Consider the following 57671-nt stretch of genomic DNA (forward strand, 5'->3'; position numbering starts at 1 on the left):
GGCGTACCCGGCCAACCCGGCCGAGCGCACCCACCGCCGGCTCGAGGTCGGCGGCGAGTACCAGTGGCGCCGCGAGGGTGAGGTCCACCTCTTCAACCCCGAGACGGTCTTCCTGCTGCAGCACGCCACCCGGTCCAAGCAGTACGACGTCTACCGCAAGTACACCGAGAAGGTGGACGGGCTGGCCGCCGAGGCCGGGTCGCTGCGCGGGCTGTTCGAGTTCAAGACCGGCCGCACCCCCGTGCCGATCGACGAGGTCGAGCCCGCCTCCGCGATCGTGAAGCGCTTCGCGACCGGCGCCATGTCGTACGGGTCGATCTCCGCGGAGTCGCACGAGACGCTGGCCATCGCCATGAACAACCTCGGCGGCAAGTCGAACACCGGCGAGGGCGGCGAGGACGTCGACCGGCTCCGCGACCCGCGGCGCCGTTCGGCGGTCAAGCAGATCGCCTCCGGCCGCTTCGGCGTCACCAGCGAATACCTGGTCAACGCCGACGACCTGCAGATCAAGATGGCGCAGGGGGCCAAGCCGGGCGAGGGCGGGCAGCTGCCCGGCAACAAGGTGTGGCCGTGGATCGCCAAGACCCGCCACGCCACCCCCGGCGTCGGGCTGATCTCGCCGCCGCCGCACCACGACATCTACTCCATCGAGGACCTGGCCCAGCTCGTCCACGACCTCAAGAACGTCAACCCGAGGTCGCGGGTCCACGTCAAGCTGGTCAGCGAGATCGGCGTCGGCACCGTCGCGGCCGGCGTGGCCAAGCTCAAGGCCGACGTCATCCTCATCTCCGGCCACGACGGTGGCACCGGCGCGTCCCCGCTGAACTCGCTCAAGCACGCCGGCTCCCCGTGGGAGCTCGGCCTGGCCGAGGCCCAGCAGACGCTGCTGCTCAACAAGCTGCGCGACCGGGTCACCGTGCAGGTCGACGGCCAGCTCAAGACCGGCCGTGACGTGATCGTCGCCGCCCTGCTGGGCGCCGAGGAGTTCGGCTTCGCCACCGCCCCGCTGATCGTCAGCGGCTGCATCATGATGCGCGTCTGCCACCTGGACACCTGCCCGGTCGGCATCGCCACCCAGAACCCGGTGCTGCGCGAGCGCTACACCGGCAAGCCCGAGTTCGTCGAGAACTTCTTCCTGTTCCTCGCCGAAGAGGTCCGCGAATACCTCGCCGAGCTCGGCTTCCGCACCATCGACGAGGCGATCGGCCACGCCGAGATCCTCGACGTGCGCCCGGCGGTCGACCACTGGAAGGCCCAGGGCCTCGACCTGTCGCCCATCCTGTACGTCCCCGAGCTGCCCGAGGGCGCGGCCCGCCGCGGCATCCGGGAACAGGACCACGAGCTCGGCAAGGCCCTCGACAACAAGCTGCTCGAGCTGGCCGCACCCGCCCTGACCGAGGGCGCCCCGGTGCACGCCGACGTCGCGATCCGCAACGACAACCGCAGCGTGGGCGCGATGCTCGGCGGCGAGGTGACCCGTCGCTACGGCGGCGCCGGCCTGCCCGACGACACCATCTCGTTCACCCTGCGCGGCACCGGTGGCCAGTCGTTCGGCGCGTTCCTGCCCCGCGGGGTCACGCTGCGCCTGATCGGCGACACCAACGACTACGTGGCCAAGGGACTCTCCGGCGGCCGGGTCATCGTGCGACCGGACGACAGCGCGCCGTTCGTCGCCGAGGACAACATCATCGCCGGCAACACCATCCTGTACGGGGCGACCGCCGGCGAGCTGTTCCTGCGGGGCCGGGCCGGCGAGCGGTTCGCCGTGCGCAACTCCGGCGGGCAGGCGGTCGTCGAGGGCGTCGGCGACCACGGCTGCGAGTACATGACCGGCGGAACGGTCGTCGTGCTCGGGCCCACCGGCCGCAACTTCGCCGCCGGCATGAGCGGCGGCACCGCGTTCGTCCTCGACCTGGCGCCCACCAAGGTCAACCCCGAGCTGGTCGACCTGACCCCGCTCACGGCCGAGGAGCAGGAGAACCTGCACGGCCTCGTCGAGAAGCACGCCACCGAGACCGGCTCCACGGTGGCCGAGCGTCTGCTCAAGGACTGGCCCGCGGCCGTCGAGCGGTTCACCGCCGTCGTGCCGCGCGACTACAAGCGCGTGATGGAACTGATCAGGACCGCCGAAGCCGCCGGTCGCAACATCGACGAGGCGGTCATGGGGGTCAAGAGTGCCTGATCCGAACGGTTTCCTTCGCTACGAGCGGCAGCTGCCCAAGCGCCGCCCGGTGCCCGTCCGCATCCAGGACTGGCGCGAGGTCTACCCGCCCGCGGGCGAGGAGCTCATCCGCGACCAGGCCACCCGGTGCATGGACTGCGGCATCCCGTTCTGCCACGAGGGCTGCCCGCTGGGCAACCGCATCCCCGACTGGAACGACCTGGTGCGGACCGGCGCGTGGGAGGCGGCCGCCGAGTCGCTGCACGCGACGAACAACTTCCCGGAGTTCACCGGGCGGTTGTGCCCCGCCCCGTGCGAGGCGGCCTGCGTGCTCGGCATCGCCGACGACCCGGTCACCATCAAGCAGGTCGAGGTGGAGATCGCCAACCACGCGTTCGACCTGGGATTCGTACGACCGCAGCCCGCACCCGCGGCGACCGGCAAGAAGGTCGCCGTCGTCGGCTCGGGCCCGGCCGGACTCGCGGCGGCCCAGCAGCTGGCCCGGGCCGGCCACGCGGTGACCGTCTACGAACGCGACGACCGCATCGGCGGCCTGCTCCGCTACGGCATCCCCGACTTCAAGATCGAGAAGTCGGTGGTCGACGCCCGGCTGGCCCAGATGGCCGCCGAGGGCGTCGTCTTCGAAACCGGCGTGGAGGTCGGCCGGGACGTCACCGCCGACGACCTGCGCGACCGCTTCGACGCGGTGCTGCTGGCCGCCGGGGCCCTGGCCGGCCGGGACGCCCACGACACCCCCGGCCGTACCCTCAACGGCGTCCACCTGGCCATGGAACACCTCGTCCCGGCCAACCGCGTGGTGGCCGGCCTGCAGGACACCACCCCGATCGACGCCGCCGGCAAGAACGTCGTCATCATCGGCGGCGGCGACACCGGCGCCGACTGCCTCGGCGTGGCCCACCGCCAGGGCGCGGCCAACGTCATCCAGCTCGACCAGTACCCGCTGCCCCCGTCGGCGCGGGCCGCGGAACTGCACCCGTGGCCCACCTGGCCGATCATCCTGCGCAACTACCCCGCCCACGAGGAAGGCGGCGAACGCGTCTTCGGCGTGGCCGTCCAGGAGTTCGTCGACGACGGCAACGGCAACGTGAAGGCCGTCCGCGTCGCCGACGTGACCGTGGAGCGCATCAACGGCGTCCGCACGGTCACGGTCGCGCCCGGCTCCGAGCGCGACCTCCCGGCCGACCTGGTCCTGCTGGCGATCGGCTTCGAAGGCACCGAGAAGCAGCCGCTGCTCGAACAGTTCGGCATCGAACGCAACCGCCGCGGCATCCTCGACGCCGACATCACCTGGCAGACGTCGGCCCCCGGCGTCTTCGTGGCCGGCGACATGCACCGCGGCGCCTCGCTCATCGTCTGGGCGATCGCCGAGGGCCGCTCCGCCGCCTCCGCCATCCACGACTACCTGGGCGCCCGAGGCGAACTGCCGGCCCCGGTCAACGCGATGTCCCAGCCCATCAGCGCCTGAGGTTCTTACCGGGGCCCGCTCAGTTCTGGGCGGGCCCTTTCTCCCGGTACGCGGCGAGGGTGTCCAGGCTGACCTTGGTCAATTCGCCGGGAAGAGCCTCCAGCCGGAACCAGCCGATCTCCGTACATTTGTCCGGCTCCCTGATCGCCGGCGTCCCCCCGAGGTGGCGCGCGGTGAACGACGGCGAAACCCAGTGCTGCCCCTCCTCGGGCAGAAGGTGGTCGGAGACCCCGAGCAGCCCGGTCACCTCGACGACCATCCCGTACTCCTCGTCGAACTCCCGCACGACGGCATCGGCCAGCGTCTCCCCGAAGCTCACCATGCCGCCCGGAAACTCCCACAGCCCCGCCTCGTTGCGCGCCGCCGCCCCCCGCCGAGCCAGGAACACAAGCCCCTCATCACCGAACACCATGGCGCCGACGCCCACTCCGATGAAGTCGTGACCCGGCCTCATGACATGGCCGGCAACAGGACGAAGGCGGCCCCCAGCCACATGATCCCCACCGACCCGACGATGAAGAGCACGATGTACGTCTCGTACCACCGCCAGAAGTTCCGCGGATCCGGCGCCTTGCGATAACCGGGCCGCACAGCCACCTCAGTGAGCTCACATTCCTCGCGTCGATAGTCGAGCCAGGTGACGACGCCGATCACAATGAGCAGCACCGTGAACGCCGCGATGACCGTTACCAAGGCCAGAATCGACACGATCCCGATCTGCGCGGTGCCCCGCTCGACCTTCCAGTCGTCCCACCGTACGAAGAGCGTGAGGGCCGCCCCCACCAGCACGGTGGCCAGGGTCTGATAGATCGCCAGGAACCGGTAGACGTTCTCGTTGACGGTATGCAGCTGCTGCAACAGAAACTTGTACCGCTCGACCTCGAACGCCTGAGCCCGGTCGATATCCGACGGCTGCGTCACCGCGACCACCACCATCCGTTTTCGTCTTTGCGCAGGTAGGCGCCGGTCGGCGGAGTCAGCCGGGGCCGGGCCCGCGCCACTTGGTCCAGCGCTTTGTTGACCGCTTCGACCGACGTCAGCGGGCGAAGGCTCTGCTCGAACGGGGCCGGGAAGTCCGCGGTGAGCTCGTCGGCATGGTCCAGCAGCCAGCCCGCCAACGGGTGCCGAGCGTTGAGAGGCGCTCCGCGTCCAGTCCGCGCGAGGTCCCGGTCGGCGCGGTAGGGGACGGCGAACAGGAGGGGAAGGTGGAGCGACTGGGGATGTCTCTCGGGTGACGCGGATGACGTCACCAGCAGCTCGCCGTCCACCGGAATGTCCCACAGGAGGTCGCTGGTTCTCGGATTCGTGCCGACGGAGAGGGGACGCCATTCGACGTCGACAAAGAAGTGCAGAAGAGCGAGCTGCAGGGTGCTGTAGAACTCACTTTCGTGCAGGAACAGCGGAGAAGTAGGCCACGCCACGCTTATCTCGGACGACGGACCGAGGATGTTCCGGGCCCGGAGGTCGGCGACACTCTCTCGTCCCGCCGTTGTGGTGATGACCGGCTCGCCGTTCCAAGCCCCGGACCGCAGAAGGGGATCGGCCCAGTATTCCGCAGCCGGCACATTCGCCGCGGTGGTCAGTATGGAGCTGACCGTGGTCTCCGCTACTTCACGGATCACGGGCGCCGGCACGTCGTGGGCGGGCAGTTGTTCGCGACAGGCCCGCCTGATCGCCAGATGGATCGCCGAGCGGATCGGAAAGGCGAGGCCGCGCATACGCGACCGGGAGACGGTCAGGTCGGGCCGGAGATCACCGGAGAGGCTGATCGCGCCGAAGGCGAGACCGGTCGGCGAACGCAACGTGAAGTCGGAACGGGGCGATCCTACGGGCAGGGCTATCCCGTTGTAACCGAGCTGACAGGACCGGGCCAACGGGGAGGCCGGAAACCCTGCCTCGACGGCGAGATCCCCGAGGCCGACCGTCGTCACCGATTCGGTCCACGCGTTCAGGTGGTTGGCGTGGTGGCGGACGAACACGTCAAGGTCGGCCGAGGGTCGCCGGAGGTGCAAAGAATCCGGCCAATGATCTTGGGCAGCCCAGTCGTATCCCCACTCCTGAATCGGCGTGGCTTTCGTTTCCAGCAGAGTGGCAACCTTGCGGAGCTGTTCCGCCCGCAGGGCTCGCGTGACGTGGATATCGACGGCCCCGTCGTACGTGTCGGTCATCATGTTGATCTGCATCGCCGCCACCGCCGTCAGCAATGGCGGCGCGACATCGACGTCGCGGGCCGGCCAGCCGGCCAGCAGGTCTTGGAGCTCCGGGCCTTCGGGCAGCAGAGGAACATAGACCACGAGCTGGCCCCGGACGTCCCGGCTTTCGGACACCCGGCCCAGATCGAGTGGCACGACGGCGACGCGGAGGGGACCCAGGTAGGGCAGGAAAGGCCGTTCAGCGGCCTCGTTGCTTCTGCCCGGGTGTCGGCTGAGCGGGATGTGGTCGATGTCGATGACCATCGGCGCCGGCCGGGGAGGCTCGTCCACCAGGAGCGAGGTCGCCAGACCGACGTCCCGGCCGTCAACGAGGACCGGCACAGGCGGGGCGAACACATACTTCTCCACCCCGGCGCGCATCTCGTCGAGGGTGACCCCTGTGCGGTTCGGATCGATGCGCACGGCGATGCGGGTGCCCGGCCCGCCCGGCAGGCCCGGCTCGTCGCCGTGCTTGCCGGGCATGGCCGTCACGGCCATGCCCTGTTCTTGCAGCACGAAATAGTCGTCGCGGCGGTCGATCGACAACCGCACCGCTCTGCCGCCACCCACCCGCCGGCTGGACACCTCCACCCGGTCGCCCACCATGAAGCACGACAGAACGCCGATCCCGAACCGGCTGATCACACCGAACGGCCGGTCGGCGAGCCCGCTGCGCGCGAGTTCCGCCTCAAACGCGGCGGACCGGTAGTACGACCGGCCGACCCGCAGGAAGTAGTTGCGCAGCGCCTCCTCGTCCATCCCGATGCCGTCGTCGTCTACCCGTACCCAGAGGTAGCCGCCTACGTCCTCCCAGCAGTACACCCGTACGCCCCTCGACTCGTGCGCGTAAAGGTGGGTACGGGCGCGAATCGCGTCGAGAGCGTTCTGCAGCAGCTCACGGATGAAGGCGTAAGGGTCGTCGTAGAGCTGTTCGCCGGTGAACAGCTCCAGCACGGCTGTGCGGTCCAGCTCGAAACGGAACTCGCCGTACTTGTAGCCGTTGCTGGTGATCGTGCTCGTGTCGATCTCGGCGGGAAGGGGAAGCCCTCGCCAGCGATCCCCGCACACGTCCACGACACCGCGCGACTGGAGCAGCTCCTCCTCGATCACCCCTAAAAAGGTGCGCAGGTCATGTTCGACCCCCGGGCTGTCCGGCTCGGCCACGAACTGCAGGGTGTAATTCGGAACCTGCCGCGGCGGGAAGGCGAAACCGCGGCCGACCAGGTGCTTCCTCCACTCGCGATCGCTCGTCGCCGCCTCCGGCGTCGCGTGGCGAGCCAGGTTGAGGTGCTCGTAGATGACTGCCGGCGCCCGTGTGTCGTCCAGGTCGAGGATGTCGGCCAGCCGCAGCATGATCGCGCAGAAGCGCAAGTCGGCGCCGTACATGAAGTCGGTCTTGAAGCGTGGTTCGTGGAGGGCCGCCGTCGGTTCGTTGTGGCTGCGGCAGATCAGCTCCAGGGCGTCGATGATCGGCCGCCGGTCCCATTGCAGCAGGGTGCGATCGCACCGCTCGAGGTGAAGGCGCACGCGATCGGCATGCCGCGAGCGACAGTACTGCTCGACGACAGTCGCCGGCGGAGTGCCACCGTTGCGCTGGGTCGCAAGGTAAGCCTCGTCGTGAATGTCGAGGAAGGCGCGGAACTCCTCCTCGTCCGGGACGAGCGAGAGCTCGTCCGCCGAGTAGGCCATGCCCGCGTCGTGAAAGTAGGCGGCCAGGATCAGGAGAGCCGCCTCCAGCGGTCTCATCACGTCGATGCGCGGCGCGGCCAGGTCGCCCATCAGACCGATCACGTTTCTGGCGTGCTGCTCGTCGTGCATCGTGTACGTCGGGAAGGTGTCGCGGACCAGCTTCAGCAGATCTTTCGCGTGGGCGACTAGCTCTTCGACATTCGCGCGGTTGCGATCGGATCGTTCACGCGCGAGAACCTCGCCCAGCGGGCCCCAATCGGTCACGACACCCCTTCCGGACACGAACACGGCATACGGACTGTAGTGGCAGCATCGCCGGTGGGCGATGGCCGATCGGGGGAGAGCGCCCGCCGGCGTACGGAAAGGGCGTTGGGTAAAGCTCGCGCGGGCAGGCCGATAAGCTGGGGCTGCGGTCGTCGAAGCCCGCAGGTCCTCAGCGCAGCGCGCCGGCTCCCCAGAGCCCGAGCAGCCTCGCCGTCGCCCGACAGACGCAGTTCACCCCGACGACGGGGGTCGGCCGCCAGGCCGATGAGAAAGAGAGACTAGCCTGATGGCCGTGACACGCCGCGTAAAGATCGTCTGCACCATGGGGCCCGCGACCGCTTCGCCCGAGCGCATGCTCGGACTCGTCGAGGCCGGCATGGACGTGGCCCGCATGAACTTCAGCCACGGCAGCCACGAGGACCACGAGAAGATGTACCACCTCGTGCGTTCCACCAGTGAGCAGGCCGACCGGGCCGTGGCGATCCTCGCCGACCTGCAGGGGCCCAAGATCCGGCTCGGCAAGTTCTCCGACGGGCCGCATGTCTGGAACACCGGTGACCTCGTCACCATCACCAGCGAGGACATCCCCGGCACCCGCGAGCGGGTCTCCTGCACCTACACCAAGCTGCCGCAGGAAGTGAAGCCGGGCGACCGCCTGCTCATCGACGACGGCAAGGTCGCCGTCGAGGTCACCGCGGTCGACCACCACACCGACATCCGCTGCCTGGTCGTCGAGGGCGGGCCGGTCAGCAACAACAAGGGCGTCTCGCTGCCCAACGTCGCCGTCAGCGTTCCCGCGCTCAGCGACAAGGACGCCGAGGACCTGCGCTTCGCCCTCGGGCTCGGCTGCGACCTCGTCGCCCTGTCGTTCGTGCGCTCGCCCGACGACATCAAGCTCGTGCACGAGATCATGGCCGAGGAGGGGCGCATCGTCCCGGTCATCGCCAAGGTCGAGAAGCCCGAGGCGGTCGAGCACCTCGAGGCGATCGTGCTGGCCTTCGACGGCGTCATGGTGGCCCGCGGCGACCTCGGCGTCGAGCTCCCGCTCGACCAGGTGCCGCTGGTGCAGAAGCGCGCCGTGCAGCTCTGCCGCGAGAACGCCAAGCCGGTCATCGTCGCCACCCAGATGCTCGACTCGATGATCGAGAACTCGCGGCCGACCCGCGCCGAGGCGTCCGACGTCGCCAACGCCGTGCTCGACGGCACCGACGCCGTGATGCTCTCCGGCGAGACCTCCGTCGGCAAGTACCCGGTGCTCACGGTCAGCACCATGGCCCGGATCGTCAGCACCACCGAGGGCGGCTCCATCCCCGTCCCGCGGCTGCAGCACGACCCGCGCACCCACGGCGGCGCCCTCACCGTCGCCGCGTCGCAGATCGCCCGCAACATCGGCGCCAAGGCCCTCGTCGCGTTCTCGCAGACCGGCGACACCGTCCGGCGCCTGTCCCGCCTGCACTGCGAGCTGCCGCTGTACGCGTTCACCCCGGTCCCCGAGGTGCGCAACCAGCTCGCCGTCGCCTGGGGCGTCGAGACGTTCCTGACCGACTTCGTCCAGCACACCGACGACATGTTCCGTCAGGTCGACGCCAAGATGCTCGGCCTCGGCCTGGCCAAGCCGGGCGACTACGTCGTCGTCGTGGCCGGCTCCCCGCCGAACGCCCCCGGCTCCACCAACACCCTGCGCGTGCACCAGCTCGGCTCGCTCGTCGACCCGGCGAAGCTGTGACCGAACCCCTCCACGGACAGGCCGCCGTCGACCAGCTGCTCGAGGTCCTCGACCTCAAGCAGCTGGACGCGGCGACCTTCGTGGGGGAGAGCCCGCAGACCGGCGCCCAGCGCGTCTTCGGCGGCCAGGTCGCCGGTCAGGCCCTGGTCGCCGCCGGCCGCACCGTCGACCCGGAACGGTTCGTGCACTCCCTGCACGGCTACTTCGTGCGGCCCGGCGACCCCACCGAACCGATCACGTTCGGCGTCGAGACCATCCGCGACGGACGGTCCTTCTCGGTGCGCCGCTCCACCGCCCAGCAGCACGGCAAGACGATCTTCTTCATGTCGGCGTCCTTCCAGGTCCGCGAGGAAGGCCTCGACCACCACACCGCCGCCCCCGACGGTGTCCCCGGCCCCGACGACGTGCAGACCATGGCCGACTGGGTCCGCAGATACCCCAGCCGGCGGGCCGCGTTCAACGCCGCGCCCCGCGCCGTCGACATCCGCTACGTCAACGACCCCGGCTGGGTCCCGCCCGGCGACCGCAACGCCAGCGAACAGCAACGCGTCTGGATGCGCGTCAACGGCACCCTGCCCGACGACCCGCTGATCCACGCGTGCGCCCTCACCTACGCGAGCGACCTGTCCCTGCTCGACTCGGTGCTCTCCGTCCACGGTGAGAGCTGGGGGCCCGGCGGTGTCATCGGCGCCAGCCTCGACCACGCCCTCTGGTTCCACCGGCCGTTCCGCGCCGACAACTGGTTCCTGTACGACTGCACCAGCCCCTCGGCCAGCGGCAGCCGCGGCCTGGCCAGCGGCCGCATGTACACCGAGAGCGGCGTCCACATCGCCAGCGCCGTCCAGGAAGGCCTGCTCAGGCGGGTCGGCGAGCGCCCCTGACGGAAAGCCCCGCCCGGCCGGGACCCCGGCCCGGCGACTGACCGAAACGGATCCCGGCCCGGCGGGGCCGGGGAGACCAAAGCCTCACAGACGCTTCTCCGCGCCCTCCACCATCTCCTCGGCGCTGTGCCCGGTCTGCGGATGCGTCTCGAAATCAGCCAGACCGGCGGCATAGCCGGCCACCCCGGCCTCACGCTCCGGCGACAACCGCAACACGTCATGCCGCGCCGCCGCCACCTCCCGCAACCGCAACCCGGTCACCAGATCAGCCACAGCCCGCAACACGGCCAGCGCACCCAAGGTCATAATGACCGGATCCGCCGTCCGGGCGAGCGGGCCCGAGGCGTAAAAACCCAGACCCGCCTGCAGAACCCCCAAAGTCACCAGCAGACCCCAGGTACGGTCGGTGCCCCGGTTCATCGTCGCGACCGCGACATCCACCGCCCCCCGCACCAGCAGGAACCACCCGACCAGCGCCGCCGGAGTCGCATAGGTCGACCCCTGATCCAGCATGATCACCACGCCGGTCGCCGTGAACAACACCGCCAAAGACGCATTCACCCACCACGTCCGCGTGCCGGCCAGCGCCCGCACCACCTCACACAACGCCGCGAAAAACATCACCGGGCCCGCCACCGCCACCACATCGGCCGGCTCCAGCCGCAACACACTCCACCCGATCGCCAGCCACGCCACCCCGGCGAACAGCAGAAACCCCCACATGCTCTCCCGCATCACGGACAGGGGCGAAGAACCGGACCACAACATGAGGCCTCCAGCCGAACGTGTCCCTGCCATGACAACATCCAGCCGACCCCCGAACCCGAGGTTCGCGCAGATTCACAGCCGGGTACCAGACCAGCGCCCCAGACCCGGAGAGGCCGTGCCCGACAAAGAACTCACCGAAGCCCTGCGCGCCGCACAACAAGGCGACGCGGCCGGCTTCGCCACGCTCTGGCGCACCCACCACCCCGCGGTCCTGCGCTACCTGCGCGTCCTCGCCGGCGACCACGCCGAAGACGCCGCCAGCGAAACCTGGCTCCACGTCATCCGCGACCTCCACCACTTCGACGGCGACCACGACGGCTTCCGCGGCTGGCTCTTCCGCATCGCCCGGCACCGCGGCATCGACGAGAAACGACGCCAATCCCGTACGCGGGAAACTGCCGACCCACCCACCCGTACAGCACCCGACGCGGCCACCCAGGCCGCCGAAGGCGCCGCCACCACCTGGGCCCTCACCATCATCGCCGACCTGCCCCCCGACCAGGCCGAAGCCGTCATGCTCCGCGTCGTCATCGGACTCGACGTCGCCACCACCGCCGGCATCCTCGGCAAGAAACCCGGCGCCGTCCGCATCGCCACCATGCGCGGGCTCCGCCGCCTCGCCACCCATCCCCAGATCCGTACGAGACAGGGGGTGTAACAGAATGCGCTCCCTCCACGCTCTCCTCCGTGCACTGCGCACGCGACGGAACCGGAACCCGGCCCGACCGATCGACGCCAGCCACCCGTCCGGCACCGATCACCCCGGCCTGGCCGACCTCCTCGAAGCAGCCCGAGCCCCCGCCACCCCGGAGGAACTCGCCGGCGAGACGGAGGCGGTCGCCGCCTTCGTCGCCCACCGCAGGCGTGCTGCCCGCAGCGAACGACGACACCGCACCCACGCGAGGATCCGGGCCGTGCTCGTGCCCGTCACGGCCGGTCTGGCTCTCCTCATCCTCGCCGGGACCGCCGTCGCCGCCCGCACCGGCAACCTCCCCCAGGACGCCCAGCAGCACGCGCACCGCCTGTTCTCGGCGCTGGGCGTACCTGCGCCGAGAACAGGCGCTCCCAACCCCACCACCCCCGGCAGCAGCCGGCCCCGGCCCCGGCCCTCGCACCAGGTCATAGAACTCGGCTGGTGCCAGGCCTGGGGCGCCCCCGACCGGCCCCTCAGCCGTGAGGACCGGCGCAAACTCAGCGCCGCCGCCGGGGGAGAGGACGGCATCGCCAAATACTGCCGCGACCTGCACCGGAAGGCATCGGCCGAGCCGGCGCCGAGCAGCGCCTCACCCGGACCAGGGCCATCAGCACCGGAGGCGCCGCCCCTGTCCGAACCGCCGAGCCCGACCACCACCCCGGAAGCCAGCCAGACGGTCCAGCCCGGCCGCGCCCCGACCGCGCCACCCTCCTCCCGGCCGACCAAGACACCCAACACCCACAAACCGACAAAAACCCCCAAGGAGACCGGGCCGCCGAGTAAGAGTCGTGGACCGAGCAAGAAAGCGGAACGACACAACGCCGTCTCACCCACCGTGGCCACGCCGACCCCGGGAGATGCTCAGCGTGACGGCATCGAGTGACTCGCAAGCGCGGCCATCGAGAGGCCGTCACGGAGGGCGCTCACCGGACGTGCCCCTTCGTGGCGTCCGCCCGGGGGCGAACGGTCACCACTTCGGGCCCACGAACTCGTCCAGCCGCGCCACCGCCTCCCGGCGCGCCACCGACAGAACATTGGGACGGGCCATTCGCCACGCTATTTCCAGTCGATCGAGGTGCCGGGCACACAAGCCCATGATGTCGACGGATTCATTAACGAAGTTGTAACGCGGGTAGCTGTAGCTGCGGCCATTGCGCACGACACGATTTGTAAAACGGCTGCCGTCGGAATGGAAGAGGCCACGCAGGAACCTTTCCGGATGGCCGTCGATCACTTCGTGCTGCCAATTCGACAATGCGATCACCCGTAGGTGTTTCGCGCCGGGGCCGTGCTGAGGTATGAGGCAGGGCCAATGTGCCCAGTGCGCCCGGACGCTCACGCATCCCGCCCGCTCCTGGAAGCCGGCTGTCTTGGCGCCGCAGGCCTCGACGGCGTAGGACACCTCGTGGATGAGCCCTGGGTAGCGCAGGTCACACGCGATCGTCAGGAGCGGAACGCGTTGGGTCATCAGCAGGTGGCCGTCGCCGAGGTATTGGCCCAGCAGGTAGGCATAAGAGTCCGGGTCGTCGATCGCCCGGACCGGCCGATCACAGCGGGGACACCTATTGTCGATCTTGGTAGTCAGTTGCCGCCGGCTGTAGAGCCAGGACGCGACGGTATTGCGCGACAGCCCGAGCCGCCGCCAGATGTCGCTGAAGGGCACGCCGGCGGCGTGCAGTGCGAGAGCTTCCTTGCGCAGACGAGCTGGATGCACGTGGTGATTGTCGCGGAAGGGTACGACAGTTTTTGTGCCCCCGGTGGGATTCGAACCCACACTGTATGGTGTTTGAGACCATCTTCTCTGCCGGTTGGAATACAGGGGCCAGCAGGCTCGCCTTGGAAAAGTTCCGCCGGCCAAGAGGAAAGTTCCTCCCGCCGAGATGAGCCGATGACAGCGTACCCACTACGCTTAGAGCAGCGACACCCGCATACCGGGGTGTCGCAACTTCGGGAACGTTGGGGGTAGGGGTTCCGTGGCCGACTCGCAGGCTGGTGCCGAGCGCAAGCGGGTATTGATCGCCGAGGACGAGGCGCTCATCCGCCTGGACCTGGCCGAGATGCTCGTCGAGGAGGGCTACGACGTCGTCGGTGAGGCGGGTGACGGGGAGACCGCCGTCCGCCTGGCCGAGGAGTTGCGTCCCGACCTCGTCATCCTCGACATCAAGATGCCGATCATGGATGGTTTGGCGGCCGCGGAGCGGATCGCCGGGGGCCGGATCGCGCCTGTCGTGATTCTGACAGCGTTCAGCCAGCGTGATCTGGTGGAGCGGGCCCGGGCGGCCGGCGCGATGGCCTATCTGGTGAAGCCGTTCCAGAAGTCCGATCTGGTGCCGGCGGTGGAGATCGCGCTGTCGCGGTATTCGGAGATCGCCGTCCTGGAGGCTGAGGTCGCCGGTCTGACCGACCGTCTGGAGACGCGTAAGTCGGTCGAGCGCGCCAAGGGCGAGCTGATGACGAAGTATCAGATGACCGAGCCGCAGGCGTTCAAGTGGATTCAGCGTACGGCGATGGATCACCGGATGACGATGCGTGAGGTGGCGGATCGGATCCTCGCCGAGGGTCAGGAAGCGGGCGGAGCGCAACCGGCCACAAGTTGATCTTTGGTTGCCCGGTTGTAACACCGATCCTGGCCCGAGGGTCACCGGACGTAACGGTTCGGTGAAAGCCGCACCGAAGTCTTTTGGCAGGCAGCGCACCTGGGATAGCGTCCCGCCCCATAACGGGGCACGGGTGGTCGCCGGCGCACGCAAGTGCCAATCGATCAGCGGTGGCTCGGTGGGTTCGGTATGGAGGAGGGTTCCAACCTTGAGGCAGGTTCTCGCACGAGCCATCGGCGGGGTGGCCATCATCGGGCTCATCGCCGGTGCCGCTGCTTGTAACAGCGATTCCAGCAGCGACGACACCGCGAGCGGTTCGAACTGCGGCTACAAGCTCGCATACTTCGGCGCTCTGACCGGCTCGGCCGCCAACCTCGGTGTGAACATCGAGCAGGGCTTCGAGCTGGCTATTGAGCAGTACAACAAGACCAAGGGCTCCACGTGCATCGAGGTGGCGAAGTTCGACTCGCAGGGTGAGGCTTCGGTCGCTCCCGGTGTCGCTCGCAGCCTGGTGGCGGACAAGAAGATCCTGGGCATCGTGGGCCCGCCGTTCTCGGGTGAGTCCGAAGCGGCCGACCCCATCTTCGAGGCGGCCGGCATCCCGACCATCACGCCGTCGGCGACGCGGGTGTCGCTGGCGTCGAAGGGCTGGAAGACGTTCCACCGCGCGGTCGCGAACGACGACGCGCAGGGACCGGCGGCGGCCGCGTACATCAAGGACAACCTGAAGGCGACGAAGGTCTTCGTGGCGGACGACCAGTCGGCGTACGGCGCCGGCCTGGCCGATGTCGTCAAGTCGAAGCTGGGTTCGCTGGTGGTTGCCACGGACAAGACCGAGGGTGACGGCAAGCAGGCCGACTTCTCGGCTCTGGTGCAGAAGGTGTCGTCGAGCGGCGCGACCGCGCTGTTCTACGGCGGCTACTACACGAACGCCGGCATCATCCGTAAGCAGCTGACCGCGGCGGGCTGGAAGGGCACGCTGCTGGGTGGCGACGGTATGAAGGACCCGGGTCTGTCGAAGGCCTCGGGTGTGCAGGCTGCGGTCGGCACCGTGGTGACCTGCCCGTGTTCTCCTCCGGAGGCTGCGGGTGGCACGTTCGTCAATGACTACAAGGCGAAGTGGAACGTCGACGCGGGTACGTACTCGGACGTGGCGTACGACGCCGCGAACGTGTTCCTGCAGGGCATCGACGCGGGTAACAACACCACCGAGAAGCTGAACACGTTCCTGTCGACCGTGAACTACAAGGGCATCGCGAACACCTACAAGTTCACCGCGACCGGCGAGCTCGACCCGTCGCTGATCAAGGTGTGGGCGTTCAAGTTCGACAGCTCCGGCGACGCCAAGTCCGACGTGGAGATCAAGACCTCCTGATCGGGTAGTGCGCTAACTCTCTGTTGGGCCGGTGTGGCCGGATGATCTCCGGCCACACCGACCTCGTCGTTTTGGAGCCCTTCTGTGGATTTTTCCGGTCTGATCAATGATTTCGGGCCGCTCACCGTCTCCGGGCTGGCCCAGGGCGCGATCATCGCGTTGTTCGCCCTGGGCTACACGCTGGTCTACGGTGTTCTGCGGCTCATCAACTTCGCGCATTCCGAGGTCTTCCTCATGGGCACGTACGCGTGTCTGATCGTGTGGGGCTGGTTCGGCCTGAACCAGGACTCGGCCGCCCCCTCGGTCGGTGGGATGCTGCTCTACCTGGCCATCGGCCTGATCGTGGCGATCATCGCGTCGGGTCTCACGGCGCTCGCGGTCGAGGTTGTCGCGTACCGGCCGTTGCGCCGGCGCAACGCCCCGCCGCTGGCCTTCCTGATCACCGCGATCGGCGCCTCGCTCTTCATCTCCGAGCTGACCGGTGTGCTGACGCACCGCAATCAGCGTGGTGTTCCGCCGATCATCCAGGCGAAGCCGCTCCTGACGATCGGCGACACCACGATCACGAACCTGCAGCTCCTCATCGTCGTGCTGGCGCTGGTGATGATGTTCCTGCTGGATCGTTTCATCAACGCCTCGCGTCTGGGCCGGGGCATCCGCGCGGTGTCGCAGAACCCGGACAGCGCGGCGCTGATGGGTGTCAACAAGTCGCGGGTGATCGGGCTGGTGTTCCTGCTGGGCGGTCTGATGGCCGGTGTCGCCGCGGTCATGTACAACCTGAAGATCGGTGTCACCCGGTACGACGCGGGCTTCCTGCTGGGTATCGACGCGTTCGCCGCGGCGGTGCTCGGTGGTATCGGTAACCTGCGCGGCGCGCTGCTGGGCGGGCTGTTGCTGGGTGTGCTGCAGGCTTACGCGGCCGGCCTGTTCGGTTCGCAGTGGCTGCACGCGGCGTCCTTCGTGCTGCTCGTCGTGATCTTGCTGTTCCGCCCGACGGGTCTGCTTGGTGAGTCGCTGGGAAGGGCTCGAGCATGAGCGAGAAGGCGAATTTCCGCGAGAACGGCGGCGTGCGGGGCTGGTTCGGCCGGCAGCCGACCTGGGTTCGCAGCGTGGTCGTGGCGGTCGCGCTGGTGCTGGCGTTCCTGCTGCCGTACGCGGGTGATGTGCCGCTGATCGGCCCGCAGATCGTCACCGAGGGCATCGACTGGCCGAGCGCGCTCTTCAACATGTCTTACTACGTGCTGCTGGCCCTGGGCCTGAACGTGGTGGTCGGTTACGCGGGTCTGCTCGACCTGGGTTATGTCGGCTTCTTCGCGGTCGGCGCGTACGGCACGGCCCTGCTGACCTCTCCCGACTCGGTCCTGTACGCGGACACGGGCTGGAAGTGGCTGATGGCGGTGCCGGTGGCGCTGGCGCTGACCATGGTGGCGGGCCTGGTCCTGGGCTGGCCGACGCTGCGGTTGCGCGGTGACTATCTGGCCATCGTGACGCTGGGCTTCGCCGAGATCATCCGCATCTTCGCGACGAGCACGACGACGCTGCGCGGAGACCGTGGTTTCGCGAGCATCCCGCACCCGCCGGGTGAGTGGGGTGGCAAGCCGATCTTCGGTGTGACCGACGCGGTGCCGTACTTCTGGCTCGGTCTGGTGGTCATCATCGCCGTCATCCTGGGTGTGCGGAACCTGGACCGGAGCCGGGTGGGCCGGTCGTGGCTGGCGATCCGTGAGGACGAGGAAGCCGCCGAGATCATGGGCGTGCGGACCATCAAGTACAAGCTGTGGGCGTTCGCCATCGGCGCGTTCATCGGTGGTCTGGGTGGTGTGCTGTTCGCCGGTGAGCAGGGCTTCATCAACTCGCAGACGTTCGTGCTGCAGTTCTCGATCCTGGTGCTGGCCGGCGTGGTCATGGGTGGTTCCGGCAACATGGCCGGCGCGATCCTGGGTGGCGCGCTGATCTCGTACATCCCGGACCGCCTGCGGGGTATCTCGCTGGGCGACACCGACCTGTACGAGTACCGGTTCGCGATGTTCGGCCTGGTGATCATCATCATCATGGTGCTGCGGCCGCAGGGTCTGATCCCGAGCCGGCGGCGGGCGATGGAGCTCAAGGACAGGGAGAAGGAGGTGGCTCCCCAGTGACCCAGCGAGGCGAAGGCTTCCCCGGGCTGTCCCGGAGCGAAGCGGAGGGCTGTCATGTCTGAGCCGCACATGGAGACTCCTGAGGAGCTCGACCGGGCCAATGAGCGCCCGGTCGACGAGGCCGCTCCCACCGGCAACCCGGGTGGGGCGACGACCTCGGATTCCGTACGGGGTGAGGACGTCCTTCTCGAGGTCGACCACGTGACGCTGCGGTTCGGCGGTGTCGTGGCGCTCAACGACGTCAGTTTCTCGCTGCGCAAGGGCGAGATCTTCGGTCTGATCGGGCCGAACGGCGCCGGCAAGACCACCTGCTTCAACGCGATGACGGGTGTCTACCGGCCGACCAGCGGGGCCATCCGGTTCCAGGGCGAGTCGGTCGTCGGGAAGAAGAAGCACGAGATCACCCGGGGTGGCATCGCCCGCACGTTCCAGAACGTGCGGCTGTTCCCCGAGATGACCGCGCTGGAGAACGTCATGGTGGGCGCGGACGCGCACCACAAGACGAGCGTGCTGAGCGCGCTGTTCCGTCTGCCGCGGTTCTGGCAGGAGGAGAAGTCGGGTCGCGCCCGGTCGATCGAGTTGCTGCGTTTCGTCGGGATCGCGCACCGGGCGGGCGATGTCAGCCGTAATCTCTCCTACGGTGAGCAGCGCCGGCTGGAGATCGCCCGTGCCCTCGCGACCAATCCCACCCTGCTTTGCCTGGACGAGCCGGCCGCCGGCTTCAACCCGGCCGAGAAGGAGGATCTGCTCCGGCTGATCCGCAAGATCCGTGACACCGGCGTGACGGTGCTGCTCATCGAGCACGACATGCGCCTGGTCATGGGCGTCACCGACCGGATCGTCGTGCTGGAGTTCGGCAAGAAGATCGCCGAAGGGACGCCCGCCGAGGTGCGGGACAACCCGGCGGTCATCGCCGCGTATCTGGGGGTGCCCACCGATGCTGCTTGAGGTCGACAACGTGACGCTGGCGTACGGGCGCATCCAGGCCCTGCACGGCATCAGCCTGACGGTCGGGCAGGGCGAGGTGGTGGCGCTGATCGGCGCGAACGGCGCCGGCAAGTCCACCACGATGCGGGCCATCTCGGGTCTGCGGCCGGTGGCGCAGGGCTCGATCAAGTTCGACGGCGAGGACATCACCAAGCTGCGTGCCGACCTGCGGGTCGTGCGCGGTGTCTCGCAGTCGCCCGAGGGCCGGGGCATCTTCCCGGGCATGACGGTCCGGGACAATCTCGAGATGGGCGCCTACACGCGGCGCAACCGGTCCGAGATCGACGAGGACATGCAGCGGGCCTTCACTCTGTTCCCGCGGCTCAAGGAGCGCGAGAAGCAGCCCGGTGGCACTCTGTCCGGTGGCGAGCAGCAGATGCTCGCGGTCGGCCGGGCGCTGATGAGCCGGCCCAAGCTGCTGCTGCTCGACGAGCCGTCGATGGGTCTGGCGCCGATGCTGATCCAGCAGATCTTCGACATCATCGTGGAGATCAACCAGCAGGGGACGACCGTGCTGCTCGTGGAACAGAACGCCCAACAGGCCTTGTCCCGGGCGCATCGCGCGTACGTTCTGGAGACCGGCCGGATCGTCAAGGAAGGCACCGGCGCCGAGCTGCTGAACGACCCGGCCGTCAAGGACGCCTATCTCGGCGTCGCGTGACCCGATTTTCTTTCGAGTAGGAGTCATCATGTTCCGCACCACCCCCGGCCGCCGGGCGATCCTCGGCCTGGCCGCCGCGGCGGCGCTGACGTTGTCGTTGGGCGCCTGCGGCTCGGAGTCGGACGACTCGGGTTCGAGCGGCGCCCCGGCGCCGAGCGCGTCCGCCGACACCGCTCTGGCCGACAAGGTCCCCGCCGACATCAAGAGCGCGGGCAAGCTCACCATCGGAACCGACTCGTCGTACGCGCCGAACGAGTTCCTCGACAGTGACGGCAAGACCGTCATCGGTTTCGACGTCGACCTGTTCAACGCGGTCGCCCAGAAGCTGAACCTGACGACCGAGTGGACCTCGGCCACGTTCGAGAGCATCATCCCGGGCGTGACCACCAAGAAGTACGCGGTCGGGGTGTCCTCCTTCACGATCAACGCGGACCGGATGAAGGAGGTCAACATGGTCTCCTACTTCTCGGCGGGCACCCAGTGGGCCGCCAAGACCGGGGTGACGATCAACCCGGACGACGTCTGTGGCAAGAAGATCGCCGTGCAGACCGCCACCGTGCAGGTCGACGACCTGAACGCCCGGTCCAAGAAGTGCACCGACGGCGGCAAGGCCAAGATCACGATCGACCAGTACCAGAAGCAGTCGGACGCCACGAACGCCGTGGTGACCGGCAAGGACGAGGCCATGCTGGCCGACTCCCCGATCGTGGCGTACGCGGTGAAGCAGACCAACGGGCAGCTCGCGCTGGTCGGCGACATCTACGACGCGGCGCCGTACGGGTACGCGATCGCCAAGGACCAGACCGAGTTCGCCGGCGTGATCGGCGAGGCGGTGCAGGCGCTCATCGCCGACGGGACCTACAAGCAGATCCTCGACAAGTGGGGCGTCACGGCTGGTGCGATCACCACGCCCGCGGTGAACCCGTCGGTCTGATCCACGCATGAGCGACGAGACAAGTTCCGGACGGGCACGGCCTGAAGCGATCAAGGCCGTGCCCGTGCGGCGCCCCGGCCGCTGGGTGGCCCTGGGCGTCATCGCGATCCTGGTCGCGATGTTCGTGCACCTGCTCGTGACCAACGACCGGTTCCGCTGGTCGTTCATCTTTTTGGAGTATCAGGACGGCAAGCGCGGGGTGATGTTCACCGAGCCGGTCCTCGAGGGCCTGCGCGGCACCATCCTGCTGACCCTCACGTCGATGGCGATCGGCATCGGCCTGGGCGTCGTCATCGCGATCATGCGGTTGTCGACGAACCGGATCCTGTCGTCGGTGGCGTTCGTCTACACCTGGTTCTTCCGGGCGGTGCCCCGCCTCGTGCTGGCGGTGCTGTTCGGAAACCTGAACATCCTGTGGGAGCGGGTCGGCTTCGGCCTGCCCTTCGGCACGCAGATCGGCAAGCTGTTCGGTCTGGACGGCTTCGACGGGCAGTTCTACAGCATCAAGGCCAGCGACCTGCTCGCCGGTTTCGTCGCCGGCATGCTGGCCCTGGGCCTGTCCGAGGCCGCCTACATGGCCGAGATCGTGCGCGCCGGCATCCAGTCGATCGACCCCGGGCAGTCCGAGGCGGCGGTCGCGCTGGGCATGTCCCGCGGAAAGGTGCTGCGCCGGATCGTCCTGCCGCAGGCCATGCGGGTGATCGTGCCGCCCACCGGCAACGAGATCATCGCGATGGTCAAGGACACGTCGCTGGTGGCGTTCGTGCCGGTGACCTTCGAGCTCTGGTTCCAGCTGACCCAGGTCTCGGCGCGTACCTTTGTGGTCCTGCCGGTGATCGTGGCCGCGCTGATCTGGTACCTGATCCTGTGCACCGTGCTGATGATCGCGCAGTTCTTCGTGGAGCGGCACTTCAGCAAGGGGTATGGGTCCGCGGGCAAGGCCAAGCAGCGGCTGCGGAACATCCAGGCCGAGCAGGGTGGCCGGTTCAGCGGGACAGGGGAGAGCGGATGACCGACGAGATGGTGCGGGCCGACAACGTGCACAAGTCGTTCGGCTCGCTCGAGGTGCTCAAGGGCGTCGACCTGGCCGTCCGGCCGGGTGAGGTGTGCTGCGTGCTGGGGCCCTCGGGCTCCGGCAAGTCGACGTTCCTGCGCTGCATCAACCACCTGGAGAAGGTCAACGCCGGCCGGATCTTCGTCGACGGTCAGCTCATGGGCTACCGCGAGCGCGGCGGCAAGCTGCACGAGCTGGGTGAGAAGGACGTCGCCAAGCAGCGGCAGTCGATCGGCATGGTGTTCCAGCGCTTCAACCTGTTCCCGCACATGACGGTGCTGCAGAACGTCATGGAGGCGCCGTGCCGGGTCAAGGGCGAGAACAAGTCCGAGGTCCGCGACCGGGCGCTCAGCCTGCTCGAGCGCGTCGGCCTCGGCGCCAAGGTCGACAACTACCCGGCTCAGCTCTCCGGCGGCCAGCAGCAGCGGGTGGCGATCGCCCGGGCGCTGGCGATGCGGCCCAAGCTGATGCTCTTCGACGAGCCCACCAGCGCGCTCGATCCTGAGCTGGTCGGCGAGGTCCTCGACACGATGAAGGGCCTGGCCCAGGACGGCATGACCATGATCGTGGTGACCCATGAGATCGGGTTCGCCCGCGAGGTCGGCGACAACCTGATCTTCATGGACGGCGGGGTCGTCGTCGAGCAGGGTCCGCCGCGCGACGTGATCAGCAACCCGCAGCATGAGCGAACCAGGGCATTCCTCAGCAAGGTGCTGTAAGCGGGCGGGGGGCTCCCGGTTTCTGTCGGACCCGGCGACTAGAGTTCCTGGACGTGAGCAACGACGCCGAGACCCCCCGTTTGCTGCTGCTCGACGGCCATTCCCTGGCCTACCGGGCCTACTTCGCGCTGCCGGTGGAAAACTTCAGCACCCAGACCGGCCAGGCGACGAACGCGGTGTTCGGCTTCACGTCGATGCTGATCAACATGCTGCGCGACGAGAAGCCGACGCACATCGTCGTCGCCTTCGACGTCTCCCGCGTCTCCTTCCGCACCGAGCAGTACGCGGAATACAAGGCCGGCCGGTCCGAGACTCCCAAGCCGTTCCTTGGTCAGGTCAGCCTGATCAAAGAGGTGCTCGAGGCGCTGCGCATCCCGGTGGTCGAAAAGCCCGGTTTCGAGGCCGACGACGTCATCGCCACCCTGTCCACCCAGGCCCGCGAGTCCGGCTTCGACGTGATCATCTCGACCGGCGACCGCGACGCGTTCCAGCTGGCCGGCGACAAGACGACCATCCTCTACCCGGTGCGCGGCGTCTCCGAGGTCTGGCGCATGACGCCCGAGGCGATCGAGGCGAAATACTTCGTCCCGCCCGACCTCTACCGGGACAAGGCCGCCCTGGTCGGCGAGACCAGCGACAACCTGACCGGGGTGCCCGGCGTCGGCGACAAGACCGCGGCAAAGTGGATCAAGGAGTACGGCGGTCTCGACGGCATCATCGCCAACGCCGACAAGATCAAGGGCAAGGCCGGCGACAGCCTGCGGGCCCACCTGGCCGAGGTCATGCGCAACTACGACCTCAACCGGCTGCGCACCGACCTCGAGCTGCCGCTGCGCCCCGAGGACGTGCGCTGGCAGGGCTGGGACCGCGAGGCCGTCCACCAGGTCTTCGACGCGCTCGAGTTCCGGGTCCTGCGCGAGCGCCTCTACTCCTACCTCGAGGCGGTCGAGCCCGAGGCCGAGGCCGGCTTCGACCTCGACGGCCGGGCGCTGGGCGCGGGCGAGGTGGCCCCCTGGCTGGCCGCCCACGCCGCCGCCGCGCCGGTCGGCGTGGCCGTCACCGGCACCTTCGGCCGCGGCACGGGCACGCTCACCGGGCTGGCCGTCGCGACCGGCGACGGCCCGGCCGCCTGGTTCGACCCGGCCGCCCTCGACGAGACCGACGAGCGCGCCGTCGCCGACTGGCTCACCGACCCCGACCGGCCCAAGGTGCTGCACGACGCCAAGCCGGCCTCGCTGGCCATGCGGGCCCACGGCTGGCACCTGACCGGCGTCCGGGTCGACACGGCGCTCGCGGCCTACCTGGCCAAGCCCGACCAGCGGGCGTACGACCTGACCGACCTGGCCCTGCGCTACCTCAAGCGCGAGCTCCGGGTCGAGGAGCCCACCGACGGCCAGCTCGACCTGCTCGCCGGCATGGGCGACGAGGGCGCCGCCGAGCAGAACGTGATGCTGCGGGCCCGCGCCACCCTCGACCTGGCCGACGTGCTCACCGAGGAGCTGTCGCGCGACGGCGGCGAGTCGCAGAGCCTGCTCATGGAGGTCGAGCAGCCGCTGTCCGAGGTCCTCGGCGAGATGGAGCGCCTCGGCATCGCCGCCGACACCGACTACCTCTCCGAGCTCGAGGCCCACTTCGCCGCCGAGGTCAAGGCGGCCCAGCAGGCCGCGCACGCCGAGGTCGGCCGCGAGTTCAACCTCGGCTCGCCCAAGCAGCTGCAGGAGATCCTCTTCGTCGAGCGCAACCTGCCCAAGACCAAGCGGATCAAGTCGGGCTACACCACCGACGCCGACGCGCTGCAGAGCCTGTTCACCCAGACCGGCGACCCGCTGCTCGAGCACCTGCTGCGCCACCGCGACGTCGCCAAGCTCAAGTCGACCGTCGACGGGCTGCTCAAGTCGGTCTCCGACGACGGGCGCATCCACACCACGTTCAACCAGACCGTCGCGGCCACCGGCCGGCTCTCGTCGACCGACCCCAACCTGCAGAACATCCCGATCCGCACCGAGGAGGGCCGCCGCATCCGGCGGGCGTTCGTCGTCGGCGAGGGCTTCGAGCAGCTGATGACGGCCGACTACAGCCAGATCGAGATGCGGATCATGGCGCATCTGTCCAAGGACGAGGCGCTCATCGCCGCGTTCAACTCCGCGTTCGACTTTCACGCGGCCACCGCCTCGTCGGTGTTCCACGTGCCGGTCGAGCAGGTCGTGCCCGACCAGCGCCGCAAGATCAAGGCGATGAACTACGGCCTGGCCTACGGTCTGAGCGCGTTCGGCCTGTCCAACCAGCTCACCATCCCGACCGACGAGGCCCGCGGCCTCATGGACGAATACTTCGAGCGCTTCGGCGGCGTGCGCGACTACCTGCAGGCCGTGGTCCGCCGGGCCGTGCAGGACGGCTACACGGCCACCATCCTCGGCCGGCGGCGCTACCTGCCCGACCTGTCCAGCGACAACCGGCAGCGCCGCGAGATGGCCGAGCGGATGGCCCTCAACGCCCCCATCCAGGGCTCCGCGGCCGACATCATCAAGATCGCGATGCTGCGGGTCGACGCCGCGCTCAAGGAGACCGGGCTCAAGTCCCGGATGCTCCTGCAGGTCCACGACGAGCTGGTCTTCGACGTGGCTCCGGGCGAACGCGAGCCGCTGGAAGAGCTGGTCCGCCGCGAGATGGGCGGCGCCTACCCGCTGTCGGTCCCGCTCGAGGTCTCCGTCGGCCACGGCCGCGACTGGAACGGCGCCGACCACTGACCTACGGCGGAGTCTCCGGCATCCGGGCCGCGGCCTACGCCGGGACGTCGGGGCGGCGGCCCGCGATCGCTCCGAAGACGGCACCGGCGGCCAGCGATCCGGCGGCCAGGGCGCCGAACCAGAGCCAGAAACCGGAGCCGGGCAGCGCCACCAGCACGACGGCGGCGATCAGGGCGCCGGCCACCAGACCCGCGGCCAGGGGCAGCGGGGCGTCGGCCGGACGGCGCGCCACCGCGATCGCCAGCGGAACGAACAACGCCACGTAGGGCGCGGGCCACCCCACCGGGACCGGCCCGCCCCTGACCCCCAGGAAGATCAGGGCCGCGAGCAAACCGAGGACGACGGCGGCGACGGTCTGCACCAGCAGATAACCGGCCCGCCGCCCGGCCGGGGCCGCCCCGTCCCCCGGTTCCGGCTCGCCCCACCCGAACCACATGGTCAAGACCTGCAGAAGCTCGCGCACCGGCGTGCGCGCGTCGTCCCGTGCCATGGCTCCACCTTAGAGCGGGGCGGAAAATCTCGATGGGCTTCGATAGAGTCGGCACGCCCAGACATCGAAGATCCACGGGGGAAAAACCTTGTCTATGCGTACCGTGATCGGCCGTGGGCTGATCGCCGCGTCCCTGCTCACCGGCGCCGCTCTCGGCGTCGCCGCCCCGGCTCAGGCCGCCGACACCGACCTGGCCATCAGCGCGACCCGCCTCGTCCTCGAGCCGGGCGAGCGCGGCTACACCGGCACCTACCACGTCACCGTCACCAACACCGGCGACGAGCCGGCCGGGGCCTCCGTCCGCATCGTCGAGCCGGTCGCCGGCTCGTTCCGCGGCCTGCGGCCCAGCGAAGCGTGTCTGTACGACGGTCCGGTCTCCGGCCGTCGTGTGATCGGCTGCGGCCTGCCCGGCGGCGAGCTCGCTCCCGGTGAGGTCCGCAAGTTCCGGATCGACTTCGGCGTGCTGACCACGCCGCGAGATGTCGCGATGAGCGCCGCCGACACCACCACCCAGCTGGTCCGGTCGGGCGCCGACACCGTCCTGGCCACGGCGACTTCGCGCACCCTGTTCCGGTCCACCACCGGCGTGCTGACCCGTCCGCAGCCCTACGTGCAGGACGTGCAGACCGACCTCTCGGTCACCTCGCCCGGCGAGGTCACGCTGACCCGGCAGGGCGACGGCAGCTTCCTCGGGACGCTTCCGGTGACCGTCCGCTGGGGTGGCGACGCCCCGCACGACGAACTGGCGCTGGAGACCCTCGTGCCCGAGGGCTTCGAGTTCGCCGGGGCGGGCAACGACACGATGTGCATGTTCCCGTGGTGCTACCTCGCCGGCGGGCCGTTCGCGCCGGGCCAGACCAGCACTCTCGACCTGCAGATCACCGCACCGGCCGGGACACCCACCGGCACCACCGGCACGGGCACGGCCACGGCCGTCGCGTCCTGGAGGTACACGGAGCAGACCGACATCGACCCGGCTGACAACACCGCGTCGTTCCGGATCGTCGTCGGCTGACCTGACGGCGTACGCTCTCCGCGGCCGCGTATGCCGCGGCTGCGGAGAGCCAGCACGCCGTGACCTGTCGCGGTTGCGGCGCTTTGCAAGGGTGACGCGATGGGGAGCAGCACGATGGAAAACGCCGCCGCCGGGAGAGGACCGCTCACCCGGGAGCCGATGCAGCCGGCCCAGGCCGACGCGTTCGCGCCGATGTTCAAGGCGCTCGGCGATCCGGTGCGTCTGCGACTGCTGTCGATGATCGCCTCAGCGCGCGGCGGCGAGGTCTGCGTGTGCGACCTGACCGGCGAGTTCCACCTGACCGGCCCGACCATCTCGCACCACCTCAAGGTGCTGCGCGAGGCCGGCCTGGTCGACAGCGACCGCCGCGGCACCTGGGTCTACTACCGGATGATCCCGGCGGCGCTGGCGGTCATGGGCACCCTGCTCGAGACCGGCATCCCGATCTGACGCTCACTTCTTGAGCGGGTCGTGGCCCCAGTTCATCAGCGAGTACCGCCACTTGGTGTCCTCGATGTCGCCCTTGGGGTGCTGGGCGAGGTGCCGGTGCACGTAACCGACGACCTTGCGCATGTGCGCCTCGTCGGCCTCGGTGAGGTCGCCCTTCTTCGTGCCGAGGATCTTGATGATCTTCCGGCCGGAGTCGTGGCCGACCGATTCGCCGCCGCCCGAGGGCTTCTGGCCCACGTCCTTGGACTCGTCGGACTTGAGCCACTTCTCCAGCTCGCTCGCCGTCATGTTGACCGCCTCGCGGAACTCGGCGTACACGTCCTTGGTGTCGCTGTCCTGCTCAGCCATCCTTCTTCAGCGCTCCCGGCTTGTGCACGGCCTCGCGCCCGGTCTTGTCGCTCTTGACCTTGTACTGCGGGTCGTCGGGGGAGGCGTCGACCGTCCGTCCGGCCGCCTCCGTCCGCTTCGTGATCTTCTGCTCGACCTCGCCGTGGACGTTCTGCCCGTGGCTCTTCCAGGTCACGTCGTCGCCCTTTTTCAGGCTCTTCTCCTCGGCCATGAGGGTCGGATACCCGGCAACGGCCTGCGGAAACGGTCAGCCCGTGAGGTCCGACACGAAGATCGCGGTGCCCGGGAAGAGCCGGCCCCGCAGCGGGCTCCACTGGCCCCAGATCTGCTCGTGCCCGGCCGGCCACTCCGGCTCGACCAGGTCGCGCAGCGCGAACCCGGCGGCCACCAGCTCCCGCACCCGGTCGCCGAGCGTGCGGTGCTGCTCGACGTAGACCGGCACGCCGTCCTCGCCGGTCTCCACGTACGGGGTGCGGTCGAAGTACGAGTTGCGGACGATCAGCCCGTCCTCGCCCGGCTCGTCCCAGAAGATCCAGCGCATCGGGTGGGTGATCGAGAAGACCCAGGAGCCTCCGGTACGCAGGACGCGCGCCACCTCGCGCATCGCCGCGCCCGAGTCGGCCACGAACGGGACCGCCCCGAAGGCCGTGCACACGATGTCGAATACGCCATCCGCGAACGGCAGCGCCAGCGCGTCGGCTTGCACGAGCGGGACGCGTACGCCCGTACGCCGCTCGGCCGCCCGCGCATGCCGCAACATGCCCGCGGAGAGATCGAGGGCAGTCACCTCGGCGCCCTGCCCGTCGAGCCAGCGGGCGCCCGCGGCGGCGCCCGCGCCCAACTCGAGCACGCGCCGGCCGCGCACGTCGCCGAGCAGCCGCGCGTCGGCCTCCCGCAGGCCCTCGGGGCACCACACGAAGTCCAGGTCACCCAGGAAGGCGCCGTGCTCGGCCTGGTACTCGTCGGCGTCGGCGTCCCACCAGCCACGGCTGGCGACCCGGCTCTCGGCGTCGGTGATCGGCCGCCGCCGTAGCTCACCGGCGGGCGGCGGGTTGATCTCGGTCACGCCGACACGGTACGGCAGGGCGTGGCGCCGTCCCGATTCACCACATTACGGTCATGCTGCGGGGTTTCGGTCGAACATTGTGCCTGGCTCGTCAGGAGGGCTTGCAACCTGTGGTAATGCGCACGGTAAGCTAGTCGATGCGCTCGCGGATCGTGTGCCTCGGCAGGGAGCAGGTTCCGTGGTCGTCGGTCTCGACATGATCGACTGCAAGGATTCTGGTCCTTTCGGACTGCCCGGTCCTTCTGATGTTGTTCGTGCCGTGCCCGCCGGCAGTTCCGCGGCGCGCGAGAGACACCACGAATCCATCCGTTCGGAGCAACAGTCCACATGACGAGCAGCATCGAGGCCACCTCGAGCGCCAACCGGGTCACCGTCGACGATCTCGGGTCCGAGGAAGCATTCCTCGCCGCCATCGACGAGACCATCAAGTACTTCAACGACGGCGACATTGTCGAAGGCACCGTCGTCAAGGTCGATCGGGACGAGGTCCTGCTCGACATCGGCTACAAGACCGAGGGTGTCATCCCCTCGCGCGAGTTGTCGATCAAGCATGACGTGGACCCCGCGGAAGTGGTGTCGGTCGGTGACCACATCGAAGCCCTCGTCCTCACCAAGGAGGACAAGGAAGGTCGTCTGATCCTCTCGAAGAAGCGCGCGCAGTACGAGCGCGCTTGGGGCACGATCGAGAAGATCAAGGAGGACGACGGCGTCGTTCGCGGCTCCGTCATCGAGGTTGTCAAGGGTGGCCTCATCCTCGACATCGGCCTCCGCGGCTTCCTGCCGGCTTCTCTGGTCGAGATGCGTCGCGTCCGCGACCTGCAGCCCTACGTCGGCCGCGAGCTCGAAGCCAAGATCATCGAGCTGGACAAGAACCGCAACAACGTGGTCCTGTCCCGCCGTGCCTGGCTCGAGCAGACGCAGTCCGAGGTCCGCACCGAGTTCCTCAACAAGCTGCAGAAGGGCCAGGTCCGCAAGGGCGTCGTGTCCTCGATCGTCAACTTCGGCGCGTTCGTCGACCTCGGCGGCGTCGACGGCCTGGTGCACGTCTCCGAGCTCTCCTGGAAGCACATCGACCACCCCTCCGAGGTTGTCGAGGTCGGCCAGGAGGTCGAGGTCGAGGTGCTCGACGTCGACCTGGACCGCGAGCGCGTCTCGCTGTCGCTGAAGGCGACCCAGGAAGACCCGTGGCGCCAGTTCGCCCGCACCCACGCGATCAACCAGATCGTGCCGGGCAAGGTCACCAAGCTGGTTCCGTTCGGCGCCTTCGTCCGCGTGGACGACGGCATCGAGGGTCTGGTGCACATCTCCGAGCTGGCCGAGCGGCACGTCGAGCTGCCCGAGCAGGTCGTGCAGGTGGGCTCCGACGTCCTGGTCAAGGTCATCGACATCGACCTCGAGCGTCGTCGCATCTCGCTGTCGCTCAAGCAGGCCAACGAGGGCTTCGTCGAGGGCGAGGAGCACTTCGACCCGACCCTCTACGGCATGGCTGCCACGTACGACAACGAGGGCAACTACATCTACCCGGAGGGCTTCGACCCCGAGACGGGCGAGTGGCTCGAGGGCTTCGACAAGCAGCGCGAGACGTGGGAGAAGCAGTACGCCGACGCCCGCGAGCGCTGGGAGGCGCACACCAAGCAGGTGCAGGCGTCCCGCGACGCCGACGCCGAGGCCGCGCTCAACCCGACCCCGGTCGGTGCGGCGACCACCTCGTCGTCGACGTCCACGTCGTCCTCGACCTCGTCGAGCTCGCCGGCCCCGGCGCGCGCGAACGAGGAGCCGTCCGGCACCCTGGCCACCGACGAGGCCCTCGCCGCTCTGCGCGAGAAGCTCGCCGGCGGCAAGAACTGACCCAGCCCTTGAGCTGAGCCGGTCCGCATCACGGAAAGGCCGCCCCGACTCCGGTCGGGGCGGCCTTTCGCCTTTTTCAGGCCGGATTTCTGTCCGCGGCCACGGGCTGTTCCGTTCCCGGCCGGGCAGCAATACTGGTCGAGTGCTCAAGGTGGGGTTGACCGGCGGGATCGGTGCGGGCAAGAGCTCGGTGGCGCGGCGCCTGGCCGAGCGGGGTGCGGTGATCATCGACGCCGACGCGCTGGCCCGCGAGGTGGTCGCCCCCGGCACCGACGGGCTGGCCGAGATCGTCACGGCGTTCGGGGCGGGCGTGCTGACGGCCGGCGGTGAGCTCGACCGGCCCGCCCTGGCCGCCCAGGTCTTCGGCGACGACCAGGCCCGCCGCCGGCTGGAAAAGATCATCCACCCCCGGGTACGCGCCCGGACCGCCGAGCTGGTCGCCGGCGCCCCGGCCGAGGCGGTCGTCGTCAACGACGTGCCGCTGCTGGTCGAGACCGGGCTGGCCCCCTCGTACCATCTGGTGATCGTGGTCGAGGCCGGCCGCGAGGTGCGGGTCCGGCGCCTCGTCGAGTCCCGCGGCATGACCGCCGAGCAGGCCGGGGCCCGCATCGCCGCCCAGGCCGACGACACCGCGCGCCGCCGCGCCGCCGACGTGGTGCTGACCAACGACGGCCCGCTCGACGAGCTGAACGCTCAGGTCGACCGGCTGTATGCGACGAGGCTACGGCCGTACGAGGAGAATTTGCGCCTGCGGGCCTCTGCCCGCCCCGACCGCCGGCTGCACATCGCCGACCCCGACCCCACCTGGCCCGACCAGGCCGCCCGCCTGATCGCCCGGATCGAGCACGCGCTGCCCGCGGGCCACCCGGTGTCGCACATCGGCTCGACGGCCGTGCCCGGACTGCCGGCCAAGGACGTCATCGACCTCATGCTGGCCGTGCGCACCCTCGACGAGGCCGACGTGCTGGCCGACCGGCTGGCCGCGGCCGGCTTTCCGAAGCGGTCGGGCGAGTGGGTCGACAACGCGCGCGGCATGCCCGGCGAGACCTGGCCCAAGCGCCTGCACGGCGGGGCCGACCCCGGTCGTACGGTGAATCTGCACGTCCGGGTGACCGGCTCGCCGGGCTGGCGGTTCGCCCTGCTCATGCGCGACCACCTGCGGGCCGTGCCCGAGGCGCGCGACGGCTACGCGGCGGCCAAGGCGCGGTGGTCGGCCGAGCACCACGACCGTTACACGTATGCCGAGGCCAAGGAGCCGTGGTTCGACGAGGAGGCCCGGGCCGCCGACGACTGGGCCGAGTCCACCGGCTGGCAGCCGGACTGCTGAGCGGCGCGCGACGCGTCCGGGTGACGGAAGAAACGGTCGGGGTCAGCCGTTGGAAGAAGGGCGCTCGCGGCGGCCGGTCTGCGCTGGGCGCGACCACCCGCGGGTGCGCTCGCCGGTAAGCCGGGGCGCAACGACCACGAGCCGGCCGAGGGAACCTGTGGTTGGCCCCGCTCGGTGCCGGGCGGCCGCCGCGAGCGGCCTACCCGATCAGGGTAGGCGCGCCGCACAACCGGGAACAATGCCGCCGGACAGGGCCGAATGTGCACCCTGCGCACGCCCGTCCCACACGGTCGCCCGGCCGCCCGGCGCGACCCGGAAAACTTGTCATACCCCCGACGTACGGTAGGTCCCATGGCGCTCGACTTTCCACGACTCGACGGCCGCTTCGAGGTCGTCAGTGAATTCCAGCCGGCCGGTGACCAGCCGGCCGCCATCGCCGAGCTCGACCGGCGGGTCCGGCGCGGCGACCGCAACACGGTGCTGCTCGGCGCGACCGGCACGGGCAAGAGTGCCACCACCGCCTGGCTGATCGAGAAGCTGCAGCGACCCGCGCTGGTGCTGGCGCCCAACAAGACGCTGTGCGCCCAGCTCGCCAAGGAGTTCCGCGAGCTGCTGCCCAACAACGCGGTCGAATACTTCGTCAGCTACTACGACTACTACCAGCCCGAGGCCTACATCGCGCAGACCGACACCTACATCGAGAAGGACTCGTCGGTCAACGAAGAGGTCGAGCGGCTGCGTCACTCGGCCACGATGTCGCTGCTCACCCGGCGCGACACGATCGTGGTCGCCACCGTCAGCGCGATCTACGGCCTGGGCACCCCGCAGGAATACCTCGACCGGTCCGTCGGGCTCAAGGTCGGTGAGGAGGTCGACCGCGACAAGCTGCTGCGCCGCCTTGTCGACATCCAGTATTCGCGCAACGACATGGCCTTCCAGCGCGGCACGTTCCGCGTGCGGGGCGACACCCTCGAGATCATCCCGGCCTACGAGGAGCTCGCCGTCCGCATCGAGCTGTTCGGCGACGAGATCGAGAAGCTCTACTACCTGCACCCGCTCACCGGTGAGGTCGTCCGCGAGGTCGAGCACCTGGTCATCTTCCCGGCTTCGCACTACGTGGCCGGCCCCGAGCGCATGGAGCGGGCGATCCACCAGATCGAGGCCGAGCTCGAGGAGCGGCTGGCCGAGCTCGAGCGGCAGGGCAAGCTGCTCGAGGCGCAGCGGCTGCGCATGCGCACCTCCTACGACGTCGAGATGATGCGGCAGGTCGGCTTCTGCAACGGCATCGAGAACTACTCGATGCACATGGACGGGCGCTCACCCGGCGAGCCGTCCTACACGCTGCTCGACTACTTCCCCGACGACTACATCACCGTCATCGACGAGTCGCACGTGACGATCCCCCAGATCGGCGGCATGTACGAGGGCGACGCGTCCCGCAAGCGCATCCTCATCGAGCACGGCTTCCGGCTGCCCAGCGCGGCCGACAACCGTCCGCTGCGCTTCGACGAGTTCCTCGAGCGGGTCGGCCAGTCGGTCTACCTGTCCGCGACCCCCGGCCCGTGGGAGATGCAGCAGGCCCAGGGGGAGTACGTCGAACAGGTGATCCGCCCGACCGGCCTGGTCGACCCCCAGGTGGTGGTCAAGCCGACCAAGGGCCAGATCGACGACCTGATGCACGAGATCAAGCTCCGCACCGAGCGCGACGAGCGGGTGCTGGTGACGACGCTGACCAAGAAGATGTCGGAGGACCTCACCGACTACCTCCTCGAGAACGGCATCCGGGTGCGCTACCTGCACTCCGAGGTCGACACGTTGCGCCGGGTCGAGCTGCTCAAGGAGCTGCGCAAGGGCGACTACGACGTGCTGGTCGGCATCAACCTGCTGCGCGAGGGCCTCGACCTGCCCGAGGTGTCGCTGGTCGCGATCCTCGACGCCGACAAGGAGGGCTTCCTGCGCAGCGGGCGGTCGCTCATCCAGACGATCGGCCGGGCGGCCCGAAACGTCTCCGGCGAGGTCCACATGTACGCCGACAAGATGACCCCATCGATGCGCGACGCCATCGACGAGACCAACCGTCGGCGCGACAAGCAGATCGCGCACAACGAGGCCAACGGCATCGTGCCGACGGCGCTCCGCAAGCGCATCCACGACATCCTCGACGACATCTACCGCGAGGCCGAGGACACCGACGCCCAGGTCACGCCAATGGTCGGCGGGGGCGGCCGGCAGATCTCGCGCGGCAAGGCGCCGGTCCCCGAGACCCGGTCCAAGGGGCGCGGCACGGGTGCCCCGGCGACCAAGGGGATGGCCCGCACCGAGCTGGCCCAGCTCATCCAGGATCTCAACGAGCAGATGCTGGGCGCGGCCCGAGAGCTGCAGTTCGAGCTGGCCGCCCGGATCCGTGACGAGATGGGCGAGCTGAAGAAGGAGCTCCGGGGGATGGACGCCGCCGGGGTGAAATGAGTCGATTCCCGGTGGTGGCCGTGCGTAGTCTGGCCGGATGACCCCGACCGGCCAGACCCCGACCGGCCAGACCCCGACCGGCCAGACCAGCTGGACCGAATTGACCGGCCTGCCGGCGGAGCTTCTCGCCCTCGCCGAACGCTGCCTCGCGGCCGACGGTGGGCTGCCGCTGGCCGCCGACCCCGGCTTCCTGGGGCGGCGCTGGGCGGGGGAGGACGTGTCGGCGTTCGGGCTGCGGGCCGGTGACGGAACCCTGCTGGCCGCCGGCGCCGTCCGGCTCACACCGGCCGGGCCGGCCTTCACCGGGCTGGTCGACCCGGCCGCCCGCGGCCGGGGCCTCGGCTCGGAGCTGCTCGACTACGGCCTGACGCTGACCGGCGGCGACGACAGCCCGGCCGGTGCTCATGCGGCCGGTGCTCATGCCGCGGGTCCCGCGGACGGGGAGCATGACTCCACCGGCGGGGTCGTCACGGTGGAAAGCGAGACGCTGACCGACGACGCGGCGGCGCTGTTCGCCTCGCGCGGGCTGCGGCAGGTGTTCGCCGAGGACGTCCTGCGCATCGACCTCACCGGCACGTCACTGCCCGGGTCGACCTGGCCCGACGGCGCGACCATGACGAGCTGGAGCAAGCCCGTGGCGGGCCGCTTCCACGCCACCTATCACGCGTCGTTCCAGGACCGGCCCGGCTTCCCCGGCGACCCGGCCGACGAGTGGATCGCCGAGAACGAGGACGACGACGACTTCCTGCCCGACTGTTCGCTGCTGGTCACGCTGCCCGACCTGGGCGACGCCGGCTTCATCACCGCGGCCCGCGGCTGGCTGGTCCAGGTCGGCGTGGTGCCCACCGCCCGCCGCCGCGGCCTGGCCGCCGCGCTGATCACCGAGTCCCTGACGCGCATGCGCGCCGCCGGCAACACCCAAGCCCACCTGACCGTCAACGTCAACAACCCGGGCGCGGCCGAGCTCTACCGCCGCCTCGGCTTCACCGACCGCGGCCGCCGAGCCCGCTTCCAACCCGCCTCGCCGGTCTGATCGGGAACCGTCAGCGCGGCTGGGCTCTACCGCCGTCTCGGCTTCGCCGTCCGCGTCCGCCGAGCCCGGTTTCGACCGGACTCGCTGAGCTGGTCGTGGAGGCATCAGTACGTCCGGCTTCTGCCGCGTCTCGGCTTCGCCGACCGGGGGCCGCCGAACCCGCTTCCCACTCGGCTCGCCGGCCTGATCGCGGAGGCATCAGCGTGCCCGAAGCGGGTACACGCCGTTGCGCTCGGGGTCGGACAGCCGAGCGGAGCCGCTCTCGGCGCGATCCCTGTGCGCCGCAGGTCGGGTGGACCGGGCCGCCGGAGCGTACGGGCGACTGGGCCTTGGTGTGGACGTTCTCGGGGGTGAGCCGTTGATGATCCGGTGGGTGGATGCCTTTCTTGACCGGCCGGTCGGGTCGCTGGACGCTGCTGTCGCGTTCTGGGCTTCGGTGACCGGCTCGGAGCCGGCACCGCAGAAGGATCCCGGGTTCGTGCGGCTGACGACGGCCGCGGGCGATGACTGGCTGGAGATCCAGGGTGTGCGCGAGGGGCCCGGCGGCCACCACCCCGATCTCTGGGTCGACGACCTCGCCGCCTTCAACGGGCGGGCGCTCAGTGCCGGGGCCACGATGCTGATCGACCACGGCAGCTGGCAGACGTTGCGGTCGCCCGCGGGGCTGCCCTTCTGCACGGCCGCGTGGCGCGGTCAGCACGTACGGCCGAGGCCTTACAACGGCCCGGCCGGGGTGAGCCTGCGACCGCATCAGCTCTGCTTCGACCTCGCGCCTTCCTTGTACGACGACGAGGTGCGCTTCTGGCAGACGGTGACCGGGTGGCGTCTCGACCCGGGCGAGCAGGAGGACGAGTTCGTGCGGCTGCAGCCCGAGCCGCCGATTCCCGTCCGTTTCCTGGTGCAGCGGCTCGGCGAGGAACGCCCCGCGTCGGCTCACCTGGACGTGTCCTGCTCCGACATTCCGGCCGCCCGATCGTGGCACGAGTCGCTGGGTGCCACGATCGTCGGCGAGTGGCCGCACTGGACGACGCTCCGCGATCCGGCCGGCGGCGTCTACTGCCTCACCGAAGGTGACCCGGCCGAGGACTGAGGCCGCTGCGAGAGCCGACGAGCGCTGCGGACGTGCGGCGGTAGCTGATCGCTCACTCGGTCGTGAAGTTGTGTTCCGGGCCGGGACGGTCGCCGGCCGGCACGTCAAGGTAGTGCTCGACGAGCGGCGGCTTGGCGAAGAACTCGCCGATCAAGCCGCGCCACCGCGGGAAGCGTTCGCTGTTGCGGAAGTTCTCGCTGTGCGCCTCCAGACTCTCCCACTCGACCAGCAGCACGAAACGCGACGGCGACTCGACGCCGCGGGTCATCCGCACCGAGAGGCAGCCCGGTGTGGTGGCCAGGATCGGATGGGCGATCTTGTACGCGGCGGCGAAGCCCTCTTCGGAGCCGGGAATGACGTCGATCAGCGCGACCTCGAGAACCATGGTCGACAGCCTTCCACACCTCCTTCAAACTAGGGTCCTAGGACGCCCACCGAACCGGTGCCAGACCTGCCACGCCGCTGCCAACGGGCTTCCTCCCCGCCGGTATCGGCGGGTCACGTCCACGCCGGTGCTGACGGGCTACTCCAAGCCGGCAGGCGTCGATCTGCCCGTCGAACTGATTGTCTTCGGCGTATCCGGCCGAGTGCCTGAGGGACTGGTTCCCGCGTCAAGGCGGCCCGGCATGGCCTCCGGCGGTGTGCGCGATGCGAAACTTCGGTAGGTATCGCCGCTTTAGTCATGCCGCGGTCTGCCTGATAGCAGGAGTGACCGCGAGGAGTGCCCCCAGGCGAGGTAGCGTGGGAGATGGCCGCTCCGGAGCTTGCCGCAGAATGAGACTCGACACGGTTTGCCGGGGTGCTATGCCGCTGTGCCGTTCCATGCGACACAATGGCTGCCGAAGGAGGGGAGTATTCCTTCGCGCCGGTCTCGTCAACACGGAACGCCCACCCCCTACAGGGCGCGCCCGGGGCCGGCGGTCGCCATAGGCGGCGGAAGAGACCTCCGACAGTCGCACGCCACTGTTCCCGCCACTCCCGGTGCGGGCGCAGCGCCGCACAGTGTCTGCCGGAGGCTTTAGTTGAACATTTCCGCCTGGGTCTGGATCGTCACCCTGGTTGCCGTCCTCGCCGTTCTGGCGGTCGACCTGCTGATCGTCGGCCGGCGTCCGCACGAGCCTTCGATGAAGGAGTCGGGTGGCTGGGTCGCGTTCTACATCGCCCTCGCGCTCGCCTTCGGCGTCGGTATCTGGATCTTCGCCGGCGGGCAGCCCGCGGCCGAGTTCTACACCGGCTGGCTCACCGAGTACTCGCTGAGCGTCGACAACCTCTTCATCTTCATGATCATCATGGCCCGGTTCGCCGTGCCGCGGCAGCTGCAGCAGAAGGTGCTGCTCATCGGCATCGTGCTGGCGCTGGTGATGCGCGGCGCGTTCATCGCTGCCGGCGCCGCACTGATCGCGCAGTTCTCCTGGGTCTTCTACATCTTCGGCCTGTTCCTGGTCTACACGGCCTTCTCGCTCCTCAAGGAGGGCCAGAACGACGAGGACGACTTCAAGGAGAACGTGCTCGTGCGCTGGGCCAAGCGCGCCCTGCCCGTCTCGTCGTCGTTCGGCCCGGGCACGATGACCGTGGTCTCCGAGACCGGCAAGCGGCTGTTCACGCCGATGCTCATCGTGATGATCGCCATCGGCACGACCGACCTGCTGTTCGCGCTCGACTCGATCCCGGCGATCTTCGGCATCACCAAGGAGCCGTACCTCGTCTTCACCGCGAACGTGTTCGCGCTGATGGGCCTGCGGCAGCTGTTCTTCCTGCTCGGCGGTCTGCTCGAGCGGCTGGTCTACCTCAACTACGGCCTGTCCGCGGTGCTCGCCTTCATCGGTGTGAAGCTCTTCCTGGAGGCGCTGCACACCAACACCATCCCGTTCATCAACGGCGGGCACGGCGTGCACTGGGCACCGGAGATCCCGATCTGGCTGTCCCTGCTGATCATCATCGGCACCCTGGGCATCGCCACCGCGGCAAGCCTGATCAAATCCTCCCGAGACGCCAAGAAACCGCTGGCAGGCTCGAACCACTGAGCGGGCGTACCACTGAGCGGGCGTCACTGAGCAGCGGGCTTCACCACTGAGCAGCGGGCTTCAACCATGAGAGCAAGGCTTGTCGCAGCGGGGTGGGTGGTACGGACCGCTGCTCACGCCGAGGGCCGCGGTGCGATGAGCAGGGCGCTGGCGCGCCCAGAGCGCTCATCCCACCCCGGCGACGTGAGTGATGGGTAACGCCCAACTGCAAAAATCAACCCCTCAAGCCACACGGCTTGAGGGGTTGATGGGTTTTCGAGCGTGACCGCTCACGCAGGACGCCCCCGGGTGGGGTAAGTGCTCTGACCGCCAGTGCCCTGCTCACCTGAAGCGCTGCGGCCTGGGGCTGACGGTTCTTGAACGTGACCGCTTACGCGGATCGCCTGGCAATGTTCTTGGCGCGCCGACGCCCGGCTCCCCTCAGGTGCTGAGGCTCGATAGGTCGACGGCTTTGATCGCGTCCGCTACGCAGGTCGTCCGGGTGGTATGGGTGTGCTGGTACGCCGCTCGCCTCAAGCGCTGCAGCTTGAGGGGTCGACGGCTTTGATCGTGTCCGCTTACGCAGGTCGTCCGGGTGGCACGAGCGCGCTGGCACGCCGCGCCCTGATCGCGTCAAGCGCTGCGGCCTGGGGTTGATCGGGTTTGAGCGTGACCGCTTACGCAGGTCGCCCGGGTGGGGCGAGCGTTCTGGGCGCGCCAGCGCCCTGCTCGCCCTGCCCGGGCCCTCGGCGGAAGCAGCGGTCCGTACCGCCCACCCCGCTACGACATCTGCTGTTGACGCTGTTGACGTTGCTGGATTACTGCTGGTGCTTGCGGCGGGCGGCGGCGCGGCCTCGGGTCTGCTGGTCGAGCACGACCTTGCGGATGCGTACCGCGGCCGGGGTGACCTCGACGCACTCGTCCTCGCGGCAGAACTCGAGCGCCTGCTCCAGCGAGAGCTTGCGCGGCGGGATCAGGCGCTCGGTGTTGTCGGCGGCTGCGGCCCGCATGTTGGTGAGCTTCTTCTCCTTGGTGATGTTGACGTCCATGTCGTCCTCGCGGGAGTTCTCGCCGACGATCATGCCCTCGTACACCTCGGTGGCCGGCTCGACGAAGAGCTGGCCGCGCTCCTGCAGGTTGATCATCGCGAACCCGGTGACCGCACCGGCCCGGTCGGCCACCATCGAGCCGTTGCTGCGGGTGCGCAGCTCGCCGAACCACGGCTCGTAGTCCTCGAACAGGTGATGCATGATGCCGGTGCCGCGGGTCTCGGTGAGGAACTCGGTGCGGAAGCCGATCAGGCCGCGCGCCGGGACGAGCCACTCCATGCGCAGCCAGCCGGTGCCGTGGTTGATCAGCTCTTCCATCCGGCCCTTGCGGGTGGACAGCAGCGTGGTGATGGCGCCCATGTACTCGTCGGGGGCGTCGATCGTCAGCCGCTCGACCGGCTCGTGGACCTTGCCGTCGATGGTCTTGGTGACCACCTGCGGCTTGCCCACGGTGAGCTCGTAGTTCTCGCGGCGCATCTGCTCGACCAGGATGGCCAGGGCCAGCTCGCCACGACCCTGCACCTCCCAGGCGTCGGGCCGCTCGGTGTTGAGGATGCGCAGCGAGACGTTGCCGATGAGCTCGCGGTCGAGCCGGTCCTTGACCATGCGGGCCGTGACCTTGGCCCCCTTGACCTTGCCGACCAGCGGCGACGTGTTGGTGCCGAGGACCATCGAGATGGCCGGCTCGTCGACGGTGATCAGCGGCAGCGGGATCGGGTTCTCGGCGTCGGCCAGGGTCTCGCCGATCATGATGTCGGCGATGCCGGCCACGGCCATGATGTCGCCCGGGCCGGCGCTCTCGGCCGGCTTGCGCTCGAGGCCCTCGGTGATCAGCAGCTCCGAGATGCGGACGTTGCTGATCGTGCCGTCGGTCTTGCACCAGGCCACGGTCTGGCCCTTGCGGATCGTGCCCTCGTGCACCCGGCACAGGGCCAGGCGGCCGAGGAAGTTCGAGGCGTCGAGGTTGACGACGTGCGCCTGCAGCGGCGCGCCCTCGGTGTAGGTCGGTGCGGGAATGGTCTCGAGGATGGTGTTGAACAGCACCTCGAGGTCGGTCGAGTCCTCGGGGACGGTGCCGTCCTTGGGCTGGTTGAGCGAGGCGATGCCGTCCCGGGCGCACGCGTAGACGATCGGGAACTCGATCTGGTGCTCGTCGGCGTCGAGGTCGAGGAAGAGCTCGTACGTCTCGTCGACGACCTCCTTGATCCGGGCGTCGGGACGGTCGACCTTGTTGATGATCAGGATGATCGGCAGCTTGGCGGCCAGCGCCTTGCGGAGCACGAATCGCGTCTGGGGCAGCGGGCCCTCCGACGCGTCGACGAGGAGGGCGACCCCGTCGACCATCGTGAGCCCGCGCTCGACCTCGCCGCCGAAGTCGGCGTGGCCGGGGGTGTCGATGATGTTGATGGTGACGGGCGCGTCGGCCCCGGTGGGCTGGTAGCTGATCGCCGTGTTCTTGGCGAGAATGGTGATGCCCTTTTCCCGCTCCAGGTCTCCGGAGTCCATGACGCGGTCGGCCATCTCGCCCCGCGCGTGGGACTGGCTCCCCTGGCGCAGCATGGCGTCGACCAGGGTGGTTTTGCCATGGTCGACGTGGGCGATGATGGCGACGTTGCGTAGGTCGGTGCGGGTCTGCATACACCCATTGTCCCCGGAGAAAGTTGCGGTCCGGGGTCGGGGTCGATCGACGTTTCAGTCCTCGGTTAAGGGTGCTGCGCCGGAGCCCGCCCGGAGGCTAGCGTGCCGCTGCGACAGGCGCGAACGGGGAGGAAGGCCGGGTTGATGACGCGAGGACGGAAACTGGGCGCGGCGGTGGCCGCGCTGCTCATGGTCACGGGGTGCGGGCTGGTCGGCGGCAAGGATGACGAGGTGGCCGCTCCGGTGGCGGCCGAGGTGTCCGAGACCCCGGGCGAGACGGCCGATCCGGTCGCGGAGGAGCCGACGCCCGAGCCCGAGGTGACCACGTCGAAGCCGGCGAGGAAGCCGTCGAAGAGACCGACGAGCAAGCCGCCCGCGGCCGCCGAGCCGACCCAGCCGGTGTTCTGGAGCGAGCTGCCCGCGTGCGCCCGCCGCGACAAGACCAAGCCGGTCCCGCGCAAGACGGTCAAGAAGGCGCTCAAGGCCGCCTCGGCGCGCGTCTACTGGCGTACCGAGGCTCCGACCTTGAAGTTGAACTATCCGCTCGTCAAGGCCATCGCCTGGCAGGAGAGCGGCTGGCAGACCAACATCCACAACTGCGACGGCGGCACCGGGGTCATGCAGGTGATGCCCGACACCGTCGACATGATCAACAATCGGTTCGGCCTGCAGTACGACGCCCAGAACTACAAGGACAACGCGTTCGTGGGCGCCAACTACATCGCGTGGTTCACCCGGTGGGCGGGCCAGAACTACTTCAAGGAGAACTACAACCTCAGCCCGGGCAAGTGCAAGTCGCACACGTCGTGGTGCCTGCTCAACGTCGTCATCTCGGGCTACAACGCAGGTCAGGGCGGTATCGAGGCGGCGGCGGAGAGCCGGACCCTGCCCAATCCTCAGTACGTGGCGGCGGTGCGTTCGCTGATGAACCGGTGCGAGTGCGACCAGTTCTGACGGCCGGGATACACTGGATGGCAGTACCCGGGACCTCTTTTGACCCGCTGAACGCGGCGAGTGTAAGGTCTCGGGGTTGTCGTGTGTCGAAGAAGCTGGCGAGCTGCGATCTATAAACGGCCCGTGCAGCTCACCTTAAGGAGCCTTACGCAATGCCGCCCAAGAAAAAGACCCATGAGGTGACCCTCGCGCTTGAGGCGGGTAACGCCGCGATGGTCGACCTCGGCAAGATGCTTGGTCCGACCGGGGCCAACATGCGTGCGGTCAAGGTCGAGTACGACGAGGCGACGGCGAAGAACCGCGGCGAGATCATTCCGGTGATCGTCAGCGTCTACGAGGACCGCAGCCACTCGCTGATCTACAAGACGCCGCCGACGAGCTTCCTGATCCGCAAGGCTCTGGGCATCCAGTCGGGCGCTTCCAACCCGCTGACCCAGACCGTCGGCACGCTGAGCAACACGCAGGTCAAGGAGATCGCCGAGCGCAAGCTCCCCGACCTCAACGCGAACGACATCGACGCCGCGATCCAGATCGTCGCCGGCACCGCCCGCTCCATGGGCGTGAAGCTCGCTTCCTGATCCGACGGATCCGGCATCTGACGGATTCAGCACCTGAGAAAGACGGATTCAGCACCTGAGAAACGGGCCCCGGGTCGTCCCGGGGCCCGTTTTTCAGGCCTTGCCGACGATCTCGTCGATCAGCCCGTAGTCCAGGGCCTCCTGCGCGGTGAGGCTGCGCCCGGCCGACATGTCGTCCTCGATCCGGTTGCGCGGCTGGCCGGTGACCTCGACCAGCCGGAGCGTGAGCTCCTCGAGCTCGCGCAGGTGCTGCCCGGCGGCCCGGGCGACCTCGTCGGCCGTCCCGGCGAAACCGGACGACCGGGGCTCGTTGAGCTTGAACCGGGCGTGCCGGTAGGCGGCCCGCCGCTCGGCCGCCGCCAGCAGCGCGACCACGGCGCCGCCGGCCTGCGAGGTGACGACGGCGTGCACGGGAGCGGTCATCGCGTCGATGATGTCGATGACCGACAGCGCGGCGCCGAGCTCGCCGCCCTGGCTGGCCAGGTGCATCTGCACCGGCGCGGGCCCGGCGGCGTCGAGGGTCAGCAGCGCGGCGGCGATGCCGGTGGCGCTCTCGGCGGTGAGCTGCCCGCGGATCAGCACGATGCGCTGATCGAACAGTTTCTCCTCGAGCCAGCCGGCCATGCCCGGCGGCTGCCACGGCTCGGGCTGCTGCGGCTGGGGCTGGCCCCAGCGCGTCGGATCGTGCCGCATCTCCACCGCACACACCTCCCGGGACCCGCGCCGATCACACTGCGGGGCGCTCTCAGCCTATCCAGCCCCACCGATCCCGGCGCTCCCTTCCGCTCAGGGCGGAGACTGCGCGAGCCGCGGCGGCGCGCGTTCTTCGCGGAAACGGTAAAGGGCCTGTAACCCGCCGGGTCTAGGGTCCGGGCATGCCAGGTCCCCGCCGCCGGTCGATCCTGATCTCGCGGCTGGCCGACCGGCCCCTCGGCCGCCCGCGGGACGTCCTGCTCGACGAGTTGCGCGGCATCATCCTGGACGGGCAGGTGCCGCCGGGCTCCGCCATCCCGGTCGACGCCGTCGCGACCGCCTTCGGGGTGAGCCGCATCCCCGTACGGGAAGCTCTGATGACCCTGATCGGGGAGGGCCTGGTCGATCACCGGCCCAACGGCGGCTACCGCGTTGCCCTGATGACGGCCCACGAGTTCGCCGAGATCTACCTGGTGCGCGAGGCCCTGGAGACGGCCGGGCTGCGCGCGGCCGTCGAGCTGGCCTGCGCCGACGACGACGAGCAGGCCCGGTCGGCCCACGGCGCCCTCGACGAGGCGATCGGGGCGTACGACGGGAAGCGTTACCACCGGGAGAGCCGGCGGTTCCACCTGGCGCTGATCCGGCCGTGCCGGATGCGGCGCCTGCTGCACATGCTCGACCTGGCCTGGAACCAGACCGAGCCGCTGCAGCCGATGTCGCACCTGGGCAGCGCCGAACGGGAGGTGCTGCACGCCGATCACGCGGGCATGCTCGCCGCCTTCTGCGCCCGCGACGCCGAGGCGCTGACCGCCGTCTTCGCCGCCCACCACCACCGGCTGCAGACCGCGATCGGCGCGTTGCCGCAGGACACCGGCCTGTTCGAGATCGAAGGCTGAAGATATATATTTGCGCTCATCGCGCTGAAACAGCGAATTTCTAGCGTGACGGCCATGGCCGACATCACAACGAGCAAGCCCCAGGACGTGGTCGAAGCCGCCGGCATGCCGGTCGGCAGCGGCGTCATCAAACCTTCGTACGATCCGCGTCTGACCAACGAGGATCTGGCGCCCCTGAGGAGACAGCACTGGGGCTCCTACAACATCTTCGCCTTCTGGATGTCCGACGTGCACAGCGTCGGCGGCTACGTGACCGCGGGCAGCCTGTTCGCGCTGGGCCTGTCGAGCTGGCAGGTGCTCGTCTCGCTGCTGGCCGGCATCACGATCGTCTACTTCTTCTGCAACCTCGTGGCCAAGCCGAGCCAGGTCACCGGCGTGCCCTACCCGGTGATCAACCGGGTCGCGTTCGGGGTGCTCGGCGCCAACGTGCCGGCCATCATCCGCGGCGCGATCGCCGTCGCCTGGTACGGCATCCAGACGTACCTGGCCTCGGCCGCCCTCGACATCGTGGTCCTCAAGTTCTGGCCCGGCCTGGCCCCGTACGCCGACGTCGACCAGTACGGTTTCCTCGGCCTGCCGCTGCTCGGCTGGTGCACGTACGCCCTGCTCTGGGTCCTGCAGGCGGCGGTGTTCTGGACCGGCATGGAGACGATCCGCAAGTTCATCGACTTCTGCGGCCCGGCTGTCTACGTCGTCATGGTGCTGCTCTGCGGCTACCTGATCTACAAGGCCGGCTGGAGCCAGATCGACCTCAACCTGGGCGACGTGAAGTACCACGGCTGGGACGCGGTGCCGGTCATGCTCGGCGCCGTCGCGCTCGTGGTCTCGTACTTCTCCGGTCCGATGCTCAACTTCGGCGACTTCTCCCGGTACGGCAAGTCGTTCGGCGCGGTCAAGCGGGGCAACCTGCTCGGCCTGCCGCTCAACTTCCTGTTCTTCTCCATCCTGGTGGTCGTGACCGCGTCGCTGACCCTGCCGGTCTTCGGCGAGCTGATCACCGACCCGGTCACGACGGTGGCCCGCATCGACAGCACGTTCGCGATCGCCCTGGGCGCGCTGACGTTCACCATCGCCACGATCGGCATCAACATCGTCGCGAACTTCATCTCGCCGGCCTTCGACTTCTCCAACGTCAGCCCGCAGCGGATCAGCTGGCGGATGGGCGGCATGATCGCCGCGGTCGGCTCGGTGCTGATCACCCCGTGGAACCTCTACAACAACCCGGAGGTCATCCACTACACGCTCGAGACGCTGGGCGCCTTCATCGGCCCGCTGTTCGGCGTGCTGATCGCCGACTACTACCTGATCCGCCGGCAGCAGGTCGACGTCGACGCCATGTTCACGATGGCTCCCGACGGCCGCTACCACTACAAGAAGGGCTACAACCCGCCGGCGATCATCGCGACCGCGGCCGGCGCGATCATCGCGATGGTGCCGGTGCTGTGGACCGGCGGGCCCGGCATGCACACCACCGCGCAGTACAGCTGGTTCATCGGGATGGGCCTCGGCTTCGTCGTCTACCTGTCGCTGGCCCGGAGGACGGCGGCGGCGCGGGAGACCACGGTCGCATGAGAATCCAGGTCGTCAACCCCAACACCACGGAGTCGATGACCGCGCTGATCGCCGCGAGTGCCCGGGCCGTCGCCGGTCCGGGCACCGTCGTCGACGCGGTCACGCCGGCGATGGGACCGGCCTCGATCGAAAGCCACTACGACGAGGCGCTGGCCGTGCCCGGGGTGCTGGCCGCGATCGCCGAGGGCGAACGGTCGGGGGCCGACGGTCATGTGCTGGCCTGCTTCGGCGACCCCGGCCTCGACGCCGCCCGCGAGCTGGCGACCGGCCCGGTGGTCGGCATCGCCGAGGCCGCGATGCACGCGGCCACGCTGGTCGGTCGCGGTTTCAGCGTGGTCACGACCCTTTCCCGTACGCGGGGACGAGCGCACGATCTGGCCGCGCGCTACGTGGCCGCGGGCGCCTGCCGCGGCGTCCACGCCTGCGACATCCCGGTCCTCGAGCTGGAGACCGATCCGGCCGCCCGCAAACGGGTGGTGGCCCTGGCCCGCGACGCCCTGGACCGGGACGGCTCGGACGTGGTCGTCCTCGGGTGCGCGGGCCTGGCCGCCCTGGTCGCCGACGTCGCCGACGAGCTCGGGGTGCCGGTGATCGACGGCGTGGCCGCGGCCACCCTGCTCGTGCAGTCGCTGATCACGCTGGGCCTGCGGACCTCGGCGCGCGGGGAGTACGCCCGGCCGCCCGCCAAGCGCTACACGGGCCTGCTCGGCGGGTTCACGACGAGCTGACGCGGGGTCTTCTCGGCGTACATCTCCAGGTCGGCCGCGGCGAGCAGGGCGTCGGCGTCGGGCTGGAGGAGCCGCCCGGCGGCGGCGACGCCGATGCTCACCCCGATCCGGTACTCGTCGTCGCCCCGGCGCACCGGCTCGGCCACCAGGCGCCGCAGGCGGTCGGCCAGGGCCCGGGCCTGCCGCTCGTCGGGAACGTCGTCCACCAGCACCACGAACTCGTCGCCGCCGAGCCGGGCCACCACGTCGACGGGACGCAGCGCGGCCACCAGCCGGCGGGCGCACTCGACCAGCACGAAGTCGCCCGCCGCATGCCCGTACCGGTCGTTGACCTGCTTGAAGCCGTTGAGGTCGAGGTAGAGCAGCACCGGCCCGAAGTCGTCGTCGCGGGGCCGGGCCAGCGCGTGTTCGAGGCGTGTCAGCAACGCCGGCCGGTTGGCCAGCCCGGTGAGCTGGTCGTGCTCGGCCTGATGCATCAGCACGGCCCGGATCCGCTCCTGCTCGCGGACCAGCGCGACGAACCGGGCCAGGACCAGCCCGCTCAGCAGCACGACCGAGCAGATCAGCGAGAGCCGGCTGAGCAGGCTGTGGAAGCCGCCCAGGCCGGCCGTGATCGGCAGCACCACCAGCGCGATGCCCAGGAACGTCACCCGGGCCGGGTGCAGCCGCTCGTCCCGGACGGCGTGATCGGCGCCCCGCCCGGCGTCGGGATGCATGATCGCGGCCACGAGGAGGCTGTTGCCCAGCAGCAGCAGGCCGTCCAGCCGTTCCGCGTGGGCGTCGTCATAGAGGCCGGGGGACAGCTCGGGCAGGACCGAGAGGGTGAAGTCCCCGACCAGGGTCACCGCCAGCGCCAGGACCAGATAGGGAGTCGGCCCGCGTTTGGACCCGGGCACCAGCACCAGGGCCACGACCGCCGCGAACAGCAGCACGTCCCCGAGCGGGTAGAAGGCGGTGGCCAGCACCGCGAGCGACAACCGCTCGTTCTCGACCGCCGGCAGGATCACGAACTGCCAGCACAGCCAGGCGACCGCGGTGGCCATCGCCAGCGCGTCGAGGACGCCCTCGCTCAGCCGGCCCGGCGCGCGCACCTGGGCGAGCCGGACCAGCCCGGTGGCCAGCAGCGGATAGCCCGCGATCCAGAGCGCGTCACAGACCGACACATCGCCCAGCTCGGTCAGCCGGCTGAGGATCTCGTAGAGCACGTCGCCGGCCAGCCACACCGACAGCGCCGCCGCGATCAGGGCGTACCCGGAACGCGCCGGACCCCGCATTGCCCGCCACCTCGTCCAGGCCAGGGCGACCAGAATCGTGAAGACGATCTGGTACGACCACTGCGCCGCCGCGCTGCCCGGCCGGAGCGCGGAGACGAGACCCGCGGCCGTGGCCAGGGCCGGCGCCAGGAACAGGGGGACGCGTCGCACATCTCCCTGATCGGCCCGATCCGGCCGTCGGTGAGCGGCTACCAGCCCCGGTCGCGCCATTCGGCCAGGTGCGGGCGCTCCCGGCCGAGGGTGGAGTCGTTGCCGTGGCCGGGGTAGAACCAGGTGTCGTCGGGCAGCCGGTTGAACAGCTTCAGCTCGACGTCGTCGAGCAGCGTCCGGAAGTTGTCCTTGTTGCCGCGGGTGTTGCCGACCCCGCCCGGGAAGAGGCTGTCCCCGGTGAAGAGGTGGGCGGTGCCCCGCGGGTCCTGGAAGAGCAGGGCGATCGACCCGGGCGTGTGGCCGACCAGGTGGATCACCTCGAGGGCGTGCTCACCCACCGCGACCAGGGCGCCCTCGCGCAGCGTGCCGGTGACGACCGGGATCTCGGCGGCGTCGTCGGCATGGGCCAGCGAGGCGGCGCCGGTCGCCTCGACCACCTCGGCCAGCGCCTGCCAGTGGTCGCCGTGCCGGTGGGTCGTCACCACCGTCTCCAGCCCGGCCTCGCCGGCCAGGTCGATCAGCGTCCGGGCGTCGTTCGCCGCGTCGATCAGGATCTGCTCGTCACCGCTGCGCAGCAGGTAGGCGTTGTTGTCCATCTCGCCGACCGACACCTTGACGATCGTCAGGCTGCCCAGGTCGCGAACGGCCGGCTGCCCGCCGCGGGTCACTTCTCCGGTATAGGTCATGTGCTCGCTCCTCGAGGTCACCGCCACCTCGCCGGTGTCGGGAGTACGCCGTCCGGCGACACGGTCAGGTCGGCGCCGTCGGCCCGGCCCGCGAGCCAGGCCGCGATCGATCTGGTCGGTCCGCCGACGACCGGCGGCCGGGGCTCGGCCCCGATGGTCAGCGCGTGCTCGATGCCGTACGGCCGCAGCTGCACCGCCGGCCAGTCGGCGCCCGCCCCGGCGACGATCTCGCGCAGCAGGCGCAGCGCGAAGGCGTCGGACCAGTCACCCGCCGTGTAGCCGAGCCCGAGGTCGACGTGGTGCACGGTCACCTCGCGCAGCCGCGCCCACGGCACCGCCGCGGCCGACTGCTCCAGCGGGGGCAGGAAGAACGCCCAGGCCGCGGCCGGCATGGCCGCCGCGGCGTCGGCGAAACGCTCGTGCGAGGCGCGGATGTCCTCGATCTGCTCGCGCAGCGGGCGGTCCGCGCCCTCCTGCAGGCCGGCCTCGCGCGCGTCGGGGGACGCGTACGGCGGGGTCTCGACCCCGGTGCGAGCCCAGGTCAGCAGGTTGGTCATCGCGTCGGCGTTGCGGGCCACATGGGTGAGCACATGCCCGACGGTCCACCCGGGCAGCCGCGACGGCGAACCCACCGCCGCCGGTTCCAGGTCGGCCACCGTCCGCAGCAGGTCGTCGGTCGCCCGGTCGACATCCGTCAACAAGACCAGCGGATCCATCGTCATGACGGACTGCACCGAGCGCAGCGAGGGCCGGGACGGCATGACAACTGAAATTCAGTCATGACGGACTGCACCGAGCGCAGCGAGGGCCGGGACGGCATGACAACTGAGATGGCGTCACGCCTTGAACCCTAGTGGAACGGAAATCGCTTTCGCTGGGGTAGCCGCGTCCGTACCGTCTGTGCTGACGCGTCGGTCAGATTCGCGGAGGAGGTGGGGAGCGTGCTGTTCGTTCTGGCGTCCCTTCACCCGGAGGCATCCGCCTGACCCGCGGGTCCGGCGTCCTCCCTTCCCGAAACGGGTTCCCATGTCGCACGATCTGTCCCAGCTGGGCTGGGACGAGTCCCTCGCATCCGCATACCGTCCCTTCGACCGCTCCGACACCTCCGCCGGCCGCGTGCTGCGGGCCGACCGCGGCGTCTGCACCGTGTTCGGCGCGACCGGCGTCGGCCGCGCCAGTCTGGGCGGCGCCGTGCTGCTCACGGCCGCGAAAGACCCGGCCCGGCTGCCCTGCGCCGGCGACTGGGTGGTGCAGCGGCACTGGCCCGACCGGCGGATCACGGTCGAGGCGGTCCTGCCCCGGCGGACCTGTCTGATCCGCCGCACCTCCGACAAGGACAGCACCGGCCAGGTCCTCGCCGCGAACATGGACACGGTCGCCGTCGTCGAGCCGATCCACCCCGAGCCCGACGACGCGCGCATCGAGCGCCTGCTCGCCCTGGCCTGGGAGTCCGGCGCCCGGCCGCTGCTGGTGCTGACCAAGGCCGACACGTCGGCCGATCCCGAGGCGATCACCCGGCAGGTGGCCGAGATCGCGCCGGGTGTGCCGGTGGTCGCGGTGAGCGCGCGGCTGGCGCTGGGCGTCGAGCAACTGCGGTCGTACGCGGGGAAGGGCCGCACCCTGGCGCTGCTCGGTCGTTCCGGCGCCGGCAAGTCGACGCTGGTCAACGCGCTGGCCGGCACGCCGGTGATGCCGGTCCAGCAGATCCGCGAGGGGGACGGCAAGGGCCGGCACACCACGGCGTACCGGAATCTGGTCCTGCTGGCCGGCGGCGGCGCCGTGCTGGACACGCCGGGCATCCGCGGGGTCGGTCTGCTCGACACCGCGCAGGGGCTCAGCCGGGCCTTCGCCGACATCACCGCGCTGGCCGGGGGGTGCCGCTTCGACGACTGCCGGCACGACGCGGAGCCGGGCTGCGCGGTGACGCTCGCGGTCGCCGACGGCTCGCTCGCGCCCCGGCGGCTGGCCAGCTGGTCCCGGCTGCGGCACGAGATCGAGGTCGAGTCGGCCCGGCAGACGGCCCGGCTGGCCGGGGCGGCCGGGCACCGCCGCAGGCGTTCCTGACAGACCGCTCTGTCACAATGCTCCGGTGCGTGCGGTGGAGGAAGTCGTCGAGAGCGCCGGTCCGCGGCCCGAGACGCCCGCTCCCCGGCGCTCCCGGGTCGATCTCTGGGCCGGGCTGTGTTACGCGGCTCTCGCCCTGCTGGTGACGATCCGGTTGTGGCGCGACCCGAACGGCCGGGTGCTGGCCACCAACGACGACGACCACGGCGTCTTCCTGTTCATGCTGGCCCACGGCGAGCGGGTGCTGTTCCACGGGGCCAACCCGTTCTTCAGCGACCGGCTCAACGTGCCCGACGGCGTCAACATGATGGCCAACACGTCGGTGTTGGCCCTGAGCCTGCCGCTGGCCCCGGTCACGCACTGGTTCGGGCCCGGGTTCTCGGTCGCGCTGCTGATCACGCTCGGCCTGGCCGGCACGGCCTTCGCCTGGTATTGGGTGCTTTCCCGCCACCTGGTGACGAGCCGGGTCGCGGCCTGGATCGGCGGGCTGTGGTGCGGCTTCGCGCCGACCATGGTCTCGCACGCCAACGGGCATGTGAACTTCGTCAGCCAGTGGGTGCTGCCGTTCATCGTCTGGCAGGCGCTGCGGCTGCGCGAGCCCGGCCGGCACTGGTGCGGCGGGGTCGTCCTCGGCCTGCTGATCGTCGTGCAGGTGTTCATCAACGAGGAAAGCCTGCTGTTCACCGCGCTCGCCCTCGGGGTCTTCGTCGTTGCGTACGCGCTGATGGCCCCGGCCCGCGCCAGGTCCGAGGCACGGCACCTGCTGGCCGGTCTCGGGGTGGCGGTCGGTGTCTCGGGCGCCCTGCTGGCGTACCCGCTGTGGTATCAGTTCTTCGCCCCGGGCAACTACCACGGCCAGCCGTTCGCTCCCGACGAGTACGCGACCGACCTGGCCTCGCTGGTCGGCTTCGCCCGGCAGTCGGTGGCCGGCAACGCCGAGCTCACCCGGCAGATGAGCGTGAGTGGCACCGAGGACAACATGTTCTTCGGCCCGGTCGGCTTCGTGCTGGTGGTCGCGTCGGTGGTCGTGCTGTGGCGCTCGGTCGCGGCCCGGGCCCTGGCCATCTCCGCGCTGGTGCTGCTGATCGCGTCGATGGGGCCCCACCTGGTGGTTCTCGGCCACGACACGGGCGTCCCGCTGCCGTTCGGGCTGATCAGCCACGTGCCGATCATCGACCTGGTCAGCGTGACCCGGTTCGCGATGGTGCCGGCGACGATCGCCGGTGTGCTGCTCGCCCTGGCGACCGACCGGCTGCCCACCTTCACGACCCGCGGACGGCGGCTCTGGCTGGTGGGGCTGGTGCTGGCCCTGGTGCCGCTGTTCCCCAAGCCGTTGCCGATCGTCGAGGGCGACCCGCTGCCGCCGTTCCTGACCCAGGGCACCTGGCGGCAGTACGTGACCGGCGACCGCAGCCTGGTGACCGTGCCGTTGCCCGAGGTGACATCGGGGCGCACGGGCATGCGGTGGGCGGCGCTGTCCGGGCTCGACTTCCGGGTGCCCCGCGGCTACTTCATGGGGCCGGTCAACCCGCCGCTCGACGACACCGGCTCGTGGAACGCGCCGCGCCGGTTCACCTCCGACCTGCTGTGGCAGGTACGCGAGTACGGCCGGCGCCCGCAACTGACCGACAGCGACAAGGCCCGCATCACCGAGGATCTGATCTTCTGGCGGGCCGCCGTGGTGGTCCTGGTCCCGGGCAGCCGCAACGAGGGGCCTTTGCTCGACACCGTCACCGCCGCGCTGGGGCCGCCTCAGCAGGTGGGCGGCGTGCGGCTGTGGGACGTACGCTTCTTGCCGGTTCCCCCGGAGGAGTGAGTTCGGGCCGGTCGCCCACGACCACCCGAAAGCGGCGTTCAGGCCTTCCGAGCAGCGGGAATTAGCGCGATGTGACAAGCGCTGCACCTGGACGGCGCGGTCGGCGGCGAAACTTGTCGTACCCCATGGCTAGAGTGGCCGCGGCTCTGCTCTTTTCAAACACCTGTACGGAGAGGCTGGCTGGTGGCCGACCGTTTGACTATTCGAGGCGCGCGCGAGCACAACCTGCGCGACGTCAGCTTGGACCTGCCCCGCGACGCCCTGATCGTGTTCACCGGTCTGTCCGGCTCCGGCAAGTCCAGCCTCGCGTTCGACACGATCTTCGCCGAGGGGCAGCGGCGCTACGTCGAGTCCCTGTCGTCCTACGCGCGGCAGTTCCTCGGGCAGATGGACAAGCCCGACGTCGACTTCATCGAGGGCCTGTCCCCGGCGGTGTCGATCGACCAGAAATCGACCTCGCGCAACCCGCGCTCGACGGTCGGCACCATCACCGAGGTCTACGACTATCTGCGTCTGCTCTTCGCCCGCACCGGCATCCCGCACTGCCCGGTCTGCGGTGAGCGGATCAGCAAGCAGACCCCGCAGCAGATCGTCGACCGGGTCCTGGCCATGGACGAGGGCACCCGGTTCATGGTCCTGGCCCCGGTGATCCGCGGCCGCAAGGGGGAGTACGTCGACCTGTTCGCCGAGCTGCAGGCCAAGGGCTATGCGCGGGCGAGGGTCGACGGCGTGGTCCACCCGCTGACCGAGCCGCCGAAGCTCAAGAAGCAGGAGAAGCACACCATCGAGGTGGTGGTCGACCGGCTCAGCGTCAAGGCGGGCAGCAAGCAGCGGCTCACCGACTCGATCGAGTCGGCGCTCGGCCTGGCCGGCGGCATCGTGCTGCTCGACTTCGTCGACCTGCCCGAGGACGACCCGCAGCGTGAGCGCCGCTTCTCCGAGCACCTGGCCTGCCCGAACGATCACCCGCTGGCGATCGAGGACCTCGAACCCCGGGTCTTCTCGTTCAACGCGCCCTACGGCGCATGCCCGGAGTGCACCGGCCTGGGCACCAAGAAAGAGGTCGACCCCGAGCTGATCATCCCGGACGAGGAACGCAGCATCCGCGACGGTGCGATCCAGCCCTGGGCCGGCGGCCAGACCCAGGAATACTTCCTGCGCCTGCTCGAGGCGCTGGCCAAGTCCGAGAAGTTCAGCATCGACACCCCGTGGCGCCAGCTCTCCTCCCGCGTGCAGAAAACGATCCTGCACGGCGCCGAAGACCAGGTCCACGTCCGCTACCGCAACAAGTACGGCCGTGAGCGCTCCTACTACACCGGCTTCGAGGGCGTGGTGCAGTGGATCGAGCGGCGGCACAACGACACCGAGAGCGAGTGGTCCCGCGACAAGTACGAGGGATACATGCGCGACGTGCCCTGCCCGGTCTGCGGCGGCACGCGGCTCAAGCCCGAGGTGCTCGCGGTGACGATCGCCGGCAAGAGCATCGCCGAGGTCTGCAACCTGTCGATCGGTGACTGCGCCGAGCTGCTGGCGAGCATCGCGCTCGACGACCGGCAGAAGATGATCGCCGAGCGGGTGCTCAAGGAGATCAACGCCCGGCTGCAGTTCCTGGTCGACGTGGGCCTCGACTACTTGTCCCTCGACCGCGGCGCCGGCACGCTGTCGGGCGGCGAGGCCCAGCGCATCCGGCTCGCCACCCAGATCGGCTCGGGCCTGGTGGGCGTGCTCTACGTGCTCGACGAGCCGTCGATCGGCCTGCACCAGCGCGACAACCACCGGCTCATCGAGACGCTGGTGCGGCTGCGCGACCTGGGCAACACGCTGATCGTGGTCGAGCACGACGAGGACACGATCCGCACCGCCGACTGGATCGTCGACATCGGCCCCGGCGCCGGTGAGCACGGCGGTCACATCGTGCACAGCGGCTCGGTCGAGGGCCTGCTGAAGAACAAGAAGTCCCCGACCGGCGCCTACCTGTCGGGCCGCAAGTCGATCCCGACCCCGGCCGGCCGCCGCCCGCAGACCCCGGGCCGCGAGCTGATCGTGCAGGGCGCCCGCGAGCACAACCTGCGCGGCCTGACCGTCGGCTTCCCGCTCGGACAGTTCATCGCCGTCACCGGGGTGAGCGGGTCGGGCAAGTCGACGCTGGTCAACGACATCCTCTACACGGTGCTGGCCAACCAGATCAACGGCGCCCGCATGGTGCCCGGCCGGCACACCCGCATCTCCGGTCTGGAAAATGTGGACAAGGTCGTCGGCGTCGACCAGTCGCCGATCGGCCGCACCCCGCGGTCCAACCCGGCGACGTACACGGGTGTCTTCGACAACATCCGCAAGCTGTTCGCCGAGACGACCGAGGCCAAGGTGCGCGGCTACGGCCCGGGCCGGTTCTCGTTCAACGTCAAGGGTGGCCGCTGCGAGAACTGCGCGGGCGACGGCACGATCAAGATCGAGATGAACTTCCTGCCCGACGTCTACGTCCCCTGCGAGGTGTGCAAGGGCGCCCGGTACAACCGCGAGACGCTCGAGGTGCACTACAAGGGCAAGACGATCTCCGAGGTGCTGGAGATGCCGATCGAGGAGGCGGCCACCTTCTTCGAGCCCATCACGTCGATCCACCGCCACCTCAAGACCCTGGTCGACGTCGGCCTCGGCTACGTGCGGCTCGGCCAGCCCGCGCCGACCCTGTCCGGCGGCGAGGCCCAGCGCGTCAAGCTGGCGTCCGAGCTGCAGAAGAGGTCGACCGGCCGCACGGTCTACGTGCTCGACGAGCCGACCACCGGCCTGCACTTCGAAGACATCCGCAAGCTGCTGCTGGTGCTCAACGGCCTGGTCGACAAGGGCAACACCGTGATCACGATCGAGCACAACCTCGACGTCATCAAGACGGCCGACTGGCTGATCGACATGGGTCCCGAGGGCGGCAGCAAGGGTGGGCTGGTGCTGGCCACCGGCACGCCCGAGGAGCTCGCCGAGGTGCCCGAGAGCCACACGGGCCAGTTCCTGCGGCACGTGCTGGGTCTCGAGGGCGAGGCCGGGGGAGCGTCGGCCGCGACGGCCCGCGCGGCCAAGGCCAACGGCAGCGCGGCCAAGGCGGCCCCCAAGGCCCGGGCCACGCGGTCGCGGGCCAAGGCCACCGTCTGAGGTCGCTCACTCTTCAGCAACATCACAGGTGACCCATAGCTACGACACCCGGTCGAGGCCATAGCCTCGACCGGGTGTCGCTGTACGGTCTGCGGGTGGGATGAACGCCCGCAAAACGGGAGGGATCGCCGCATCCGGCGGCGGATAATTTCGCGGTACGCCTGAACCCGGCAAGCCGCGGCAGCGTATGTAGAGGCGACGCCGTGTGACCACTCACGCGGACCAGGCACTGGAGGGCAACCGATGACAGACGTGCAGACCACGACCGACGCCGAGGAGCTCCGCGAGGAGGAACCCCGACGTCCGGCTACGGCCTCGACGCGCCGTCTGGTCCTGCTCGGCGCCGGCGCCGCGGGAGCCACGGCCGTCCTGGCGGCTTGCGGCACGGCCACGCCGTCCAGCAACACCAACGGCACCGATTTCAGCGACACCCCGGGCCCGGCCGGCAGCGCGGGCCCCGGCAACGGCGACAGCGGCGGCTCCGGCGACGCCGGCGGCTCGGCCCTCGCGGCCACGGGCGACATCCCCGAGGGCGGCGGCATCATCGCCGGCGACCTCGTGATCACCCAGCCGGTGGCCGGCACGTACAAGGCGTTCAGCAAGGTGTGCACCCACGCCGGCTGCGACGTCAACAAGATCGACGGCGGCCAGATCTCCTGCCCCTGCCACAACAGCAAGTTCTCGATCGAGACCGGCGAGCCGACCTCGGGCCCGGCCACCAAGGCCCTGCCCGAGACCAAGGTCAAGGTGGACGGCGACAACATCGTCGCGGCCTGACCGTGCTCCCAGCGGCTCGGCTGCCGGTGGCTGTGCTTTCAGCGGCTCGGCTCCCGGTAGCTGGGCTCGCAGCGGCTTGGCTGCCGGTGGCTGTGCTTTCAGCGGCTCGGCTCCCGGTAGCTGGGCTCGCAGCGGCTTGGCTGCCGGTGGCTGTGCTGCCGGCGTCTTTCCCGGCGACTTGATCCGGCCGGAGGTCCGTGCCGTGGCGGCGGCGACGGACCTCCGGTCGGGTAATCATGTCAGTCCCCCGCACTAGTGTTGAGTCTGTGCCAGACCCCTCCAGCTACCGCCCCGCGCCGGGAACGATCCCCGAGTCGCCGGGCGTCTACCGCTTCCGCGATCCGACCGGCCGCGTCATCTACGTCGGCAAGGCGAAAAATCTGCGGAACCGGCTGAATTCCTACTTCGCCGACACCTGGTCGCTGCACGCGCGCACGCAGCAGATGGTGACCACGGCGGCCAGTGTGGACTGGGTGACGGTCGGCACCGAGGTCGAGGCGCTGCAGCTCGAGTTCTCCTGGATCAAGGAGTTCGACCCGCGCTTCAACGTCAAATACCGGGACGACAAGTCCTACCCGTTCCTCGCCGTGACGCTCAACGAGGAGTACCCACGGCTGCAGGTGATGCGCGGCGCCAAGCGCAAGGGTGTCCGCTACTTCGGTCCCTATTCGCACGCGTGGGCCATCCGCGAGACGCTCGACCTGCTCCTGCGCGTCTTCCCGGCGCGCACCTGCTCGGCCGGCGTCTTCAAGCGAGCGGGTCAGATCGGCCGCCCCTGCCTGCTCGGCTACATCGGCAAGTGCTCGGCCCCGTGCGTCGGCTCGGTCAGCGCCGACGAGCATCGCGCCATCGTCGACGACTTCTGCGACTTCATGGCCGGGCGCACCGACACGTTCGTCAAGCGGCTCGAGCGCGACATGATGCAGGCCTCCGAGGAGCTCGAGTTCGAGCGGGCCGCGCGTCTGCGCGACGACATCGCCGCCCTGCGCCGCGCCATGGAAAAGCAGACCGTCGTGCTCGGCGACGGCACCGACGCCGACGTCGTCGCCTTCGCGGAGGACCCGCTCGAGGCGGCGGTCCAGGTCTTCCACGTGCGCGACGGCCGGGTCCGCGGTCAGCGCGGCTGGGTCGTCGAAAAGGTGGAGGACCTGAGCACCGGCGACCTCGTCCACCACTTCTGCAGCCAGGTCTACGGCGGCGAGGAGGGCGAGGGCGACGTGCCGCGCGAGGTGCTCGTGCCCGCGCTGCCCGACGACGCCGGGGCGCTGGCCGACTGGCTCTCCGACCACCGGGGCAGCCGCGTCTCGCTGCGCGTGCCCCAGCGCGGCGACAAGCGCTCGCTGCTCGAGACGGTGGCCCGCAACGCCGGCGAGTCCCTGCAGCGCCACAAGCTGCGCCGGGCCGGCGACCTGACCACACGCAGCAAGGCGCTCGACGAGATCG

General features: G+C 69.6%; 48 protein-coding genes, 1 tRNA gene and 1 pseudogene (2 of these 50 cut by a window edge). 34 read left to right on the forward strand and 16 right to left on the reverse strand.

Annotated elements, in window-relative coordinates; genetic code table 11:
- A protein-coding gene (gltB, locus tag HJC40_RS02160) for a glutamate synthase large subunit (protein ID WP_374271048.1) crosses the window boundary here: on the forward strand, positions 1-2182 show its 3' end. 2390 nt of this gene lie to the left of the window's left edge; 2182 of the gene's 4572 nt are visible here — the last part of the coding sequence; its start codon lies off the left edge, out of view; its stop codon occupies positions 2180-2182.
- The gene (locus HJC40_RS02165; protein ID WP_249997892.1) at positions 2175-3647 is read left to right on the forward strand and encodes a glutamate synthase subunit beta; all 1473 of its coding nucleotides are present in this window, start codon (positions 2175-2177) and stop codon (positions 3645-3647) included. The genes gltB and HJC40_RS02165 overlap by 8 nt, the downstream gene beginning before the upstream one ends.
- 19 nt (positions 3648-3666) lie before the next feature.
- Here HJC40_RS02165 and HJC40_RS02170 read toward each other — a convergent pair whose 3' ends face one another.
- From HJC40_RS02170 to HJC40_RS02180, 3 genes are read right to left on the reverse strand one after another with little or no spacing between them, the layout of a single operon-like run.
- Positions 3667-4074 (reverse strand): NUDIX domain-containing protein, encoded by a 408-nt coding sequence (locus HJC40_RS02170; protein WP_249997893.1) that lies wholly within the window; start codon positions 4072-4074, stop codon positions 3667-3669.
- Positions 4075-4097: 23 nt separating this feature from the next.
- Positions 4098-4568 (reverse strand): hypothetical protein, encoded by a 471-nt coding sequence (locus HJC40_RS02175; protein WP_249997894.1) that lies wholly within the window; start codon positions 4566-4568, stop codon positions 4098-4100.
- Positions 4565-7792: an ATP-binding protein gene (locus tag HJC40_RS02180; RefSeq protein WP_249997895.1), complete on the reverse strand. Its 3228-nt coding sequence runs from the start codon at positions 7790-7792 to the stop codon at positions 4565-4567. Before HJC40_RS02180 ends, HJC40_RS02175 begins: the two co-directional genes overlap by 4 nt.
- A gap of 286 nt (positions 7793-8078) precedes the next feature.
- Between HJC40_RS02180 and pyk the strand changes: the two genes are divergently transcribed.
- Complete coding sequence (gene pyk, locus HJC40_RS02185) at positions 8079-9518, forward strand: pyruvate kinase (RefSeq protein ID WP_249997896.1); 1440 nt, start codon at positions 8079-8081, stop codon at positions 9516-9518.
- Positions 9515-10399 carry an acyl-CoA thioesterase II gene (locus tag HJC40_RS02190; RefSeq protein ID WP_249997897.1) on the forward strand — a complete coding sequence of 295 codons (885 nt, stop codon included), beginning with the start codon at positions 9515-9517 and terminating at the stop codon, positions 10397-10399. The genes pyk and HJC40_RS02190 overlap by 4 nt, the downstream gene beginning before the upstream one ends.
- 84 nt (positions 10400-10483) lie before the next feature.
- Here the strand turns inward: HJC40_RS02190 and HJC40_RS02195 are convergent, their stop codons facing one another.
- Complete coding sequence (locus tag HJC40_RS02195) at positions 10484-11134, reverse strand: DUF308 domain-containing protein (RefSeq protein ID WP_249997898.1); 651 nt, start codon at positions 11132-11134, stop codon at positions 10484-10486.
- Between the two features lie 148 nt (positions 11135-11282).
- On the opposite strand from HJC40_RS02195, the gene HJC40_RS02200 reads away from it, so the two are divergent.
- Together HJC40_RS02200 and HJC40_RS02205 are read left to right on the forward strand one after the other, a co-directional pair.
- Positions 11283-11825, forward strand: coding sequence for an RNA polymerase sigma factor (locus tag HJC40_RS02200; protein WP_249997899.1), 543 nt, complete (start codon positions 11283-11285; stop codon positions 11823-11825).
- Between the two features lie 4 nt (positions 11826-11829).
- Positions 11830-12744 carry a hypothetical protein gene (locus tag HJC40_RS02205; protein ID WP_249997900.1) on the forward strand — a complete coding sequence of 305 codons (915 nt, stop codon included), beginning with the start codon at positions 11830-11832 and terminating at the stop codon, positions 12742-12744.
- 84 nt (positions 12745-12828) lie between these two features.
- Here HJC40_RS02205 and HJC40_RS02210 read toward each other — a convergent pair whose 3' ends face one another.
- Positions 12829-13575: a transcriptional regulator gene (locus HJC40_RS02210; protein ID WP_249997901.1), complete on the reverse strand. Its 747-nt coding sequence runs from the start codon at positions 13573-13575 to the stop codon at positions 12829-12831.
- Between the two features lie 35 nt (positions 13576-13610).
- Positions 13611-13684 (reverse strand) — tRNA-Leu (locus tag HJC40_RS02215).
- A gap of 150 nt (positions 13685-13834) precedes the next feature.
- On the opposite strand from HJC40_RS02215, the gene HJC40_RS02220 reads away from it, so the two are divergent.
- The 10 genes from HJC40_RS02220 (at position 13835) to polA (ending at position 25073) form a co-directional block, all read left to right on the forward strand.
- Positions 13835-14458: an ANTAR domain-containing response regulator gene (locus tag HJC40_RS02220; RefSeq protein WP_249997902.1), complete on the forward strand. Its 624-nt coding sequence runs from the start codon at positions 13835-13837 to the stop codon at positions 14456-14458.
- 208 nt (positions 14459-14666) lie between these two features.
- Positions 14667-15833: a branched-chain amino acid ABC transporter substrate-binding protein gene (locus HJC40_RS02225; protein WP_249997903.1), complete on the forward strand. Its 1167-nt coding sequence runs from the start codon at positions 14667-14669 to the stop codon at positions 15831-15833.
- A gap of 84 nt (positions 15834-15917) precedes the next feature.
- Positions 15918-16868: a branched-chain amino acid ABC transporter permease gene (locus tag HJC40_RS02230; RefSeq protein WP_249997904.1), complete on the forward strand. Its 951-nt coding sequence runs from the start codon at positions 15918-15920 to the stop codon at positions 16866-16868.
- Positions 16865-17971, forward strand: coding sequence for a branched-chain amino acid ABC transporter permease (locus HJC40_RS02235; protein WP_249997905.1), 1107 nt, complete (start codon positions 16865-16867; stop codon positions 17969-17971). The genes HJC40_RS02230 and HJC40_RS02235 overlap by 4 nt, the downstream gene beginning before the upstream one ends.
- Before the next feature lie 54 nt (positions 17972-18025).
- A complete protein-coding gene (locus tag HJC40_RS02240) occupies positions 18026-18919 on the forward strand; it encodes an ABC transporter ATP-binding protein (protein WP_249997906.1) in 894 nt (297 codons plus the stop codon).
- The gene (locus HJC40_RS02245) at positions 18909-19619 is read left to right on the forward strand and encodes an ABC transporter ATP-binding protein (RefSeq protein WP_249997907.1); all 711 of its coding nucleotides are present in this window, start codon (positions 18909-18911) and stop codon (positions 19617-19619) included. The genes HJC40_RS02240 and HJC40_RS02245 overlap by 11 nt, the downstream gene beginning before the upstream one ends.
- 28 nt (positions 19620-19647) lie before the next feature.
- Positions 19648-20553, forward strand: coding sequence for an ABC transporter substrate-binding protein (locus HJC40_RS02250; RefSeq protein WP_249997908.1), 906 nt, complete (start codon positions 19648-19650; stop codon positions 20551-20553).
- Positions 20554-20560: 7 nt separating this feature from the next.
- Positions 20561-21565 (forward strand): amino acid ABC transporter permease, encoded by a 1005-nt coding sequence (locus tag HJC40_RS02255; protein ID WP_249997909.1) that lies wholly within the window; start codon positions 20561-20563, stop codon positions 21563-21565.
- Complete coding sequence (locus tag HJC40_RS02260) at positions 21562-22326, forward strand: amino acid ABC transporter ATP-binding protein (protein ID WP_284042524.1); 765 nt, start codon at positions 21562-21564, stop codon at positions 22324-22326. Before HJC40_RS02255 ends, HJC40_RS02260 begins: the two co-directional genes overlap by 4 nt.
- Before the next feature lie 53 nt (positions 22327-22379).
- Positions 22380-25073 (forward strand): DNA polymerase I, encoded by a 2694-nt coding sequence (gene polA / locus HJC40_RS02265; RefSeq protein WP_249997910.1) that lies wholly within the window; start codon positions 22380-22382, stop codon positions 25071-25073.
- Positions 25074-25107: 34 nt separating this feature from the next.
- Here the strand turns inward: polA and HJC40_RS02270 are convergent, their stop codons facing one another.
- A complete protein-coding gene (locus HJC40_RS02270; RefSeq protein WP_249997911.1) occupies positions 25108-25563 on the reverse strand; it encodes a hypothetical protein in 456 nt (151 codons plus the stop codon).
- Positions 25564-25651: 88 nt separating this feature from the next.
- Between HJC40_RS02270 and HJC40_RS02275 the strand changes: the two genes are divergently transcribed.
- Complete coding sequence (locus HJC40_RS02275) at positions 25652-26578, forward strand: hypothetical protein (RefSeq protein WP_249997912.1); 927 nt, start codon at positions 25652-25654, stop codon at positions 26576-26578.
- A gap of 114 nt (positions 26579-26692) precedes the next feature.
- Positions 26693-27028: a helix-turn-helix transcriptional regulator gene (locus tag HJC40_RS02280; RefSeq protein ID WP_249997913.1), complete on the forward strand. Its 336-nt coding sequence runs from the start codon at positions 26693-26695 to the stop codon at positions 27026-27028.
- Between the two features lie 3 nt (positions 27029-27031).
- Here the strand turns inward: HJC40_RS02280 and HJC40_RS02285 are convergent, their stop codons facing one another.
- From HJC40_RS02285 to HJC40_RS02295, 3 genes are read right to left on the reverse strand one after another with little or no spacing between them, the layout of a single operon-like run.
- Entirely contained in the window at positions 27032-27376 is a 345-nt protein-coding gene (locus HJC40_RS02285) for a DUF3140 domain-containing protein (RefSeq protein WP_249997914.1), read from the reverse strand.
- Positions 27369-27587, reverse strand: a complete 219-nt coding sequence (locus tag HJC40_RS02290; RefSeq protein WP_249997915.1) for a DUF2945 domain-containing protein — start codon at positions 27585-27587, stop codon at positions 27369-27371. The genes HJC40_RS02285 and HJC40_RS02290 overlap by 8 nt, the downstream gene beginning before the upstream one ends.
- Positions 27588-27623: 36 nt before the next feature.
- Complete coding sequence (locus HJC40_RS02295) at positions 27624-28442, reverse strand: class I SAM-dependent methyltransferase (RefSeq protein WP_249997916.1); 819 nt, start codon at positions 28440-28442, stop codon at positions 27624-27626.
- Positions 28443-28769: 327 nt separating this feature from the next.
- Between HJC40_RS02295 and rpsA the strand changes: the two genes are divergently transcribed.
- The 5 genes from rpsA (at position 28770) to HJC40_RS02320 (ending at position 36206) form a co-directional block, all read left to right on the forward strand.
- Complete coding sequence (rpsA, locus tag HJC40_RS02300; RefSeq protein ID WP_249997917.1) at positions 28770-30290, forward strand: 30S ribosomal protein S1; 1521 nt, start codon at positions 28770-28772, stop codon at positions 30288-30290.
- A gap of 142 nt (positions 30291-30432) precedes the next feature.
- Entirely contained in the window at positions 30433-31617 is a 1185-nt protein-coding gene (gene coaE / locus HJC40_RS02305; protein WP_249997918.1) for a dephospho-CoA kinase, read from the forward strand.
- Positions 31618-31968: 351 nt separating this feature from the next.
- Positions 31969-34083 (forward strand): excinuclease ABC subunit UvrB, encoded by a 2115-nt coding sequence (gene uvrB, locus HJC40_RS02310; RefSeq protein WP_249997919.1) that lies wholly within the window; start codon positions 31969-31971, stop codon positions 34081-34083.
- A 37-nt stretch (positions 34084-34120) separates the two neighbouring features.
- Positions 34121-35116 (forward strand): N-acetyltransferase, encoded by a 996-nt coding sequence (locus HJC40_RS02315; RefSeq protein ID WP_249997920.1) that lies wholly within the window; start codon positions 34121-34123, stop codon positions 35114-35116.
- Positions 35117-35489: 373 nt separating this feature from the next.
- A complete protein-coding gene (locus HJC40_RS02320; RefSeq protein ID WP_249997921.1) occupies positions 35490-36206 on the forward strand; it encodes a VOC family protein in 717 nt (238 codons plus the stop codon).
- A 52-nt stretch (positions 36207-36258) separates the two neighbouring features.
- Here the strand turns inward: HJC40_RS02320 and HJC40_RS02325 are convergent, their stop codons facing one another.
- Positions 36259-36591 carry an antibiotic biosynthesis monooxygenase gene (locus HJC40_RS02325; RefSeq protein ID WP_249997922.1) on the reverse strand — a complete coding sequence of 111 codons (333 nt, stop codon included), beginning with the start codon at positions 36589-36591 and terminating at the stop codon, positions 36259-36261.
- Positions 36592-37228: 637 nt separating this feature from the next.
- Here HJC40_RS02325 and HJC40_RS02330 point away from each other — a divergent pair.
- Entirely contained in the window at positions 37229-38230 is a 1002-nt protein-coding gene (locus HJC40_RS02330; RefSeq protein WP_249997923.1) for a TerC family protein, read from the forward strand.
- 797 nt (positions 38231-39027) lie between these two features.
- Here HJC40_RS02330 and typA read toward each other — a convergent pair.
- Entirely contained in the window at positions 39028-40896 is a 1869-nt protein-coding gene (gene typA, locus HJC40_RS02335; RefSeq protein ID WP_249997924.1) for a translational GTPase TypA, read from the reverse strand.
- A gap of 144 nt (positions 40897-41040) precedes the next feature.
- Here typA and HJC40_RS02340 point away from each other — a divergent pair, with 144 nt between their 5' ends.
- On the forward strand, positions 41041-41850 hold the full coding sequence (locus HJC40_RS02340; protein WP_249997925.1) for a transglycosylase SLT domain-containing protein: 810 nt from the start codon (positions 41041-41043) through the stop codon (positions 41848-41850).
- A gap of 152 nt (positions 41851-42002) precedes the next feature.
- Positions 42003-42428 (forward strand): uL11 family ribosomal protein, encoded by a 426-nt coding sequence (locus HJC40_RS02345; protein WP_249997926.1) that lies wholly within the window; start codon positions 42003-42005, stop codon positions 42426-42428.
- 93 nt (positions 42429-42521) lie between these two features.
- Here the strand turns inward: HJC40_RS02345 and HJC40_RS02350 are convergent, their stop codons facing one another.
- Positions 42522-43121, reverse strand: coding sequence for an ATP-dependent Clp protease proteolytic subunit (locus HJC40_RS02350; protein WP_249998216.1), 600 nt, complete (start codon positions 43119-43121; stop codon positions 42522-42524).
- A gap of 182 nt (positions 43122-43303) precedes the next feature.
- Here HJC40_RS02350 and HJC40_RS02355 point away from each other — a divergent pair, with 182 nt between their 5' ends.
- From HJC40_RS02355 to HJC40_RS02365, 3 genes are read left to right on the forward strand one after another with little or no spacing between them, the layout of a single operon-like run.
- Positions 43304-44017, forward strand: coding sequence for a GntR family transcriptional regulator (locus HJC40_RS02355; protein ID WP_249997927.1), 714 nt, complete (start codon positions 43304-43306; stop codon positions 44015-44017).
- Between the two features lie 54 nt (positions 44018-44071).
- Positions 44072-45589 carry an NCS1 family nucleobase:cation symporter-1 gene (locus HJC40_RS02360; RefSeq protein ID WP_249997928.1) on the forward strand — a complete coding sequence of 506 codons (1518 nt, stop codon included), beginning with the start codon at positions 44072-44074 and terminating at the stop codon, positions 45587-45589.
- Positions 45586-46317, forward strand: coding sequence for an aspartate/glutamate racemase family protein (locus HJC40_RS02365; RefSeq protein WP_249997929.1), 732 nt, complete (start codon positions 45586-45588; stop codon positions 46315-46317). The genes HJC40_RS02360 and HJC40_RS02365 overlap by 4 nt, the downstream gene beginning before the upstream one ends.
- Here HJC40_RS02365 and HJC40_RS45990 read toward each other — a convergent pair.
- The 3 genes from HJC40_RS45990 to HJC40_RS02380 are packed head-to-tail and all read right to left on the reverse strand — an operon-like array spanning position 46281 to position 49149.
- A complete protein-coding gene (locus tag HJC40_RS45990; RefSeq protein ID WP_249997930.1) occupies positions 46281-47741 on the reverse strand; it encodes a GGDEF domain-containing protein in 1461 nt (486 codons plus the stop codon). The two genes, HJC40_RS02365 and HJC40_RS45990, sit on opposite strands and share 37 nt — an antisense overlap.
- A 38-nt stretch (positions 47742-47779) precedes the next feature.
- Positions 47780-48427: an MBL fold metallo-hydrolase gene (locus HJC40_RS02375; protein WP_249997931.1), complete on the reverse strand. Its 648-nt coding sequence runs from the start codon at positions 48425-48427 to the stop codon at positions 47780-47782.
- Positions 48428-48444: 17 nt separating this feature from the next.
- The gene (locus tag HJC40_RS02380; protein ID WP_249997932.1) at positions 48445-49149 is read right to left on the reverse strand and encodes a maleylpyruvate isomerase family mycothiol-dependent enzyme; all 705 of its coding nucleotides are present in this window, start codon (positions 49147-49149) and stop codon (positions 48445-48447) included.
- 304 nt (positions 49150-49453) lie between these two features.
- Between HJC40_RS02380 and rsgA the strand changes: the two genes are divergently transcribed.
- The 5 genes and pseudogenes from rsgA to uvrC form a co-directional block, all read left to right on the forward strand.
- Entirely contained in the window at positions 49454-50491 is a 1038-nt protein-coding gene (gene rsgA / locus HJC40_RS02385) for a ribosome small subunit-dependent GTPase A (protein ID WP_249997933.1), read from the forward strand.
- A gap of 25 nt (positions 50492-50516) precedes the next feature.
- Positions 50517-52307: a glycosyltransferase family 87 protein gene (locus tag HJC40_RS02390; RefSeq protein WP_249997934.1), complete on the forward strand. Its 1791-nt coding sequence runs from the start codon at positions 50517-50519 to the stop codon at positions 52305-52307.
- A 183-nt stretch (positions 52308-52490) separates the two neighbouring features.
- Positions 52491-55451: an excinuclease ABC subunit UvrA gene (gene uvrA / locus HJC40_RS02395; RefSeq protein WP_249997935.1), complete on the forward strand. Its 2961-nt coding sequence runs from the start codon at positions 52491-52493 to the stop codon at positions 55449-55451.
- A gap of 243 nt (positions 55452-55694) precedes the next feature.
- Positions 55695-56228, forward strand: a complete 534-nt coding sequence (locus HJC40_RS02400; RefSeq protein WP_249997936.1) for a Rieske (2Fe-2S) protein — start codon at positions 55695-55697, stop codon at positions 56226-56228.
- A 236-nt stretch (positions 56229-56464) separates the two neighbouring features.
- Positions 56465-57671, forward strand: a pseudogene (gene uvrC / locus HJC40_RS02405) (excinuclease ABC subunit UvrC); its annotated part runs 1010 nt beyond the window's last position; the annotation flags it as partial.

The sequence above is a fragment of the Actinoplanes sp. M2I2 genome (genome assembly GCF_023544445.1).
Taxonomy (GTDB): domain Bacteria; phylum Actinomycetota; class Actinomycetes; order Mycobacteriales; family Micromonosporaceae; genus Actinoplanes.

Coding starts and splice junctions, on each gene's coding strand:
- HJC40_RS02255 (WP_249997909.1), top strand. CDS start 20,561: ATGAGCGACGAGACAAGTTCCGGACGGGCACGGCCTGAAGCGATCAAG.
- HJC40_RS02315 (WP_249997920.1), top strand. CDS start 34,121: ATGACCCCGACCGGCCAGACCCCGACCGGCCAGACCCCGACCGGCCAG.
- HJC40_RS02270 (WP_249997911.1), bottom strand. CDS start 25,563: ATGGCACGGGACGACGCGCGCACGCCGGTGCGCGAGCTTCTGCAGGTC.
- HJC40_RS02365 (WP_249997929.1), top strand. CDS start 45,586: ATGAGAATCCAGGTCGTCAACCCCAACACCACGGAGTCGATGACCGCG.
- HJC40_RS02400 (WP_249997936.1), top strand. CDS start 55,695: ATGACAGACGTGCAGACCACGACCGACGCCGAGGAGCTCCGCGAGGAG.
- HJC40_RS02350 (WP_249998216.1), bottom strand. CDS start 43,121: ATGCGGCACGATCCGACGCGCTGGGGCCAGCCCCAGCCGCAGCAGCCC.
- rpsA (WP_249997917.1), top strand. CDS start 28,770: ATGACGAGCAGCATCGAGGCCACCTCGAGCGCCAACCGGGTCACCGTC.
- uvrB (WP_249997919.1), top strand. CDS start 31,969: ATGGCGCTCGACTTTCCACGACTCGACGGCCGCTTCGAGGTCGTCAGT.
- HJC40_RS02245 (WP_249997907.1), top strand. CDS start 18,909: ATGCTGCTTGAGGTCGACAACGTGACGCTGGCGTACGGGCGCATCCAG.
- HJC40_RS02235 (WP_249997905.1), top strand. CDS start 16,865: ATGAGCGAGAAGGCGAATTTCCGCGAGAACGGCGGCGTGCGGGGCTGG.
- HJC40_RS02340 (WP_249997925.1), top strand. CDS start 41,041: ATGACGCGAGGACGGAAACTGGGCGCGGCGGTGGCCGCGCTGCTCATG.
- HJC40_RS02195 (WP_249997898.1), bottom strand. CDS start 11,134: ATGCGGGAGAGCATGTGGGGGTTTCTGCTGTTCGCCGGGGTGGCGTGG.
- HJC40_RS02205 (WP_249997900.1), top strand. CDS start 11,830: ATGCGCTCCCTCCACGCTCTCCTCCGTGCACTGCGCACGCGACGGAAC.
- HJC40_RS02380 (WP_249997932.1), bottom strand. CDS start 49,149: ATGACGATGGATCCGCTGGTCTTGTTGACGGATGTCGACCGGGCGACC.
- HJC40_RS02285 (WP_249997914.1), bottom strand. CDS start 27,376: ATGGCTGAGCAGGACAGCGACACCAAGGACGTGTACGCCGAGTTCCGC.
- HJC40_RS02240 (WP_249997906.1), top strand. CDS start 18,026: ATGTCTGAGCCGCACATGGAGACTCCTGAGGAGCTCGACCGGGCCAAT.
- HJC40_RS02375 (WP_249997931.1), bottom strand. CDS start 48,427: ATGACCTATACCGGAGAAGTGACCCGCGGCGGGCAGCCGGCCGTTCGC.
- HJC40_RS02325 (WP_249997922.1), bottom strand. CDS start 36,591: ATGGTTCTCGAGGTCGCGCTGATCGACGTCATTCCCGGCTCCGAAGAG.
- typA (WP_249997924.1), bottom strand. CDS start 40,896: ATGCAGACCCGCACCGACCTACGCAACGTCGCCATCATCGCCCACGTC.
- rsgA (WP_249997933.1), top strand. CDS start 49,454: ATGTCGCACGATCTGTCCCAGCTGGGCTGGGACGAGTCCCTCGCATCC.
- HJC40_RS02355 (WP_249997927.1), top strand. CDS start 43,304: ATGCCAGGTCCCCGCCGCCGGTCGATCCTGATCTCGCGGCTGGCCGAC.
- pyk (WP_249997896.1), top strand. CDS start 8,079: ATGGCCGTGACACGCCGCGTAAAGATCGTCTGCACCATGGGGCCCGCG.
- HJC40_RS02280 (WP_249997913.1), top strand. CDS start 26,693: ATGGAAAACGCCGCCGCCGGGAGAGGACCGCTCACCCGGGAGCCGATG.
- HJC40_RS02260 (WP_284042524.1), top strand. CDS start 21,562: ATGACCGACGAGATGGTGCGGGCCGACAACGTGCACAAGTCGTTCGGC.
- HJC40_RS02345 (WP_249997926.1), top strand. CDS start 42,003: ATGCCGCCCAAGAAAAAGACCCATGAGGTGACCCTCGCGCTTGAGGCG.
- HJC40_RS02250 (WP_249997908.1), top strand. CDS start 19,648: ATGTTCCGCACCACCCCCGGCCGCCGGGCGATCCTCGGCCTGGCCGCC.
- HJC40_RS02360 (WP_249997928.1), top strand. CDS start 44,072: ATGGCCGACATCACAACGAGCAAGCCCCAGGACGTGGTCGAAGCCGCC.
- HJC40_RS02290 (WP_249997915.1), bottom strand. CDS start 27,587: ATGGCCGAGGAGAAGAGCCTGAAAAAGGGCGACGACGTGACCTGGAAG.